This window comes from Clostridium sp. UBA5988 (assembly GCF_002435615.1).
GTDB classification, from domain to species: Bacteria; Bacillota; Clostridia; order Clostridiales; family Clostridiaceae; genus Clostridium_J; species Clostridium_J sulfidigenes.
The window spans coordinates 1-44,086 of record NZ_DJBA01000015.1; the positions used below are offsets into that span (position 1 = coordinate 1).

Genomic DNA, 44,086 nt, shown 5'->3' on the forward strand with positions numbered 1-44,086 from the left:
TACTAATATTTTACCATAAGTCCCTTAGCTCTCAAAGTAAGGGACTTATTTTGTTTGCAATGAAAAAGAGCTGTGCACTATTTCTTAGTGCGACAGCCCCAGTTTTATCCTATAATGCTTTGGAATTATATGATTTTTTGTGTAAAATGTAGACATAACAGTAGATAGGAAGTGAGAAAATGAACCATAAAATACAAAGAATTAATAGCTATGAAGATGATAGGTTTGATAAAACTATTTTAAATCAACATGGTGCCTTTATTGTTGATGAAAAGTATAAATGTAGTTTTAAAATAATAAATAAAGATTCTGCTATTGTATTATTTGATAAGGAAGTTGATATATTTCAATTGATAGATGAATTTAGATTTTATTCTGAACACATTATTAATTTCTATGAGGAAAATATGGAATTAATAAAAGCTTTTACACCCAATGATATATTTCACATAACTATTAAGGATATTCAGCCTTCACAGTTTTTCGTTGATATAGACAAAGTTAAAGCCATAGAGTCTTTCATACAAAGTGAAGAAGATATTATCATTCCTCTAACAAAAATCAATGATTCTTTTATATCTTTGGATGGACATACTAGACTTTATTATGCAGTAAGTAAGGGATATTCTAAGGTAAAAGGCTATTTGACAGAATCAGGTGATTACCTAGAGGGCTTTGTAGAAGAAGCAAGGAAAAGAAAAATCTATTCGCCATATGACCTTAAATTAATATCCCATGAAGAATATAAGATAAAGTGGGATAAGTTTTGTGATGATTTTTTTAGTGAGAGGGAATAAAAGATTGAAAGCTTTAATGTATTGAATAGTAGTTGAAAATAGGCAACTAATTAATACAAAATAGATGTTATAATTCTATACAATATTATGTTATAAAATGTTTGTATTAACACAATTTACATGATAAAATTTATATAGACAACTTGAATTACAGAAAATTGTAACTTCAAAATTATTTATAGTATTTAGAAGAGGTGGGACTCATTATGAGAAACAAACTAGGTAACTACTCAGTGCAGTTAATATAATCTGATAGCAGATTGTACTGAGATAATAAGATATTTGTTATCAGTTAACTGCATTACTTTTCAAATTAAATTATCATATTTAGTATATTATGAAAAGGAGTAGTTAAATGAATAGAGGAGAGTTTAAAAATTATTTAAAAAATGAGGAAAAGAAAGGTTTTCAGGGATGGGATTTCTCATATCTTGATGGTAGATGGCATGGAGAAAATATACCATGGGATTATAAAAAAATCTTATTGTCTTATTTAAAAGTAGAGCATAAGCTTTTAGATATGGGAACAGGAGGAGGAGAATTCCTACTTACTTTGGATCATCCATTTTATAATACAGCTGTAACAGAGGCATATCCACCTAATGTTGCAATTTGTAAAGAAAGGTTAGAACCTCTTGGGATAACGGTTAAGCAGGTTTTTGAAGATTCAAGAGTGCCATTCGAAGATGATTTTTTCGATATAATAATTAATAGACATGAATCCTATGATATTGGTGAGATTAATCGAATATTAAAGGCTGGAGGGTATTTTATTACTCAACAAGTAGGTGGAAAAAATGATGTAGATTTATCCCAAAGGATAATAGATAATTTTAAGTCGTTGTATCCTACTCATGACTTAAAACATAACATTGAGGGTTTTGAAAGTAATGGATTTGAAATTCTTAAGTCAGAAGAGGCTTTTACTCCTATACGTTTTTATGATACAGGAGCGTTGGTATACTTTGCAAGGATAATAGAATGGGAATTTCCTAGTTTTTCCGTTGATACTTGTTTTGAAAACCTATGTAAAATAGAGAGAGAACTCAATGAGATTGGGTATATAGAAGGAACAGAGCATAGATTTCTTATTGTTGCTAAGAAGTTATCAACATCTAATGAGACAGGAAATTTTAGATATAATTATTAGAATAAGACGCATTTATAGATTTTGAACTCGGGTGTGATAGGATAAATTGTACCATAAATAAATGCTAAATTTACGAAAGTCTAGTAATAAATGATGTAAAGATGTAACTCCAATCTTTTAATAGGTTGGAGTTTTTTGTGATATAATATAAAAAATTATATAAGGGAGAATGTGTTATGAGTAAACATAATATCTATACAATGAGCGTAGCAAAAATCTATCCTCTTTTGGTTACAAAGGCAGAGAAAAAGGGACGTACTAAAACAGAAGTGGATGAAATCATCCGTTGGCTCACAGGATATAGCCAAGAAGAGTTAGAAGCTCAATTGGAAAAACAGATAGCCTATGAGACCTTCTTTATGGAAGCTCCTAAGCTGAACCCAGAAAGGGTTTTAATTAAAGGTGTGGTTTGTGGTGTACGAGTGGAAAATATTGAAGAACCAATTATGAAGGAAATTCGCTATCTGGATAAGCTCATCGATGAGTTAGCAAAAGGAAAATCCATGGATAAGATTTTGAGGAAATAATGATTAAAGTGAAAACAAAAAATACTAATGATATTTTGTAGAATGTGATGGATGAGATTACCTCATTATTTACGTGAGGTGAAGAATACCACAAGTAACATAAATATATAAATATAAAGGCTCACATACAGTGATGTAAGCCTTTTCCCTATTATTTCTTTTCAGATGTTTCTTCTTTTTTAGGGTCTTTATCAAAGTATTCATCTAATTTCTTTCTCATGTTATCTGGAACCTTTTTCTCTATTGGGAAGGCTACTGAATTTATAACTGATTCACTGAATTCTTTAGTTATAATAGTAGTCAATTCTAAGGATTCAGCACTTAAATATTCCATAACATCGTTTCTTGTGTGGATGAAAGCTCCACCCTGTGGTGCAAAACGACAGAAGGTAAGAGATGGAATTCCCTCATCAGCAAAGGCTGTAGAATCACTTGAGTATATGTCTTGTTCCACTTTAAGTGGGAAACCTTTAATCTTAGCCATTTGATCAATATAATCAACTAAACTTTGCTCTGCAGTAACTAGAGCCATTTCTTTTCCAAGAATAGAGCCAGCCACGTCTACGTTAATCATTAGAAGGTGTTTCTTAAGCTCTTCCTCATGGTCTTTTAAGTAAGCTTTACTTCCAAGAAGTCCAACTTCTTCAGAGCCATACCACATAAATTTTACAGTTCTCATTGGTGGATTTTCTTTAAAGTGTCTTAGAAGTTCCATTATAATAACTGAACCAGCTCCGTTGTCATATACTCCAGTACTGTAAGGAACACTGTCATAATGAGCACCGAAGGAGATTATCTCCTCAGGGTATTTAGTACCTTCTAAAGTTACCACCACATTTTGAGAAGTTAGCTCTACATCTTCCATGATTAGCTCTACATGGATTTTAGAAGCTTTGTTCTTAACCATATGGAAGCAGTCTTTCATACGCATGTTAATTGTAGGTATTCTTCCATGCTGTGTATTCTTTTCACGGATTCTAGCTATAGAAATATCAGTTTTATCTTCTTCATCCATGGCAGTACCAGACATAGTTATATATCCAGCAATACCAGCATTCATAAGTTTCTTATAAAGTTTAGGATTTGGACGAGTATTTATAAGCACAAATTTTCCTTTAAGATCAACTAAATTTACATCCAAGCCGTCTTCAATATATACAAAATCTGCAGTTATTCCACCCTCAGGTGTACCGATTGAGCAGTTATATGGTGCAACCTCATATTCTTTTTCAAAGGGCTCTACAACCTTTAGTGTAGCTTTTTTAATTACAGAGCTAGGAGCTTTGAAAGACTCTAAGTGTCCTTCACAGCCAATTGAGGATATTTCCTCTAATAAAATGTTAGCAGCTTTTAATTCTTCCTCTGAGCCACTGATTCTTACAAAACCTATTTTCTTTAGTAGTTCAAATTCTCTTTCAGCATTAATCTTCATTATATTCCCCCCATTATTTGTCCATATAAATATATTATACTAGAGTTGTATGAAAATTGAAAATATAAATGCAGATATAGTTGAAGAGGGCAAAGCCTAACCTATGAACCTTATGTGATTAGAAGCACCTGTTAAATCCATGATGAATTGAAATAAATCTTTATTTTCTTATATAAATTTGATATAATATGAAGTTATGTTAGTAGAATTACATATATTTAAATACACTTGTTAGTATAGAATGCTATAGCGTATGATAAATGAAGAACATTACTAAAGTAGGGGGCAACTTAGTATGATTAAAATTTTTTCTTCGTTAAAAAGCTTAGGACTTAATTATGAAGACGATATAGAGTTATATACAAAAAAAGAAGATAAATACGATGAAGAAACAAAAGATAAAAAATCAACAAAGGTTGATATTAATACATTACTTTATGATAAGAAGGTTACTTGTCCAGTTTGTTTAAAAGCTTTTACATGTAGAGTTGTAAAGGCGTATGTTCCTAAAGTAAAATCAAAAGATACAGATGCTTTTATAAGATATGAGGGGATAAATCCATATTTTTATGAAGTATTGGTATGTCCAACATGTGGATATGCAGCATTAAAAAGTGATTTTCAGAAAATACAATCCTATAAACGTGAAGTTATACTTGTAAAGATAGGCAATCAATGGCAAGGTAAAGAATATCCTCAAGTTTATAATGAAGAAATCGCAATTGAACGTTATAAACTTGCATTACTAAATGCAGTGCTAGGAGAATTTAAAGATAGTACAAAGGCAATGCTTTGCTTGAAAATTGCATGGATGTATAGACTTCTAGAAAATAAAGAAGATGAGAAGGCATTTTTAGAAAGAGCACTTCAAGGATTTGTTATTGCTTATGAAAATGAACGAACTCCAATATACGGATTAAGTATTTATTCTTTACAATATATTATAGGTGAGTTATATAGAAGAATAGGGGATTATACAAATGCTAAACTATGGTTAGGAAGAGTAATCTTAAGCAAGGCGGATCAAAAACTAAAAGATAAAGCTAGAGACATGAGAGATTTAGCAAAAGATTTAGAGATAAAAGCAAATGAAGCTACTTGTGAATAGAGATATATGATTGTATATTAATGAGGTATTTAAAAGACTTGTGGTCATCTACTATTAAGTATATAAATTTTAGCTAAGATTATAATAAAGCCTATAGTTTATTTTATGAAAGAAAACTATAGGCTTTATTAAATTATATATTAACCAATACCACCGTATATTAATCCTAAAATTATTACAATAATAGTTGTTGGCACAAAAACATATTTTCCAAAATTCATAAACCATATACCAATTTTATATTTTGAACCTAAATTTAACTGAGCTAGAGTCTCGTCTCTATCAAGTATGTAGAAGAATACAACAGCAGTAATTAATGCACCTAATGGAGATAGTACTATAGTAATAAAGTTTGTGAAATTGTTAAATAAAGAGCTACTTAAACTTAATGGTATAGCTAGTATAAAAGCTGAAATAGCAGTAATATAAGTAGTCTTCTTTCTACCCCACTTAGTTAAATTCATAATTGCTTCTACGGGACCCTCTAACATAGCGATGGAAGATGAAATAGATGCAAAAATAATACTTAAGAAGAATAAAGAACTTAATACTTGTCCAAATTTCATAGTCTGGAATATACTTGGTACAGTTACAAATAGTAAAGCAGGTCCAGAGGTAGGGTTTAGACCTAAAGCAAATACTGCTGGCATTATTACAAAGGCAGCAAGGATAGCAGCTAAAGTATCAAATGATGCTGTAGTTATAGCACAAGTAGGTATATCAAAATTTTCATCTGTATAGCTACCACACATAACCATACAACATCCTGTTAAAGATACTGTGAAAAAGGCTTGTCCTAGAGCCATAACCCAAGTACTTGGATTTAAAAGGTATGACCAATCAGGAGTAAGGAGATACTTCACACCCTCCATGGAATTTGGTAGACTTAATGATTTGGCAATTAGAAGTATAAATATAATAAATAACAAAGGTATAATGATTTTATTTATTTTTTCTATACCCTTAGAAATTCCAAAACTAACTATTATTAAAGTTATAACAACAGCTAAACCATGCCAAAATACTGTAATATTACTATTTATAAAAGTAGTGAAGTAAGACTCTATATTTATAGTTAATATCTCACCAGATAAACTTATGAAAAAATATTTTAATACCCAACCAATAACAACTGTATAGAACATAAATATACCAGTTAGTCCTAGGGTTGGAATTATAGATATAATAGAGCCATGTTTAATATTTCTTTCTTTGAAGACCTTTTTAAGAGCACCCATTGACCCTATTCTAAACTGTCTACCAAAGGAAAACTCAGCAATTAACCCAACTGTTCCTAGTAGTACTATGAAAATAAAATATGGGATTAGGAATGCAGCACCACCATTTTCACCTAATCTATAAGGGAACATCCATATGTTTCCTAATCCAATAGCAGCTCCAACACATGAAAGAATAAATCCAAGTTTACTAGAGAATTTTTCTCTGTTTTTAATATTTTGCAATTTTAATTACCTCCTAGAAATATGATATAAAATATTTATAATAATAAAAAAGACTCATAGCTTATTACTATGAGACCCTTAACCTAGGATATAAAAAGGCCTCATAGTTTATCTATGAGGCTAAATTTATTGCAACATAAACTCTTTAGCTATCATAGATACAAAACACTCCATTGCTGTGGTTTGTATCTATGATAATTGTTATATAGACACAAACCTATCTAAAAAAGCTAAAGAAAAAGCTATTATTTAATTTTGAAATTGATAGGTTCGTTTTTAAATTCATAATTTTATCTCCTAATGTGATATTTTATGTAATGTATCATATCATTGAAAAAAGCAGAAGTCAATAGATATGGAACTGTTTATACACATAAAAGTCCGTTGAAGTAAATAATTAACTTTAACAGACTTTTTTATTTAAAATTTTTTTTTAGTATGTAATTTATATTTTACTACGCTTACATTTATAATTGGTTAAATGATATACAACAACTGAAACCACAATAATTCCAACAGCAATTCCTAAGGAGGTTTTAAGTGTATTAAGAGCGTAAAGATCAAATTTTATTTTATTTCCTGTTACAGCATAACTCATAGAATAGTATAAGCTACCACCAGGTACAAGAGGTACGATAGATGGTAATAAAAATACAGTTGTAGGTGCTTTATGAATTCTAGCTAAGAGTTCAGAGTATGCGGTACCTAGAATAGAAGCTATCATATTAGATATAAAAATATCATTACAATAATAAAAAGAAAGTAAATAGATACACCAAGTAATAATACCGCCAATAGATGCATAGAATATTCTTTCCTTTTTTATATTAAATAATAAGGCAAATCCTAGGCTACCTATGTAAGCAGTAATGATTTGAATTAAATACTTCATTATTGCAATATACCTCCTAATATAATCAATGAAATTGCAAAACCACAGGCAATAGCTATGGCAATTAATATGGATTCAGTTAATCGTAATAGGCCAGCTATAATATCTCCACAAAGCATATCACGAACGGAATTTATTAATGGAATTCCGGGAATAAGAAGCATAATATCTCCTATAATAATTTTATCAACATTAGCTCCTATTCCTATTTTAGTAAATAAAATTGCAGCTAGTCCAGTAATAATTGAGCAAACAAAAGTATATATTAATTGATTTATGCTTTCTCTTTTGATAAAAGTATCAATAAAGAATATAAGGATACCAATGATTGCAGCCGCAGCAGCATCTATGAGATTACCACCAAAAAAGATAGAAAATCCACTAGAAGCTAGTATGTATCCTAGGCAGGAACTCCACCTTATACTGGGTTGACTTACTGATATTTGTTGTATTTTTTCCTTTATTTCATTGAAAGAAGGTTTAGTTTGACATATATATCTAGATAAGGAGTTAAGCTTCTCAAGCTGACTAAGGTCTGTTCCATAGGAGTAAATCCTTCGTGTTTGGGTTAGGGTTTCTTCATCACTAGTTTTTATAGTAGCTATAATTAATGATCTTATTGAGAAAACATCTATACGGTCAATTTCATAAACTTTACAAATACGAATAATTGTATCTTCAACACGATTAGTTTCACCACCAACTCGTAGCATATGCTCACCAATATCTAAGGAAAGGCTTAGTATTTTGGACGCTTCAATTGTGATTTCATTCTCCTTCATAAATGTCTCCTTTAAGTTAGTTTATATTCCCATATTTATAATATTAGAATATAAAGATTATTACAATGAGATAATTCTAATAAGTTCGATTTATGTATTTTAAATACAAATAGATGTTAGTCAGAAATAAAATGATAAAGAGAAAAATCAAAACACCTGAATAGTATTTTAACTAATCAGGTGTTTCTTTATATTGATTTATGAATTACCACAAGGGTGAAATTTCCTTAAGTTACTACCAGAATAATCCACGTCTACAGCAGTTGTTTCCAAAGCCACCAAAACCGCCACAACCCAATAATACCAACCATATTAGCCATTGGTTATTATCGCAATCACAACCAAAATTAGAATTACAATTACGGTTTGTAAATCCTGTACAACAGGAGGTTGGACATCTGTCACAACATGAATTTATATTACAACAACAGCAGCAATCACATTTGCAATTAGAATGACGTCTTCTATGACTACTCATATATATTACCTCACTTTTTATATTTACTCCTAAGATTATGTTTTGGGAGTATGTAATATAAAAGGAATTTGAAATACACTAAAATAAATATATATGATTTATAAAGATGTATCTCACTATTATGATATGAAGATATTGAATTTAAGTTACAGGAAAATGATGATTAAAATTGATATGTGTAAATGATTAAGTTAAAGAGAGAGTTTTTATATATAGAGCGTTTTTAAATTAAAATAGATGAAAATATGTTATTTCTATATTTTCATCTATTTGATTTATTTAATGAATACCACCCATCAGAAGTTATGATTTTATTGAACTCTTTTTAACCACCAAGGGTAACATCTTGTTCATTGTACCAGTCTAAAGCATTGTAGAAGTCTATAGAAGTAAAATCCGGCCAATAGGTGTCTATTACGTAAAAATCAGAATAAACAGACTGAATTGGTAAGAAACCACTAAGTCTTCTTCTACCTCCCCATCTTATTATTAGATCAATTCTAGAAATATCCTCTGAATGTATGTAGGGTAGAATATGTTTATTAGAGGGAGTGGATTCTTTTAATAGATTTAAGTCCCACTCCCATCCATAATGGATTAGAAAGTTTACCTTAATACCACCATTACCAAATTTTTTTCTAGTTGTAAAGGGAATTAAAGCCTTAGGAAAAGCACTTGATTCAGTATTTCCAATAACCAAGATTTCACAATTCTCCTTTGTTAAAAGCATGACAGAATCAATACAAGCTTGTATAAAAGCAAGCTTTTGCTCAGAGGGACGTTTGGTATTGTCTATAGTAAAACCGTAGAATGTTAACTCTTTTATATTTTCTTTTTGGCAAAGTTTAAATACTTCAAGACCAGGATTTATGCCATGTTCATATCCTTTATCTTTGGTTAGATTATTAAGTAAAGCCCAGCGTCTGTTGCCGTCAGGAATTATTCCAATATGATTTGGTATTCTCATATGATTTCAATTAGCCTCCGTAAAAATTAAAATTATAATACTATGTTTTCCATAAAAATACAAAATAAACATAGATAAAAAATACTATTTTGTAAGAAGGTTGTAAGAAGTTAATGATAATATACAATATATAGGAAATAATTATTATGGAGTGATTAAAGATGAGTATGTTAAAACAGGTAATCGAAGTAAATTAATTATCCAATAAGATAAATTGACATTTTTAATGATTCAACATAAAATAGTTTGCGGAGGAAATGGAGTGTTCTAATGGGAACTATTTTTTAATTTATTTTATAGTAGGTTAATTATTAAATATTTTTACAAATGAATAGTAGATTATATTGAAGATAACAATATAATAGAAAAATTACAAAGGATAAAGGTGATTCAATGGGCATATTAAATAGCATTATAGGTATTATATTTATTTTTATAGTAGCATTCTTACTGTCAAATAATAAAAAGAAAATAAACTGGAGAACTATTATTATAGGATTTTTAATTCAATTGGGTTTTGCAGTTATAGTTTTAAAGTCAACTGTTGGGAAGAAAGCCTTACAGAAGGTAGCCACAATGGCAACTTCAATTATCGGGTATGCAAATGAAGGAATAAATTTTTTGTTTGGAGCAGCTATACCTACTAATGGAGGAATGGTTTTTGCTTTTCAGGTATTAACCGTTATTATATTTATTTCATCTTTAGTTTCTGTATTATACTACTTTGGGATAATGCAATTTGTTGTAAAGATAATAGGTGGGGCTTTAGCAAAACTCTTAGGAACGTCTAAACTTGAAACTTTATCAGCAGCTGCAAATATTTTTTTATCGCAAACTGAGTCACCTCTTTTAATAAAGCCATATATCAATAAACTGTCTACATCAGAACTATTTACCGTAATGGTTGGAGGTGTAGCTTCAGTTTCAGGTTCTGTTTTAGTTGGATATTCACTTATGGGGATTCCACTAGAATATCTTATCTCAGCAAGCTTTATGGCTGCTCCAGCAGGCTTGATAATGTCAAAAATGATATTTCCAGAAAGTGATGCAAAAGCCTTAGAAGATAAAATTGAATTAGGAAAAGATGATTCAGTTAACGTGGTAGATGCAGCAGCGAAGGGAGCATCAGAAGGGTTAGGTTTAGCGCTAAACATAGGTGCCATGTTACTTGCATTTATTTCTCTTATAGCTTTAGTAAATGGAATAATAGGATTTATTGGTGGACTTGCAGGTATAGATGGATTAAGCTTAGAAATGATATTTGGATACATATTCTCACCAGTGGTTGCAATTATAGGAGTTCCTTGGAATGAGGCTTTAACAGCGGGAGCTCTTCTAGGACAAAAGATAATTTTAAATGAATTTGTTGCCTTTAGTAAACTAGGACCTATAATAGGTGACCTTTCACAAAAAACTGCAGCTATAATGACTTTTTCACTATGTGGTTTTGCAAACATATCTTCCATTGCTATTTTAATCGGTGGAATTGGAGGAATGGCACCAAAGAGAAAGCATGAAGTTGCAAAATTAGGATTAAAAACTGTGGTTGCAGGCACTTTAGCAAACCTTTTAAGTGCATCTATTGCAGGACTTTTAATAGGATTATAAGATTATTAGTCATGTTGTAATATCACAGAAAAGTTGATACTTTTATCTCATTTTAAGATAATTATATTTTCTTAAAGTGAGATATATTTTTATTAGATATTAAAATATATGTTAAAAACTTCATAATAAAAATATTATTATAATAAATAAAACCTATTTAAGTATGAAATAATATAATTAGAGGGTTTACTATTATTAAATTTTAAAACATAAGATTTCATTATGTAATTATATAAAAATATTTTTAAAATGACTTGACATTTAATATATAAACATGTAAATTGGTATTAACAAATTAAATTGAATAAAATTTAATTTAGATAAATAATATTTTGGTAAATTGATTTTAGGAGGAATAAAATATGGCAAAGATAGTTAATTCAGCTGAATTTAATAATGAAATAAAAGATGGTGTTGTAGTAGTAGATTTTTTCGCAACATGGTGTGGACCTTGTAAAATGTTAGCTCCAATATTTGAAGAATTATCAACTGAAATGGAAGGCAAGGTTAAATTTATAAAAGTTGATGTGGATCAATGCCCAGACATATCAATGCAATATAGTGTAGCATCCATTCCTACAATAATAGTATTTAAAGATGGAAAAAATGTAAATACTACAGTAGGGTTTGTACCAAAAGAAAGAATAAAAGAAATTGTAGAAGCTTATATATAATAAAAATATAGGAGGTTACTCCTATATTTTTAATCTGTAAATTTGGAGGATAAAGCTATGAGTGAAAGATATGATATTGCAATAGTTGGTAGTGGACCAGCAGGAATATCAGCAGCTTTAAATGCAAAAATAAGAAATAAGAGTTTTGTCATATTTGGTAATGATGAACTTTCAAATAAATTAGTAAAAGCTAATGAAATTAATAATTATCTAGGTTTCCATGGTAAAAGTGGTAAAGAGATACAACAAGCCTTTATCAATCATTTAAGAGCTATGGATATAAAAATAACAGAAGAAAAAATAAATAATATATATGCTATGGGAGATTACTTTGCTTTAATGGTAAATGATAAAACCTATGAAGCAACTTCAGTAATATTAGCTACAGGAATTCAATATGGTAAGCTATTCCCTGGTGAAGAAAAACTTCTAGGTAAGGGTGTTGGATATTGTGCTACCTGTGATGCACCACTTTACAGAAATAAAGTAGTTACAATAATAGCCTATAGTAAAAAAGAAGAGGAAGAGGCAAATTTTATTGCTACTTTAGCATCAAAGGTATATTATATTCCTATGTATAAAGAGTTTGTAAATGTTCATTCATCTATAGAAGTAGTAAATGATACACCAGTAGAAATAATTGGTGAAGATAAAGTGGAAAAGCTAGTTTTAAAGAATAAAGAAATTACTACTGATGGTTTATTTATACTAAGAGATAGCATATCACCAGGTCAATTAGTTCCGGGATTAAAAATCGTAGACAATCATGTAGAGGTTGATAGGCTAATGCAAACGAACTTAAAAGGTTGTTTCGCAGCAGGAGATATAGTAGGAAGACCTTATCAATATATAAAGTCTGCAGGGGAAGGAAATGTGGCTGCATTATCAGCGGTTTCCTATGTAGATTCAAAGGAAAAGTAAAATAAGAGATATTTGTATGAATTATTTATAATGTTATTCAAATTATTTGTTGTATTGACATATAAATTTTAAAATTGTAAAATAATCTCAAACAATATGGTTTATTAAGAATCAATTTTAATAAGTCATTCTGTGAAATGGAGAATTTATATGAAGAATTGTGAATGTATTAAACTAGAAAATCAAATATGTTTTTCTCTATATGCAGCATCTAGAGAGGTAATAAAGTTGTATAAATCCATTCTTGATAAGCATAATCTTACTTATACACAATACTTAGCTATGTTAGTGTTATGGGAAAAAGAAAAGATGACAGTTAAGGACATTGGTAAAAGACTACACTTAGACTCAGGTACTTTAACTCCATTATTAAAAAAATTAGAATCTATGGGGTTAATTACAAGACATAGAGACGTAAATGATGATAGAGTAGTAATAATAGAATTAACAGAAGCTGGCTTAAAGCTAAAAAGTGAGATATTAGATGTGCCAGGAGAAGTATTTTGCAAATTGAATATATCTAATGATGAAGCAAAGGAGCTTAAACGTAATTTAGATAATTTATTACAAAGTTTAGAATAGTGGAGCAAAAGTTTAATAACTATAGTAAATATTCATACAAAGTTAGTTACAGGAAAAATTATTGATAAAAACCTCTTTAGATTTTAACTAAAGAGGTTTTTCATAGGTTAAGCTTGAACTTTAATAGAGTTTAGTGAATACATAAAAATTGCACCTGTTCCTACTATTATTGCTACTATTATCCAAGCTTTATTCATTCCTATAGAGTCTATCATAGATCCCATTATGCTTGGTCCCATGGCATTACCTGTACCATAAATAAGTGGTAAGAATGCATTTACTCTACCCCTATGAGAAGCAGGAGTTAAATTGGCTATAAAAGTTCCAGAATTTGTAGAGATTGCAATTTCCCCAATGGTTATTATTAATATTACAATGAAGAATAATGACAGTTCTGATATAAAACTGCAGGAGCCAAAGGCAATGGCATATAATATTCCTCCACTAGCAATTATACTAAGGGTTTTATATTTCTTTGTTAGAGAGGTAATTATAGGAGTTAATAGAATTACTATAAGACCATTACAACTAGCTAATATTCCAAAATACCTAGCTCCATTACCAGAACCAAAGATTTGTCCTAATTGAAGTGGAATTGCAAAACCCCATTGAGCATAGGCAAATTGAAAGGTAAGCATAAGTAAGGCATAATATATTAATATAGGCCTTTTTAAAAACACTTTAAATACAGAACCGGTTTCTTCGTTTTCAAGACTGGACACTTGATTTTCATAATCTGATTCAGAACTATTTGAATTAGAATTTATTAATTTAGGATGAGTTTCTTTAATAAACAAGGCAATTAATCCAATAGAAATTAGTGTAGTTATTGCATCACCAATAAATACTAAAGGAAGATAGCTTTCAAAAAGAAGTCCACCGATAAAGGGACCAATGGCAAAGCCTAAATTAAGTCCCATATAGATTAAAGAGAAAGATGCTTTCCGATTCTCCCTTGTAGTAATATCTCCTACCATTGAATCATAAGCTGGTTGAGCTAATGACGAAAAGCAAGAAGCTAAAATTATAAAAAAGATTAAGGTAGTAGAGGGTTTTATAAAGCCACAAACTATAAAAAATACAGCAGCAAAACTTTGAAAAAATATAATAACTTTTTTTCTACCAATTGAATCTACAAGTTTACCACCTAATATTATGCAAAGACCTTGAGGAATTGCTGTAAGCGTTAGAATTAAGCCAGCATCCTTTATGGACATTCCAACCTTTTGGGTGATAATTAAGGATAATAAAGGATAAACAAAGGCACCTATACAGTTAATCATTTTACCTAAAAAAAGTATGTACACTTCTTTTGGTAATCCCATATAGGTACTAAAAATATCATTAAATTTATTTTTATTAATATGCATAAAATCTCCTTTTATATAACATATAAATTAAGTTTATAGTAGTTCTAACTCTACTACTGTATCTTTTTCATCAGGAAGAATTGCACTAGGTAAGTTTATAAAGGCATCAGCTTCAAATTCTTCTGCCATCCATGGAAACTCTACTTTAATTTCAGAACAGTCTTTAAGCAATCTAGCTTTTTTAATCTTTCCCCTTAGATTGTTCAGATTAGTGTGACCGATTCCTCTATCATATTTAATTATACATTAATATTTTAAAAATTTGTAAAAGATTCACTTTTATTTTTAAGAAAATTTATTGAATAAAAGTATATATAAACTTACAATAGATGTAGTAGTTTATTTATTGAGTAGAATAGATAAGCTTATATTTAAACTGTGAAATACCCAGTAAGAAAATACATTTTATAAGGAGGATAGCAATGAAAAATAATTTAAAGAAACTAAGCTTAATTATTGGAACTATAATTATAGGTATAGCTTTATTTACAGGTTGCTCTAAGGAAGATGAAATAAAGGATGCCTTTAACATTTATAAAAATGCTTGGATTAAGCAAGATTTTAAAAGTATGTATAATATGCTTTCAGTGGAATCAAAAGCATATATAAATGAGAAAGAATTTTTAGAAAGATACACTAATATATATAGCGCTATTGTAGCTAGCAATATGGATATTCAAATAGTAGGAGAAAAGGAAAGAGATAAAAAGTCATTAGAAATACCATTTACTATGACCATGGATACAGTGGCAGGAAAGGTAGATATCAAAGATTATAAAGCAACTTTAGTTAAAGAAGAGGATGGGTATAAAGTAAAGTGGAATGAGAGTTTAATATTCCCTCAAATGGAAAAGCCAGATGATAAGGTGAGGGTAGAAGATTATTACTCTAAACGTGGAAGTATATTAGATAGAAATGGGAACTTTTTAGCACAAGATGATATAGTAAAGTCTGTAGGAATTCATCCAAGTAAATTTGAAAATAAAAAGTCAGAAAAAATTACAGCTATGGCAACTATATTAGACATAAGTGAGTCCTATATAGAAGAACAGCTAGCAGCTAATACTAACCCAGATTATTTTGTACCAATAGTATCTGTACTTCAATCTGATTCTGAAAAGTTAAATAAGCTTTCCACTATTGAAGGCGTTCAAATAAACAATAAAAACTCCAGAGTTTACACCGGAGGGGAAGCTTTTGGAAATCTAGTAGGATATGTGGGAGCCATTACAGCAGAAGAACTAGAAAATAATAAAGATAAGGGTTATTCACAAATAAGTCTCCTTGGAAAAGCTGGTCTTGAGAAGGTTTATGAAGATATATTAAGAGGCCAAGATGGTGGAGAAATATACATTGAAAAGGGAGAAGAAAAAATAACTATAGCTAAAACAGAAGCAAAGAATGGTCAGGATATAAAACTATCAATAGACCCAGAGCTTCAAAGTAAGATATATAGTGAAATGAAAGGTGAAAAGGGAGCATCTACTGCAGTAGACCCTAAAACTGGAGAAGTTTTAGCTATGGTAAGTTCACCTTCCTATGATCCAAATATATTTGTAACATATAAAACAAAATCCTTAAGTGATAAGTGGAAAAAGCTTGATGGTCAGCAGTTTGACAATAGGTTTAATAATGTATACGCACCAGGCTCTACAATGAAGCTAGTTACAGCTGCTATAGGATTGGATGTAGGCGTACTTAATCCAGGAGAAACTATGGATATTAAGGGATTAAATTGGCAAAATAATTCATCATGGGGTGGATATAAGGTTACGAGAGTAAAAGATCCCGGTAAGGCTATAAACTTAAAAGAAGCTACAAAATACTCGGATAATATTTATTTTGCAAGAGTAGCGTTGAATATAGGAGCAGATGCCTTTATAAATGGAGCTAAAAACTTTGGTATTGGAGAAGAGATAACTTTTGATTTCCCAATGGAAACTTCTCAAATTAGTAATGATAATACTTTAAGTAAAGAAATACTTCTTGCTGACACAGGATATGGTCAAGGTGAGGTGCTTATGTCACCATTAGATATTGCATTATCATATAGTGCATTAGGAAACAATGGAGATATAATGCAGCCAAGACTTAACATTGGAAAAAATCCAGAAGCAAAAGTATTGAAAAATGCTATAAAGGCAGAAAAAGTACCAGCTTTAGTAGATGCTTTCTCAGCTGTAATAAATGATGCAGATGGAACAGCTACCACTGCAAAAGTAAATGGATTTAATATAGCTGGTAAAACTGGAACTTCAGAGATAAAGAAAGATCAAAAAGATGAATCAGGTAAAGAAAATGGATGGTTTGTAGCAGTAAACACAGATGATTCTAAAATTGCCATATCTATGATAATAGAGGATGTAAAAAGTAGAGGCGGTAGTGGAATACCAACAGCTATGGTTAAAAATGTTATGGAATACTATTTAAAGAAATAGACATATAATAGCTTAATTAGAAAAGTATGAAGTTTCATTTTGAAATTTCATACTTTTTGTTAAACTAAAATAAAAAATACCTTTTAGTTATTATATAAATTACTAAAAGGTTGAAAAGGATATTATTAAAATATTAAACTATAATATCTATTTATATTTTTATCTAACTCATTGATGACAATGAACCTAGATTCTCTTAGGGTTTCTTTTCCTTGAGTAAAAAGTAAAATTGTAGGGGCTATAAAAACTGAAAATTCTGCACACAAGGAAGGGAATTCATCAATACTAATTTTTATAGATTTAACCTTAGGATAATTACAAAGCAAGTCATCTACTTTACAAAGTAGGTCATCATTTCCTCAAAAACATTTTCCAGTAAAGAAGCATAAAAGTAAATCAGAAGTATTAATTAGTTTTAAAAGGTCGTCTTTAGAATTTAAGCTATTCATTTATGAACCTCCTATTAAGTTTATATATTTATACTATCTAATAAGATATAACTTTATTCATTATAAAAGTCAAATCAAAACTTAGATAAATACGTTATTTAAATATCTTATTAATAAGTAGAAAGACACCAATTCCCAAGCAAAGAAATATAATCATAATAATTATAGGTATGAGCTTAAAAAATTCCAGCATGAGTTTCTCCCCCTTAAAATCCTATATTTATATTTATACTTATTTTATAAAGGTAATGACAACAAATTCCATATAATTGAAATAATTATATATGGAAAACATGATGAATGTCAATATTAACTATGCATGTAAACTTCAGAATAACTAAAGTTCATTAGATTTTAAAGAATATTTGAATATTTATATGTAAAATTAGAATACGTTTAAATATAAAAAGTTATAAATACTCATGATATAATGTATTATAAATTATTAGTTAAAGAAGGGGATTTTAATGCCAAGGATAGGAATGAGGATTATAAAGTCAGCAGTGGCAGTCTTTATATGTTTTTTAATATATTTAGTAAGAGGTACAGGAATGCCATTCTATTCAGCAATAGCAGCAATTTTATGCATGCAACAAGGTGTAGAGAGTACTAAGCAGGTTGGTTTAAATCGTACCATTGGGACTTTAATTGGAGGTGCCTTTGGAGTGATAGTGTTATTATTAGAAAGAAGATTTATACCTGAATCTATGCCACAACTAAGATATCTATTAACATCTGTAGCTATCATACCTTTAATATATACTACAATATTACTTGAAAGACAAACAGCATCCTATATTAGTTGTGTAGTATTTTTAAGTGTGGCTATAAATCATGGAGATGATGTAGTTCCTTATGCATTTACCATTAATAGAATTATAGACACTTTAATTGGGATTTTTGTAGCGTTAGGGGTAAATGCTATGAAGTTACCTAAGAAGAGAAATACTAAAATTTTGTTTGTAAGTACACTAACGAATACTTTAATGGATTCTAAAAATCAAGTTAGTGCTTATACTAAGGTAAAACTAAAGGAAATGATAGAAGAAGGAGCGCTAGTGACATTAGTAACAGATAAAACTCCAGAAACTGTAGCACCTATAGTTAGTAGTATGGATATTAAGTTACCAGTGATTACAATGAATGGAGCAGCAATATATGATTTTAATGAGAAAAGCTATGTTTACCATGAAGGAATAAATAATGAAATAGCAGAAAGAATTTTAAATATATGTGATGAGTTATCTATAAACACCTTTACTCATACCATAATTAATGATGTGATGCACATTTATTATGGTAATTTTACGAATGAAGAAGAAAAGAGATTTTATAATTTGGAGAAAGTACTTCCATTGAAAAATTATATATATAGTAAACTACCACAAGGGCTAGACGTAATTTGCATCATGGTTATTAACAAGATAGATAAAATAGAAATACTACATAATAGGCTTAAAGGATGTAGGGATTATAAAAACATCAAGGTCATATATGAAAGATATAACGAAGATTACTATATTTTAAAAGTGTATAGTGGTAAAACATCTAGAGGAAGCGCTTTGATAAAGTTAAGAGAGATGATTAAAAGTGAGAAAGTAGTTGTATTTGCTGGTGTAGAACAGGATAGTTCTATGCTTGAAGTAGCAGATGAAGGATATGTAGTAGAAAATGCATCTATTACAGTTAAAGAAAATAATTCACAAATCATAGGAGATCGTGAAAGTGATTCTGTGGTAAAGACAATTAAAAAAATATTTTATTCAAAAGTAATTAATTATTAAATTTGAAGCTTCATTTTTTATTTATCAACAAAAGGAAAACATGGTAAAGTACTAAAAGATTAGGAACTTTACTATGTTTTCCTTTTTATATAGGGGACATTGACTTTACACTCTATAGTCACAATTACAATTAAATTGGTTAATTACATATATTAAGTTAAATTATTTAATATAATTTATTGTAATAATAACCTAATTATTACTATGAATTTTACGCAAGTTACATATAAGTAGTAGTAATACACAAATACCTAAAAATGCAATGGTAGTAGGGTCAGATGTCTTTATTAATCTAGGTACTGAAAATAAGAAAATCAATATAGCTATAATAGAAGCTATCAAATCTAATTTTAAATCTTTTCTGATAGATTTCATCAGAAGCACCTCACAATAAATAATTATAAATATAGGTTAGAATAAAATATATATAGAGGTGATTTATGTATATTAATGAAAGGAATTTGAGATTATTATTTCTATTAATATTTTACTGGTGTTGTAATTAAACCACCTCTATATAAGTGTGTTATTCATATATGATTATAGCTTAAAATAATCTTGTATTGTGTTTTTTGGAACGAAAGTTCAGATATCGAACATGTAAGTTAAGATTTAATGTAAAATAAAGTTTAAGTGTGAAAAATAAGGAATTTCAGGTATGAAATAAGTAATTTCGTGAAAATTTGAAATAAACTATATAACAATGGTGTATAATTTTGTTAATACTTGAAATTAAGAAGGGATTTTATGATTAATATTTTAGTAAAAAACATTGTGAATTTTATTGCCACGGAATCTAACATAGAAGATATATATTACCTTGATAGAATTAGATATGGGGTAGAGATTTTTATAAGTGAAGGGATTAAATTCTTTATAATACTTTTAATATCTATTATGCTTAAAAGATTACCTGAATTTTTCATAATTACAGTATTAATTTTAGGGGTTAGAACTAAACTTGGAGGTGGGCATTGTAAAAGCTTTGCAAGATGCTTTATAAAGACTACAGTAATATATTTAAGTATGTATTTTTTATCTTCTATAATAATAATACCGAGACTCATAAGAATTTTAATATTAGTATCTGTTGTAGCTACAATTTTTACAGCTAAATATAGAACTAAGATTAAAGCAATAGAAGCACCTAAGGTAATTTTAAAGTTAAAATTAAGGACAAGCTTCATATATTTGTTTACATATACTTTAGTAAGAGTAGTGAATGATTCTGTATACATAAATCTTGTATTATTATTTGGAACATATATGATTTATGAATATTATATGAATAACAGGAGGAAATCTGTAATGAAAAATTTAACAAAAAAATTAGATTTAAAGAAACGTATGAGTGGTGTATTGACTAATGCTAGTATAGGAGTAGGAGAAGCAGCATTAAAAACTCCGTCTATATTCTTTTGGGGAGAAGTTGAATTACCATTAGAATTAAGAGAAAAAAGCAAGTAATAATTATCTAAAATGTGCTATAATTGTTAGGGGTGATGAAGATGCAATTATTGTTAATAGAAGATGATATTATTCAAAGTGATAATTTGTCTAACCTAATTAAAGAAAGCTATAATAATGTGGAGCTCCTAACGGCACATTCATTTAAAGAGTCATTAAAAATCATTAGTGAAAAAAATATTGACTTATTTTTTATTGACATCAATTTACCAGATGGATCTGGGATAGATATAGCTAAAAAAATTAGAGCCATGGAAGGTTATGAATTAAAAGGAATAGTATTTATAACAAGTCAAGGTTATCAGATGGTAGATGCATTTAAAAATATACATTGTTATGATTTTTTAATAAAGCCTTATAATAAAGAAGATATTAAAAGAATCATAGATATATTTATGAAAGAAAATGTTAAGAAAAATGATAATCGAAAGTATAGTATGATAACTATAGATAATAAAATAACCTATAAACTCTATCATGATGATTTAGTTTTCGTTGAGTATATACCGAGGAAGTGCAAAATTGTAACAGTTAAGAATGGAGTAATTTATGCAAAATTATCTCTAGGAAAACTTTTAAGTATGATAGAATCAAACAGTATAGTGCAGTGCCATAAATCCTTTATTGTAAACACTAAATATATAAAAAGAATAGACAAGATGTATACTAAGTTATGGAAAGTGCATTTTGTTAACATTAGTGACATTATTGACTTATCTATAAGTTACTGTGAAAAAGTATTTGAAATTTTAGGGGATGAAAATGAGTATAAATAATTTTTTAGAGTTGTTTACATTGGGTATGATTTGCAATATTTTGTTTGATAAGATTAAAATTAAAAATATTTTAATTTCTATTATATTAGCATTTGTTTTTGGTAGTGTTATAAAAATACCAGTAGTTACTATAGGCGCTTTAACTATAATATATGCATTCATAAATAAATTTTTACATAATGACACTTTTTATAAATCTCTAATAAAGATAACTATATCATTATTAGTTTTAATGATAGCAGAAAGTATTGTTGGAATTATAGTAGGTATATTAGATATAAATACAGAAAGTATAAATTTAACCTTAACATTGGCGGGGGTATTTACAATTACCTTAGGTACTATATATTATTTTACTAAATATGTTAAGTTGAATATTTCAACTATACCTAAGATAAGTACTAAAATTATCATAACAGGAATAGTGAATTTATTTCTAATATTAACTATATTAATATTTATAAATGATAGTCACTTTATAGGCAGTGGATTAAGAATTGGATTATTTTCAGCATTGTTAGTATTCATTATAATAACTATGACTTTATGTAGAGATATATATAAAATTATGAAGGAGAATGAGATATTAGAAATTCAAAATAAATATAATTTGATTTTAAATGAGTATATTGAGAAGTTAAGGGCTAGTGAACATGAATATAAAAATCATTTAAATGTGATATACTCTACCCTTCAGGTGGGAAATTATGATGAAGTTAATAAAGTAATAAAGAAGTATATAGATGATATAACTTATAAAGATACTTTAACAAAGCTAATGACAATAGATAATATAATTTTAAGAGCTCTTATTTATAGTAAAATTTGTGAAGCAGAAAAAGCCGATGTAAATATAAAGTATAATATTAAAAATAGCTTGAATAATATAAAGATTAGCCAATCAGATATGGTAATTATATTAACTAATTTATTAAATAACGCTATAGAAGCAGCTAAGGAGAGTCCCAATAAATTAGTTGATATATATATAGATGAAGATTATTCAACTAACGGTAGATATGTTATCACTATAAAAAATACTGTAAAAGATATGAATAAAATAAATATATCCTCAATGTTTAAAGAAGGATATTCAACTAAGGGTTCTAGTAGGGGCTACGGACTACATAATGTGCAAAAAATAGTGAGTGGTAATAAAGGTAATATTTTAATAGAAACAGACGACGATATGCTTTCTGTTGAAATACATATTTAAAAACTTAAAAAATTTTAAAAATGGATATCAATTAATTTTGATATCCATTTTTTCGAAAATAATCATATATACCTTGAAGAAATTATAAAAAAATATTCAATAAAGTACTTTTAAATATACTATAAAATGATATAATTAAATGGATAATTATTATTAGTTAATAAAGTTATTATTTAGTAAAGGTTATGCAGCTATAAGATTTTTTACAAATCTTATATGTGCTATGAACCTAGGAGGAATATGGTTATGGATTATAATAGAGCTATAGAAATGGTAAAGAGGAATCCAATTATTATAAAAACTATAAAGAACCCAACAGAGGAAATGAAGCTTTTGGCTGTAGAGAAGGATGGAATGTCTCTACAGTATATAAAAAATCCAACAGAGGAAATGAATATAAAAGCACTAAGAAGTAATATAAATGCTATTGAATTTATAGATGAGCCTACCTTAGAAATGAAAGAGTATGCAGTAAAGGAAAGCTGGAATACTTTAAAATATATAGATGCTCCTAGTGAAGAACTAGTAAATCTAGGGATTGAACAAAAGGGATGGGCTATTCAGTATATAAAGAATCCTAGCTGTCATCTTCAGAGGTTGGCTATTGAGAAAAATTATGATTCCATTAAGTATATAGAAAATCCTTGTGAAGAGGTGCAGCTAGCGGCTGTAAATATTAGCTATGATGCCCTAAGGTATATTAATAATCCTAGTGAAAAAGCTGAGATATCTGCCATTAGAAATAATGAAGCTGCTATTAAGTTTGTTCATAATCTAGATAAAGAAAAGATGATAAAATTTTTAAAAGAAAATATACTAGTAATTAAGTATCTTATAAAAGATATTTCTATAGAAGAGCTCGAAGGAGTATTAAAAGAAAGATTATCTAGTGAAGATATAGAAGAGAGCTATGTAAGAAATTTTATCAATTGTGAAAGTATAAATAAAAAGTATAATAATATTTCTATGGATAAGATTATATTTATTCATAAGTATGGAAGTAGTAGAGCAAAAAGAGTTGCTATAGATGAAAAGCTAAAGATTATGTAGGAGGATAATGCAAATGAACTTTAATGATACATTAAAAAGTGTAGAGCTAGTAATAGAAACTAATGAAGTACCTCTTATTGTAGGAGAGAGTGGGATAGGAAAAACTGCTCTTGCAAAGACTTTGGCAAAACAAAGAAAATGGAGTTTAGTTGTTATAGATGGAAACCTTCTAAAAGAGGGTGAAATAGGTGGGCTCCCTACGGTGGAAGAATATACTATTAAGGACGAACATGGAAGAGTAGTAAGTAAAAAGGCAACTATCTATGGTATTCATACAAAGCTTAGAGAAATAGATAATCTTATTTTAGAAGGTAAAGATGTACTTTTATTTATAGATGAAATAAATAGGTGTGAGCATAGTGTACAACAAGAGCTTATGAATTTGATATTAAATAGAGAGATAAATGGATATAAGCTTCATGATAAAGTAAAGATATTAGCTGCAATGAATCCATCCAGTAAATACGGCTCAGACTTTGATTATCAAGTAGTAGATATGGATGCTGCCCAAGAAAATCGCTTTGTTTGGCTTAACATGGAAAGTGATGCAAAGGGGTGGATTAAATGGGCTTCAGAAAATAAAGTTGACAGAAAAGTAATAGAGTTTATATCTACTTTCCCAGAGCATCTTCATAGCATTAATGAAGATGATATAAGGGCTACACCGCGAAGCTTTGAAAGAGTGTCTAAAAGTTATAAGTTATATAAAGAAAATAAAGACAGTATACCAAGAAGAGTATTTTTAAATGTTTTAAGGGGGAATCTTGGAAGAATTATTGCAGAGCAGCTTATGGATTTTATAGAATCGGATAATACTGCTTTAATTTCTCCAGAAGAAATATTTGAAGAAGAAGTTTTATCAGAGCAGGTTAAAATTAGAATATCCAATGAGAGCCACACTAGATTATATTTAACAGGTAGTAATATGATAAATTATATTAGCAGCAAAGTTGAAGAGCTAGAAGGAGCAGCTATAAATAAAGTTATAGATAGATTTGTAGAGTTCCTTAGCTTTTATCCAGTAGATTTAATGATTGGAATTATGCAGGATATGCGAGAAAGACAAAAGAAAATATATGATTTCATATTAGAAAATGAAGACTTTGTAGAGAATTACTTTGCCGCTTACACTGAGATAAAAGGGTAGATAGCCATGAGTAAGAATTTTGAAGAATTAAGGGTTAAGCTTTATAATAGGGTAACTAATATAGTTAATAGTGGAGAGATGTTTAAAGCCAGAAGAGATGGCGAAAAATTTGTAGTAGATATGCCAGAAGATTTGAAGTTAGAGTTTTATAGACTAGCAGATAGAGTAAATCTAGCCTTGATGGAAGATAATGAAAATTTCTATGGATACTTTTTATTTCAGGTAAAAAGAGAAATAAGATATGATATAGCTACACCTACATCTATTAGTTTTAAGGGAGCTAAATATATAATTTATTTTAATCCTCTTATATTTTTACAACTCAACTTGAGTCAGATGCAAGGAACTATAAAACATGAAATTCATCATATTTTAGCATTACATTTAGTAAGAGCAAAGGAGTTAAGAAAAAAGTACAGTACTCTAGCTGTTAATATGGCTATGGACATAGTGGCAAATCAATATATTGATTTCTTACCTTCCTATGCAACTACCTTAGAATGGGTAAATACAAAATATAATTTAAAGCTAGAACCATATAATTCTATGGAGTACTATGTAAGAGAAATTCAGGGTGAATTGGATTTGTTAGAAGAAGATAGTGAAGGAGAAGAGGATGATTCTAAAGTCGATGCTAAGGATGAATATGATCCTAAAAAGACTCATGATACTTGGGATGAATCTGATGATATAGATGATAAAACTCTGAAGTCTTTTACGGAAAAATTTGCAGAGCTTTCTAGCAAAGGAAAGCTTCCAATAGAGATAGAAGCTATGCTAAAAACTTTAAAGGGAAGTGAAAATGAAATCCCATGGAATATTTATTTGAAAAAAATGATGGGAACCTTAGAGAGTAGTAAGAAGAAAACTGTAACAAGAAGAAGTCGAAGACAACCTAATAGATTAGATTTAAAAGGGGAGTTAAGAGGGCATAGGGCTAAAATTGCTGTAGCTATAGATATAAGTGGAAGTATAAGTGATGCTGAGTTTATGCAATCTATGAAAGAAGTACTTTCAATAGTAAAAAATTATAATAGTGAAGTAACTATAATAGAGTGTGATAGCAATATTAGAAGAGCATATAGGGTTAAGTCTGTAAAGGATATAAGAGAAAGGGTTACTAAAGGGGGAGGAACACAGTTTACTCCTGTATTTGAATATATAAATAACACTGATACTAACTTACTTATATATTTTACCGATGGTAAAGGTGAAAATAAATTAAAGGTTACTCCAAAAGGTTATAGAACTTTATGGATAATATCAGGCAGAGGATATAAATTATCTTTAAATGAGCCTTATGGAATAGTAAAGAGGCTTAAGGCTATAGAAGATAAGGATGAGTTTATAGATATACATGATGTAAGAAATGATGGTTGGTCCATGAATAGTGTTGAACCTACAATATAGAGTATTAAAAATTATATAGTTTTACCAGTGAGGCTTTAACAAAATGGGTAACTCTGTTTTATTAAAGCCTCATTTTCTTATAGTTAAGTAATAAGTTTTTAATAAATTTTAATGCTATACATAATATCCACTTATTTAGCTCAACATATAAATGGTATAAGAGTAAAAATTAAAGCTTTATAACTTAGAGCAAAGTAACAAAAGGCTATTGAGGCATTAGGTATATGTCTAAATACCTTCATACCAATATATTTAAACTGTAAGAAAAGAGGTAATAACATGAGAAAAATGAAGACTATGGATGGTAATACAGCAGCAGCTCATATATCCTATGCATTTACAGAAGTAGCTGCTATATTCCCAATTACACCATCTACACCTATGGCGGAGCTAGTAGATGAATGGGCTGCTAAGGGAAGAAAAAATATATTTGGTCATCCTGTTAAAGTAGTAGAGATGCAATCTGAGGCAGGGGCAGCTGGAGCATTACATGGTTCCTTACAAGCAGGAGCTCTATCATCTACATATACAGCATCACAAGGTCTATTACTTATGATACCTAACATGTATAGGATGGTAGGAGAAAGATTACCTGGAGTTATACATGTTGCAGCTAGAGCTCTTACTACGTCATCCTTAAGTATATTTGGTGACCATCAAGATGTTATGGCTACAAGACAAACAGGATTTGCAATGCTTGCAGAAGGTTCTGTTCAGGAGGTTATGGATTTAGCAGCAGTAGCACATTTAAGTGCTATAAGGGCTAGAATGCCATTTCTTAGTTTCTTTGATGGCTTTAGAATTTCCCATGAAATACAAAAGGTTGAGGTTATAGAGCAGGAGGAACTTGCAAAACTAGTAGACTATAAAGCTATTGATGAGTTCAGAAAAAATGCTTTAAATCCAGATCATCCAGTTACAAGGGGAACTGCTCAAAACCCTGATTTATATTTCCAAATGTGTGAATCACTTAATAGATACTATGAAGATATACCTACTGTAGTAGAAAATTATATGAGTGAAATAACAAAACTAACAGGAAGAGAATATCACTGTTTTGATTACTATGGAGCACCGGATGCAGATAGGATAATCATATCAATGGGTTCTGTATCTGAAGTAGTTGAGGAAACTATAGATTATCTAAGAGCTAAGGGAGAAAAGATAGGACTTGTAAAAGTAAGACTTTATAGACCTTTCTCTATAGAGAAGTTTATAAAAGCTATGCCAAGTACAGTTAAGAAGATAGCAGTACTTGATAGAACTAAGGAGCCAGGTTCTATAGGTGAGCCTCTTTATCTAGATGTAGTAAGAGCACTATTTGGAAAAGAAAATGCTCCATTAGTAGTAGGTGGAAGATTTGGACTTGGTTCAAAGGATCCAATTCCAGCTCATATAGCTGCCGTATTTGAAAATCTCAAAGAAGATAAACCTAAGGATAGGTTTACCATAGGAATAATTGATGATGTTACACACTCATCTTTAATGCCAAAGGAGGATATAGATGCTACGCCAGAAGGCACAACCTCATGTAAGTTCTGGGGATTAGGTTCTGACGGTACCGTTGGAGCTAATAAGAGTGCTATAAAGATTATTGGAGATCATACAGACATGTATGCTCAAGGATATTTCTCTTATGATTCTAAGAAATCAGGTGGAATAACTGTTTCTCACTTAAGATTTGGTAATAAACCAATTAAATCTCACTATACCATTGACAAAGCAGATTTTGTTGCTTGCCATAACCAATCCTATGTCTATAGCTATAACTTATTACAAGGATTAAAGAAGGGTGGAAAATTCCTTTTAAATACTCAATGGACAGAAAAAGATTTAGAAGATAGATTACCAGCTGACTTAAAAAGATATATATCAGAAAATAATATAGAGCTCTACATCATAAATGCAGTTAAAATAGCCCAAGAAATTGGGTTAGGTGGAAGAATAAATATGATAATGCAAGCTGCCTTCTTTAAGATAGCAGATATCATACCTATTGAAGATGCAGTAAAATATTTAAAAGAAGCAGTTATAACTTCCTATGGTAAGAAGGGTGAAAAAGTTGTAAATATGAACCACGCTGCCATTGATTCAGGAATAAATTCTATAACTAAGATAGAAGTTTCAAGTAAATGGAAAGATGCTAAGGATGATAAGTTAGATATAATGAAGGAGTATCCTACATTTATTAAGGATATTGTAGAGCCAATGAATAGGATGGAAGGAGATGCTATTCCAGTTTCTACATTGGTTAGAGAAGGAGTAGATGATGGTACTTTCATGGCAGGTACTACTGCCTTTGAGAAGAGAGGAATAGCAGTAAATGTGCCACAGTGGATTCCAGAGAATTGTATTCAATGTAATCAATGTTCATATGTATGTCCACACGCCACTATTAGAGCCTTCCTATTAGATGAGAAAGAAAAAGAAAATGCTCCAAAGGATATGAAGTTACTAGAAGCTAAAGCTCTTAAAACTGAAGCTCCAATGTTCTTCCATATAGGAGTTACACCTTTGGATTGTACTGGATGTGGAAACTGTGCAGAGGTTTGTCCAGCTAAAGAAAAAGCTTTAGTTATGAAGCCACAGGATAGTCAACATGATCAAATAGAAGTTTGGAATTATGTTGTAGAAAAAGTTGCAAACAAGAAGAATCCATTGAACAAAAATACTGTGAAGGGTAGTCAATTTGAGCAACCTCTCCTTGAATTCTCAGGTGCATGTGCAGGATGTGGAGAAACTCCATATGCTAAACTTGTAACTCAATTATTTGGAGATAGAATGATGGTAGCTAATGCTACTGGTTGTTCATCAATTTGGGCAGCTGGAGGACCTTCAACAGCCTATAGACCTAATAAAGAAGGCTATGGACCAGCATGGGCTAACTCACTCTTTGAAGATAATGCTGAGTATGGTTTTGGAATGTTTATGGCTGTTAAAACCATAAGAGAAAGAATTGCACAAAATATAAGAGAAGCTCTAAGTGGGAATATTTCAGAGGGAGCTAAGCCTGTGTTACAGGATTGGTTAGATAACATGGATAAGAGTGAAGGTACAAGAGATAGAGCAACTAAGTTAACCCAAGTTCTTCAGAAAGAAAATAGTGAAATAGCTAAGAAGATACTAGAAGATAAAGAATTCTTTGTTAAGAGATCTCAATGGCTATTTGGAGGAGATGGATGGGCTTATGATATAGGATATGGTGGCCTTGACCATGTATTGGCATCAGGAGAGAATGTAAATGTATTAGTTTTTGATACAGAAGTTTATTCTAATACAGGAGGTCAATCATCAAAATCAACTCCAACGGCTGCGGTAGCTAAGTTTGCAGCATCAGGAAAACGAACTAAGAAGAAGGATTTAGGAATGATGGCTATGAGCTATGGTTATGTATATGTAGCTCAAGTATCCATGGGAGCAGATAAAAATCAGACTATAAAAGCTATTTCAGAAGCTGAAGCTTATGATGGACCATCATTAATAATAGCTTACTCTACATGTATTAATCATGGTATTAAAGCTGGAATGTCTTATTCACAAGAAGAACAGAAGAGAGCAGTAGAGTGTGGATATTGGACTTTATATAGGTATAATCCGGATTTAAAAGGAACTAAGAATCCGTTCTCCTTAGATTCAAAAGCGCCAAATGGAAGCTTTAAAGACTACCTATTAGGTGAGGTTAGATATGCATCCTTAGCCAAGGTATTCCCAGAAGTAGCAGAGGAATTATTTGCAAAGACAGAAGCAGATGCTATGGAAAGATATAATAACTATAAGAAGTTATCAGCTCAAGAATAAAAAATTAGAAGACCATGTCATAGTTATGATGTGGTCTTCTATAATTTAGATACATTATGAGTTTTTATTAATATAAATTTTTAAAGCTTTAATCATAAGTACCAGTGCATAAATACCTAAACCCCAAAACAATAAAATTATGGGGAAAACAATTAACATAGGAATAAAAGCAAGTAAAGTCTCCATAAAAGCCTCCTTATAATATAATTTAATATGATTCACTTGGTGATGTAGAGATAGATTTTTTAGGAATAAATACTGCAAGCAATGTAGATATAATTAATACAATTGTACAAGCAAGGCCACCCTCAGCTCCGAAGTTACCACCAGATAGTAAAGAGTTACTAAAACTGTTAACTTTCAAAATAGAAGGGCCTATGTTCATTCCACTAACAAGAATTCCATATATATTACCTTGTGCAAAGTTCCACATGGTGTGAATTGCACATACTCCAATAATATTATCTGTACGATAGGCATAAACGGAAAAGAATATACCAACTAAAATAATATTAATCATTGGTAGTATAGAAAATCCTGAATTGAAAATGTGGAGAAACCCAAATAAACAGGAGTTCAAAATAATACCGAGAATAATTCCATTTTTAGCAGCAATGGAAGTTAATAAAAAGCCTCTACATAGAAATTCTTCACTGGCACCTTGTATCATAAAACCAATAAAGAAAATAATAATTAGAGGAAGAGAAGACAGAGTAACCTTAACAAAGGATAATTGTCCAGAAATCATTAGAATCAATACAACAGCACTAAACATAATAAGTCCTACTATTAATCCAATGCCATATTCTTTAAAAGCACCTTTTTTTATTAACCCCATAGAGCGAAGATTTCTTTTTTCGCTAAATTTGCAGTATAAAATACAGATTATAATTAAAAATCCAGTACCAAATAAATTTATAAGAGTTAAAGTTTCATTATCCATAGTCATAGATAAGCCATTGGATTTAATCACAGTTATAAAACCTATTATTGCCATAGGAATCACAAGAATAAATTGACTTACTAAAATAAGAACTAAGGATATAAGTAAGTTGAGAAATGGATTGTGTTTTAGTTTAGCTTTTTTTGCTTCCTCAATCATAACGGAAGGTGTGTTAAAAAATTTCATAAGAATCCCCCAATTTAAATTATAAAATATACACAGTAATGTATATGTAACATTATATTATATTTTACACTATTTATATTAATTCACAATATATATAGTGCAAAAGGAGTAATTTAATACATAAGTTTCTATTAATGAGTTCATATGTGAAAATATAATTCATTAATGTATAATAATTAGTAATAAATAACTTATAATAACAGTAAGTAACTATTTAAAATAAAATGAGAGAACAATAAAGCGGAGGAAGATAATTATGAGAAATTTACAAATAAACCTTCCCAATAATCAATATGAAATTTTTATTAAATCAGGAATTATAAACAGTATAGGTGAAGAGATTTCAAATATATATGAAGGAAATAAAATAGCTTTAATTACTGATGAAAATGTAGATGAATTTTATGGAGATATAGTTAAAAAATCTTTAGAAGATAATGATTTTAAAGTTTTAAAAGTAGTTTTGAACCCTGGTGAAGGTAGTAAATCAATAGAATCTTTAATGAAGCTATATAATGAACTTTTAGATTTTAAGTTAAATAGGGGAAACTTAATTATAGCTTTAGGGGGAGGAGTCATTGGAGATTTAGCAGGCTTTTGTGCAGCTACTCTTTTAAGGGGAATTCCATTTGTTCAAGTTCCAACATCACTACTTGCCCAAATTGATTCATCTATAGGAGGTAAGGTTGCTATAGATTTACCTAGGGGAAAAAATTTAATAGGTAGTTTTTATCATCCTAAGGCAGTATATATTGATCCTCAGGTGCTTAAAACCTTAGAAAAGAGATATGTAAATGATGGGTTAGGTGAAGCTATAAAATATGGATTAATAAAGGATGAAGAGCTCTTTGAAAAGTTTGAAAGTATAGAAAGCTATGAAGCTTTATTTGAATATATAGAAGATATAATATATAAATGCTGTAGTATAAAAAAACAAGTAGTAGAGCAGGATGAAAAGGACAAGGGAGAGAGAATGATTTTAAACTTTGGTCACACCATAGGCCATGCTATAGAAAAGCTTGAAAATTACAAGGGTGTTTCCCATGGAGAAGCCGTGACTATAGGTATGTATTCTATAGCCCTTAGATGTGAGGAGTTAAATATATGTAAGGGTGGAGTTGCTAACAGAATAAAATGGCTACTAGATAAATTTAACTTGCCCTATGATTTCCAAGGGAAAACCAGAGGAGATATTATTGATGCTATTTCAGTAGATAAAAAGACAATAGGAGATTTTATAAACTTAATTCTTATTGAAGACATAGGTAAGGTTTTTATTCATAAAGCCAGTCATGAAGAATTAGGAAAATTTATTTAGGAGGAAAAGCTGTGGATAAAATTATAATAAAACCCAAGTTACTTAAAGGGAATATAGTTGTTCCTTCTTCTAAAAGTTTAGGGCATAGAGGGATAATTGCAGCTGCTCTAAGTAGAGGAATATCTAGAGTTTACAATATACAACTTTCTAAGGATATTGAAGCTACTATGGAGCTAATGAAGGAGCTTGGAGCAGTTGTTAATATTGAAGATCAAAACTTATATATTGATGGAAGAAAGATGTTTTCCTATGAAAAGAAACTAGATTTAAGATGCAGAGAATCTGGCTCTACCCTAAGATTTCTAATTCCACTAGCTTTAACTAAAGATGGTGACTATATATTTCATGGAGAAGGAAAGTTAATTTCAAGACCACTAGAACCATATTATGAAATCTTTGAAGAAAAGGGTATAAAATATTCAAGGGAAGAGGACGGTTTACCTTTGAAGGTAAGTGGAAAACTTACTAGTGGTACATATAGAGTAAGGGGAGATATAAGCTCACAATTTATAACAGGGCTACTGTTTTCTCTTCCCATTTTAGAGGGCAATTCTAGAATTCAGATAACTACAAAACTAGAATCTAAGGGATATATAGATCTTACTTTAGATATTTTAAAGGATTTTGGCATAGAGATAGAAAATAATAATTATAAAGAGTTTAATATTAGAGGAGCCCAAAAATATAATTGTAGAAACTATTATGTAGAGGGAGATTATTCTCAGGGAGCCTTCTTTTTAGTGGCAGGAGCATTGGGTTCTTCTATAGTATGTTCTGGTCTAAATAAGGATTCTCTTCAAGGAGATAAGGTCATATTAGATATTTTAGAAGCTATGGGATGTAATGTGGAAGAAAGTGAAGAAGGTATAAAAGTAAAACCTTCTAAGACTAAGGGCATAGAAATAGATGCCTCTAATTGTCCTGATTTAGTTCCGATTCTTACGGTGCTTGCTAGCCTTTCAGAGGGTGAAACTAAAATAGTAAATGCTAAAAGACTTAGAATTAAAGAGTGTGATAGACTACATGCTATAACTAAAGAGTTAAATAAACTAGGAGCAAATATAATAGAGTTAGAAGATTCTTTAATAATATCAGGAGTTAATGAATTAAAGGGTGGAGAAGTTGATTCTCACAATGATCATAGAATAGTAATGGCCTTGGCCATAGCAGCCACAAGAGCTAGGGGTAATGTAATCATAAATAATCCTAGTGCCGTAGAGAAGTCTTATCCTAATTTCTTTAAGGATTATTTTAAATTAGGGGGTGAAGGTGATGAGTTCAATTATAGGGAATAAAATAAAAGTATCAGTTTTTGGAGAATCCCATGGTGATGCCATAGGAGTTATAATTGATGGGTTACCAGCAGGGCATAGGATAAATTTTGACTTTGTTCATGAAGAAATGAGAAGAAGAGCACCAGGTAAGGATTCATTTTCTACTTCTAGAGTAGAAAAAGATATACCTAAGGTTTTAAGCGGGATTTTTGAAGAAAGAACTACAGGGGCACCACTATCAGCCATAATTGAAAATAATAATACTAAATCTAGGGATTATTCAGAGCTTAAGGTAAAGCTAAGACCAGGCCACTGTGATTACCCAGCTATGATTAAATATGAAGGATATAATGACTATAGAGGTGGTGGACATTTTTCTGGTAGGCTCACAGCTCTTTTAGTCTTTGCAGGAGCAATATGTAAGGATATTTTAAAGGAATATGATGTGTATATAGGTGCACATATAAAGTCTATTGGAAAGATAAAAGATCATGGCTTTGACAAAGTAAATATAAGAAAAGAATTATTACAAGAATTAAGGAAGGATAGATTTCCTACCTTAAATAAGATTATTTCCGAAGAAATGAAAGAAGAAATTCTAAAAGTTAAAACTTTAGGAGATTCTATTGGAGGTGTTATAGAAGGAGCTGTTATTAACCTACCAGTAGGACTTGGAAGTCCAATGTTTCACTCAGTAGAAAGTGTATTATCCCATATGCTTTTTTCTATTCCAGCAGTTAAGGGAGTAGAGTTTGGAGAAGGATTTAACATCTCAACCCTAAGAGGTAGTGAGGCAAATGACCAGTACTATATTGAAGGTGAGGACATAAAAACCTATTCTAATAATAATGGGGGGATTCTAGGTGGAATTACTAGTGGAATGCCAGTTACATTTTCAGTAGCATTTAAACCAACTCCATCTATAGCTTTACCACAGAAAACTGTAAATATAGAGACAAAAGCTGATGATATTTTAGAAATTAATGGAAGACATGATCCTTGTATAGTACAAAGAGCAGTTCCAGTGGTGGAGTGTGTCACTGCCATTGCGATTTTAGATATGATGCTTCAGTAGAATAATATATAGGTATTCTAGAAGGGAGAAGAGTTTTGAATAATATCATATTAATAGGTCTTTCAGGATGTGGGAAAACATGTCTAGGTAATATAATTAGTAGCGATGAAGAAATAAATTTTATTGACTTAGATGAATATATAGAAGAAAAAAACAACATGACTATAAAGGAAATGTTTAGCATTAGCGAAGAATACTTTAGAGATAGGGAAACAGAAGCAGTTAAACAGGTTTCTAAACTAGAAAATACTCTTATAGCCACAGGGGGTGGCATTATAAAGAGAAAAGAGAACATGGATGCCTTAGGGAAAAGTGGATGTATAATATTTATAGATAGAAAACCGGAAAAAATAATAGAAACTTTAGATATATCAAATAGACCTCTTTTAAAAGAAGGAAAAGATAAGATATATGACTTACATAAAGAAAGGTATAAGCTCTATAAAAAATATGCTCATATTACTATAGATAATAATGATAGTAAGGAAAAGGTTATTAATATTATAAAGGATATAATTAAAATTAAGCTCCATAGGCGTTAGTATTAATAGATATATTTCTTAAATCTTATCTGTTTATAAAGTCATATATGGATCCTTTTTAATATTATATTAATATAGAGAATTGAGGTGAGATCGTGGATACTAAGAAAATACTGTCTATCATAAAGCGGCAAGAAGGATTAAAGCTAGATTTCAAGCAGAAGCTATCTTTAGATTTTGAGAGTGGAAAGAAGGAACTAGCTAAAGATGTCTGTGCAATTGCTAATTCAAAGGGTGGAAGAGGATATATAGTTGTAGGTATTGAGGATAAAACAAAAGAGTTAATAGGCTTAGATGAAAGTGAAGTTTTCACAGAAGAACAAGTACAACAAATAATATCTTCTAGATGTGAGCCACCAATCCCAATCTCTGTAGATGAGTATAATATAAAGGGAAAAAGGATTTGTATAATTACAATATATGATGGAGAACAAAAGCCATATCAACTTAAGGAGAACGGAGCATTCTATATCAGAAGAGGATCTACCACTGATACTATGAGAAAACAAGAACTCGTAGAAGCTTTTGAGGAGAATTTAGACTTTTTCATTGAAACTTCTCAAGTGGTGAGAAGTGATATAAATCTTATAAATATGGAAATAGTAAAAAAATATTTTCATAAAAAAGGTATAGTAATAAATAGCTCTAATGAAAAATTTCTTATGAGAAGTGCAGGAATATCATACACAGATAATGATACTGGAGAAGAGAAATGTACCTTGGGAGGTCTGTTAGTATTCTCTGATAACAATAGTCTTTGCATACCTCAAAATATGATTAGAATAACTAATAATTTAGGTAAGGGAAAAGACCGAGTAAATGTTGTACAAGGTAATCTCTTATCTATGATAGATAAAAGTGAAGATATATTAAGAAAAATATTACCTAAGAATTATCCTATAGGAGCTATAGTTGAGGCAATAAACAATGCAGTCCTTTATAGGGAGTATTCTTCCATAGATAGAGTTATAGAAGTAGTAATATCTAGAAACAGTATAATAGTTAATAGCCCAGGACAAATGATACAGAACAATTCCACAGGAAAAAGAATTAACTATAATAGAAGAAACATGTGGCTTTATGAAAAACTAGTAACACTAGATGAAAATAAAAGATTTTTAAATAATGAAGGTGGATTTGGAAGGATAAAAAAGCCTTTCAAAAAAAATGTGACCTTTATAAACTCTAGAGCAGAAGACTGTTTTAAGGTAATTTTACCAGGAACAAAACTCTATGAAGGTAAAAAGTAGTGATATTAAGGTTAACTGGCTATAAATTCCTTATTAATTTGGAACTTATAGAATATAGAATCTATAATCAGTTAAGAAAATAATATTATAAGAAAGGCTGATTGTAAAGAGAAGAAATAATCCTTACAATTAGCCTTAAAGAATTCTTATAAAATCAAAAAAGAAATTAGTGCTATTGTCCTTAACAAATTTAATATGTGAATAATTATACAACCTATTAATATTAGAGATTTTACTGTTAATATTTCTTTAAAATGTGACTTAATCAGTGAAATACCAAGTATTAAACCTATCAAGCTTATAGCAATTATTGCAAATGATAAAATTGACAGTATTGCTAAATCACTGCCATAAAAATTAAAAGGTGATAGTGATTTAGTTATTAAAGTTATAATGATATTTAATATTGTCATTATAAAAAATAAATTGTTTTTGGTTTTAATTTTTTTTATATTCAAAATATCACTCCTTAAGATAATAATGTAAATTATATCATAAAAAAATATTTAATGGTATATTTGAAATAAGTTTAAATGAGTGTATAATAAATACATAAAATGAAATATATTTTTGTTAGTATTTCAGTATTATATTCTTTTATAAGATAAAGCATTATAAGAGGTTTTAAAGGACTACTAAAATAATTTACAATTAGGGGGGGAGAGTAAGTGAAAAAATTAAAGAATTTTTACAAAAATATTATTGGCATATTTGTAATATCGATGACAGTCACATTAATGATATCTAGTATTGCAATGGCAGCTACAAGTGAAGATAATACAAAGAAGGAACTTATATTACAGGTTGAACAATTGGTGGCTGAGTCAAAAAGCATAGGTGTGGAGATAACTGAAAATGAGGAGGGATTCAATTTCTTAAATGAAGAAGAATTGATAAATATTATATCATTGTTAAATTACTCAATAGAATGTCACAACACAGCTAAAGAGCAAGAACTTCAACATAAAATTAATACTAATAAAATTAGTGTTAATGAAGTCCAAGTGAATTCAAAAGATAACTTAGATACAGTAATAAATCCAATGGTAGTCAAAGGCGCAACTACTTATGATGTTAGGGAAGGAACTAAAGATTGTTCAATAACCAAGACAGTTCCTTATGGTGGTAAAACAAAACAGGTCACTACTAGTGTTTTAATATATGCTAGATGGGCTAATAAATGTGTTGGAAATAGTTATAATGAAGATGTTAAAGAAAGTGTTTATAAAGTAAGTCAGTATTGTGCTACCAAAGGTTCAAATATATCCTTTGGCAACATAAAATCATTTAAGCAAAATACTATAGGGATAGAAAAAAAGACAGCTTCTGGCTTTAAAGTAGTGGGTACTGGAACGTATAAGATTGATTATAAGGGTGTACAAATAGAATTCTTTGTGCCATTTTCAACAACATTTTCAAGGGATGATGGTACTTTTCAATACACTAGTAAAACAGCACCATTTTAATAAAATTCAATAAAACATCATAGATACTAGAAGTTTATTTGTATATAATTTATTTGAAAGAAATATAGATTTTATATTAGATAAGAAATACCAATTGTAAGAGATGAAATATGCCTTATAACTGGTATTTTTTACTGGAATAATATATTCAAAGAAAACATTAATTATAAGATAAAGAAAATAAAATTTAACATTAGTATAAAGCTAATTTTAGTAGTTTAGCCATTGAAAGGAGGAAAAAAGATAATGAAAAAAGTAATGTGGTTAGGTTTTTCTATAGAAATAACAGTATTGATAATAATGTTATTATTTGTTGTATTCCAGAAACCAGTACCAGGATTACTCGTTGGTATTTTTGTAGTTGGAATGTTAACAAGCATAATATCTTCATTTCTCGTACAACGAGAGAAGATTAAAGAAAATTAAACTATTTAAATATACGAAATTTTATATAGGAAACTAGTCATATTTTAAACTATGAAACTAGTTAAATATGATCCTAGGTAACTATATAACTTTTTAACTAGTTAACTAGTTGTTGGCACCGTGGGGGTTTGCGGGTTTTTTGAATATTTTTATTTATTAAATGAATAGAAATTTATATTAAATTAAGTGGAGGAGGAAAATCATAATATGAATTATTTATCAGAATTTACTGTAATTTTAACCTGTTTTTTTACCTTCTACTGTTTTAATGAATTTATGTTTTCAATACACTTATGTGATAGTGATAATATTAATAAGGATGCTTTCAATGAAGTATTATATTTTAAAAATATAATGTCAATTGTATATTTATTTTGCTTTATTTGTTTTTTTTCTTTAACTATTTTTGGCTATCTTAAGAATTGTATTTTTACTCCATGGGAAGCTAGGGTATTAGGTGTTCAAACATACATAACATTACTGATAATACTTAGTCTGTCAGAGTTTTTTAAATATAAGAAGGAAAAATATAAGATAAAGAAAACAAAAATTAGTATTAGGAGAAAACTAATTTTAGTGCTTTCAATACTTATCTTTTCTTTGATTTCCACCCTTATAAGTGCGTATATGATTTTATAATATTAATGTAAAGAGTATTTTTATAACTATGGATATAAGAGGTACTAGGATAAGCTTTTAAATTAAGAATATAAAGTATTATTATATGATATAATCTTATTAAATAAAGGTAAAACTTAAAGTAAAGTAGATAAGTTAGATAACTATCTAAATAATAGTTATATGTTTTGTAATATGAAATGTATCGAAGTGTAATGATATAAAAATATGGAGGAGTATTTTATGTTTGAAATATATCATGGAAGTAATATAGAAATAAAAGCACCTCAGCTTATTAAAGAGAGTAAATTTCATAAGGATTTTGGTGAAGGTTTTTACTGTACAAATATAAAGAAGCAAGCTATAAGATGGGCAATTAGAAAAGGAAAATCTAAAGGGTATGTAAGTACCTATAATTATGATTATATAAAAACTAAGGATCTAAACACATTAAGATTTAACGTTATGACGGAAGAATGGCTAGATTTCATTATATCTTGTAGAAATGGTAAACTTCATTCCTATGATATAGTAGAAGGACCTATGGCTGATGATGAAATATATAACTATATTAATGACTATATTAGTGGGGTTATTCCTAGACATGTATTTTGGGAACTAGCTAAATTTAGGTATCCCACCCATCAATTATGTTTCTGTAGTGAAAAGGCCCTAAGTTGTTTGCAGTGGAGAGGAAGTGAAGTATATGAGAAATGATAAATTTGATAATGAGCTGTTTTTTACCTGCTCCATTATTGAGTATATAGGTAGATTAACTAAAAATAAAAGAGCATATATAGTTAATATGCTAGGAGCAAAGGGAATTAATTTTATATATGAATTTGCAGATGTACTACATTCTGAGAACATAGATGCCGTTGCAGATGAATTTATAAGAGATTATAGTATAATAAATGGTACCTTTGATAATGTTAAAGAATGTGAAGAAGAGGGATATAGAGTCCCTTCATTTTGGGATATAGGTAAAGTTTATATGAGATTAATCATGCCCCTTTGCGATAATGAATTTAACAATGATAAGTTAGACATTTTAATAGAGGTATATAATTCTTATATAGCAGAGTGCATAGATGATTATGTAATTGGATTTTACTTTTCTAGTCCAGAATGTATATATGAAAGCTATAAAGCAGGAGAAATGCTAACGGTATAGGTAATGGGTTCAGAGAATATTTGCTACAAGGAGTGTACTACTAACTCTTCACTTCATGACTAGAGGATTTAATATAGTTAACTAGTTGGTGGCGCTGTGGGGGTTTGCGTTTTTTTTAGATATTTTTATTTATTAAATGTTGGTATTTAAATCTAGTTATTTTTTTTATTTATATAAGATATAACGCTGTATCCTATAATGTTATAATCACATTATGATAATTTTATAAATTCAGTTAATTAAAGTAACTTACATTATGGTATAATATAATTATATTGGTTACTTCCTCGATAGTAACTAAAACATGAGGGTTGATACTACTAATTGTCAACTAAAATAAAGAGTACAGGTGCTAGTTGCCTGTATAAAGCCAATGGGCTTAAATGAAGTCTAGCTTGAAGATTGAAAGCTCTCTTAATAAGAGAGCTTTTTATAAAATTATTGTGTTTATAAAGTTATTAGTGATTTTTTTTATTATTGGTATAGGCTCTGACTATTTATTTAAGTCAGGGGGAGTAGATTTTCTTAAAAGCTTTTCAATTGCACTTCGCATGTCACTAGGGATAACATATGTAATATACTCTATTATTAAAAAATAAGATAATCTATGACTTAGTATAGGATTGCAATTAGAAAAAAGAAATCCTTTAGTCGTATATGATATAATTTTATTAAAAGAAGGTAAAATTTAAAATGGATAAGTTAGGTAATTATCTAAAGAATAGTTATTTGGGGTGATAGTAATAATGAACAAATTAGATTTAAGTGAATTAGTTAATAAATATTCAAAGAATGATGAATCATATTTTAGTGGTTTACTTATGTATAAAGATAAGGAAGTTGCTATTATAGAGGATTCTAAACTAACTAAGGTTATAGACAAGTCATTATTGCCAATAATAATGTTAAATGAAAATATAGGTTCTTTTGATGTATGGTTACAAACTAGAGTTATTGATACTCATAGAACTAACTCTAGGCATGTAAGACGTAGGTTAAGTGTTAGAAGCGAAGTTCCAAATGAAATAGTTGTAAAATCCAGAGCTGTTAGTATAACTGATAGCTATTGGTTAAAATGGACTAATGAAAATTTAACATATAATAATATCAGAAGCAAACTATCAGATGGATTAAATACAATCGCTCTTTATGGGAATTCAGAAAATGTTAGATTTAATGATACTGATTTAACCCCAGAGTTAACCAATATTGGAAGCTTTGAAAAGTGTTGGAAGCTTATTGATGGAACTTGGTTCATGATTAAAAAAGCAACCTACAAAGAAAATTTCGCTGAGGTATTAATATCTAAAATAGCCATTCATCTCGGATTTAATGCTATATTATATGAACCTTTAGATCATGGAAGATTAGTAAAATCTAAAGATTTCACTAATAATGCAGAGGTAGATTTTGAACCAATGTTTTCTTTTGTAAGGGATTATTGGGATATTGATAACTCCATAGAAATAATAAATCAATTAGGCTTCATAAATGAATTTTTAGATATAACTTATATGGATGCACTGTGCTATAACATAGATAGACATACATATAATTTTGGTATTATAAGAAAAGATGGAGAACCTATTAGTTTGGCACCTAATTTTGACAATAATCTTGGTTTATCAGGGGTGTTAAATGATAAAGGATTAGAAAAAACGTGGTATTCAACGGCCTTTACAAGGCAGAATTATATACCTATTTTAAGTGCCTATAATTACAAAGCACCACATATTAACTTGGAAGAAGTATATATGATAATAAACGAAACCTTGAAAGACTTTCCAGCATTAATTGAAGAGGAAGGTTTTAATGAAGTTGTATTTAATATCATTAAAAATAATTATGATGAATTAACAAAAGCATTATAATATCATGGTAATGTGAATATACTTTAAATTATTAAATAACTATAGGAAAATAAGAAACTGTAGCTTAAATTAATAAATATAAAACCTCTGAGGAACTTATGAACTTACCTAATCTAAAGAAATGGGTGCTTGTATTTGTTAAAGATAAATGTGTTATAAATTTAGAGATAGAATAGATGTATTTGCTAAATATCTAAAACTGTAATAAAGAAATAAACTTGGTAAACAATTTAGGATATACTAATAAAAATATAGACCCTTTATCATTATGGATTTAATTAATGCTCATAATGATGAAGGGTCTTTTTAAAATTAAAGGAATATTTAAGGGGAATATTTGTAAAATAATAGAAAAATAATTGCTATTTATCATCTAAACTTGCTATTAACTTGAATTTCATGTATGAAATGTGACATTTTGTGCATTTTTCTACAAAATAGATTGATCATAGTTTACAATGTTGTTACTAAATTTAAAATTATTTAACCCGAAGGAGATTAGGTTGTGAGTTATAAAAAATATTTAGTTAGACAACAGGATATGACGGACTGTGCGGCAGCGTGCCTTGCAACAGTTTCTATGTATTATAAAAAAGAAATAACTATAATAAAACTTAGAGATGTACTAGGTACTGATATTAAAGGAACAACTTTAAAAGGTTTAGAGGATGGAGCTAATAGATTGGGTTTTGATACTAAAGCTATTAGAGTGGACAAGGAAGGATTTAAAAGTAAATATACTTTACCTGCTATAGCGCATGTTATTACTGAGGAAGGTCTTAGTCACTTTGTTATTATTCACAAAGTTAAAAAGGATAAGGTTGTTATATTAGATCCAGAAAAGGGTGTAGAGAAGAAAGTGGACTTGGACTTTTTATAATAGGATTTTTATTAATAGTAAGTGGAATTATATTAAATGAAAAATTAAGAAAAATAGTAATAAATTTTATCATAAACTTTTTTTAGATTTGGAAATAAGGGAGGAGATTTTCAAGATGAATAAAAATAAAGAATGGTTCTTTTTATATATCATTTCTCTTATATTTTTTGGCATATTTATAGCATTATTAAATATTGAGTTTATAGAAAATGTGTTTTTGGTATGCAATACTGAGACTGGAGCACTTAATTTTTTAGTTTCCATAGGCATAGGTTTAATTTTGTATATACCATTTTTTATTATTTTGGGAATGATTAACTCATGGATTTTAAATTTAGTATATATATATAGTTATAAAAGTAATAATTATGGTTTTCTATCATATCATTTCAATCAATCGGTAAGAGTAATTTTATTGATAATGGATATGTATATTTAAGCAAAAATTTGAATAAAGATAACCTTTTTCAAATAATCATGAATTCACTTAAATCACAAATTTTTGAAAAAGATTTTATTTATGATTATTTGCAAAATAATATTATCAAAGGAGAATATACTAATAATGTCATACTAGATGAGCTTTACCAAACCATTATGATAGATTCAATAAATGATGATATTAAATATTTAAATTTAGAAATTAAAGAAAAAATCGAGGAAAGCTTTAAACGAGAATGTTATTTAGATGCAAATGGATTTCTTGCTCGTTATAGATTATATAGGATGTATTGTATATATGTTTTTAAGTTTTATAAACTCGGAAGTTGTCAATAA

41 protein-coding genes are annotated in these 44,086 nt (G+C 29.2%); 30 read left to right on the forward strand and 11 right to left on the reverse strand.

What is annotated here, in order from left to right; all coding sequences use genetic code 11:
- Positions 1–179 precede the first annotated feature (179 nt).
- From B3J31_RS02715 to B3J31_RS02725, 3 genes are all read left to right on the forward strand, one after another.
- On the forward strand, positions 180–797 hold the full coding sequence (locus tag B3J31_RS02715) for a hypothetical protein (protein ID WP_150845279.1): 618 nt from the start codon (positions 180–182) through the stop codon (positions 795–797).
- Positions 798–1,152: 355 nt separating this feature from the next.
- The gene (locus B3J31_RS02720; protein WP_150845280.1) at positions 1,153–1,947 is read left to right on the forward strand and encodes a methyltransferase domain-containing protein; all 795 of its coding nucleotides are present in this window, start codon (positions 1,153–1,155) and stop codon (positions 1,945–1,947) included.
- A 176-nt stretch (positions 1,948–2,123) separates the two neighbouring features.
- Complete coding sequence (locus B3J31_RS02725; RefSeq protein WP_346873569.1) at positions 2,124–2,474, forward strand: DUF2200 domain-containing protein; 351 nt, start codon at positions 2,124–2,126, stop codon at positions 2,472–2,474.
- Positions 2,475–2,625: 151 nt separating this feature from the next.
- On the opposite strand, the gene B3J31_RS02730 is transcribed toward B3J31_RS02725, so the two are convergent.
- A complete protein-coding gene (locus B3J31_RS02730) occupies positions 2,626–3,906 on the reverse strand; it encodes a M20/M25/M40 family metallo-hydrolase (protein ID WP_150845282.1) in 1,281 nt (426 codons plus the stop codon).
- A 295-nt stretch (positions 3,907–4,201) separates the two neighbouring features.
- On the opposite strand from B3J31_RS02730, the gene B3J31_RS02735 reads away from it, so the two are divergent.
- A complete protein-coding gene (locus tag B3J31_RS02735) occupies positions 4,202–5,014 on the forward strand; it encodes a DUF2225 domain-containing protein (protein ID WP_346873570.1) in 813 nt (270 codons plus the stop codon).
- A 140-nt stretch (positions 5,015–5,154) separates the two neighbouring features.
- Here B3J31_RS02735 and B3J31_RS02740 read toward each other — a convergent pair whose 3' ends face one another.
- The 5 genes from B3J31_RS02740 to B3J31_RS02760 all read right to left on the reverse strand — a co-directional run bounded on the left by B3J31_RS02740 (position 5,155) and on the right by B3J31_RS02760 (position 9,596).
- A complete protein-coding gene (locus tag B3J31_RS02740) occupies positions 5,155–6,468 on the reverse strand; it encodes a sodium-dependent transporter (protein ID WP_150845302.1) in 1,314 nt (437 codons plus the stop codon).
- Positions 6,469–6,922: 454 nt separating this feature from the next.
- Positions 6,923–7,369 (reverse strand): threonine/serine exporter family protein, encoded by a 447-nt coding sequence (locus tag B3J31_RS02745; RefSeq protein WP_150845284.1) that lies wholly within the window; start codon positions 7,367–7,369, stop codon positions 6,923–6,925.
- The gene (locus B3J31_RS02750) at positions 7,369–8,151 is read right to left on the reverse strand and encodes a threonine/serine exporter family protein (protein WP_150845285.1); all 783 of its coding nucleotides are present in this window, start codon (positions 8,149–8,151) and stop codon (positions 7,369–7,371) included. Before B3J31_RS02750 ends, B3J31_RS02745 begins: the two co-directional genes overlap by 1 nt.
- A gap of 235 nt (positions 8,152–8,386) precedes the next feature.
- Entirely contained in the window at positions 8,387–8,629 is a 243-nt protein-coding gene (locus B3J31_RS02755) for a hypothetical protein (protein ID WP_150845286.1), read from the reverse strand.
- Positions 8,630–8,954: 325 nt separating this feature from the next.
- On the reverse strand, positions 8,955–9,596 hold the full coding sequence (locus tag B3J31_RS02760; RefSeq protein ID WP_150845287.1) for an undecaprenyl diphosphate synthase family protein: 642 nt from the start codon (positions 9,594–9,596) through the stop codon (positions 8,955–8,957).
- Positions 9,597–9,989: 393 nt separating this feature from the next.
- Between B3J31_RS02760 and B3J31_RS02765 the strand changes: the two genes are divergently transcribed.
- The 4 genes from B3J31_RS02765 to B3J31_RS02780 all read left to right on the forward strand — a co-directional run bounded on the left by B3J31_RS02765 (position 9,990) and on the right by B3J31_RS02780 (position 13,381).
- Positions 9,990–11,204 carry a NupC/NupG family nucleoside CNT transporter gene (locus B3J31_RS02765; RefSeq protein ID WP_346873571.1) on the forward strand — a complete coding sequence of 405 codons (1,215 nt, stop codon included), beginning with the start codon at positions 9,990–9,992 and terminating at the stop codon, positions 11,202–11,204.
- Between the two features lie 362 nt (positions 11,205–11,566).
- Complete coding sequence (gene trxA / locus B3J31_RS02770) at positions 11,567–11,878, forward strand: thioredoxin (protein ID WP_035134706.1); 312 nt, start codon at positions 11,567–11,569, stop codon at positions 11,876–11,878.
- A gap of 57 nt (positions 11,879–11,935) precedes the next feature.
- A complete protein-coding gene (locus B3J31_RS02775) occupies positions 11,936–12,799 on the forward strand; it encodes an NAD(P)/FAD-dependent oxidoreductase (RefSeq protein ID WP_346873572.1) in 864 nt (287 codons plus the stop codon).
- Positions 12,800–12,949: 150 nt separating this feature from the next.
- Complete coding sequence (locus tag B3J31_RS02780; protein ID WP_150845290.1) at positions 12,950–13,381, forward strand: transcriptional regulator, SarA/Rot family; 432 nt, start codon at positions 12,950–12,952, stop codon at positions 13,379–13,381.
- 107 nt (positions 13,382–13,488) lie between these two features.
- Here the strand turns inward: B3J31_RS02780 and B3J31_RS02785 are convergent, their stop codons facing one another.
- Positions 13,489–14,751 (reverse strand): MFS transporter, encoded by a 1,263-nt coding sequence (locus tag B3J31_RS02785; RefSeq protein ID WP_150845291.1) that lies wholly within the window; start codon positions 14,749–14,751, stop codon positions 13,489–13,491.
- A 33-nt stretch (positions 14,752–14,784) separates the two neighbouring features.
- Positions 14,785–14,922 carry a hypothetical protein gene (locus tag B3J31_RS02790; RefSeq protein ID WP_346873573.1) on the reverse strand — a complete coding sequence of 46 codons (138 nt, stop codon included), beginning with the start codon at positions 14,920–14,922 and terminating at the stop codon, positions 14,785–14,787.
- A 251-nt stretch (positions 14,923–15,173) separates the two neighbouring features.
- Here B3J31_RS02790 and B3J31_RS02795 point away from each other — a divergent pair, with 251 nt between their 5' ends.
- Both B3J31_RS02795 and B3J31_RS02800 read left to right on the forward strand, forming a co-directional pair.
- Positions 15,174–17,189, forward strand: coding sequence for a penicillin-binding transpeptidase domain-containing protein (locus B3J31_RS02795; RefSeq protein WP_346873574.1), 2,016 nt, complete (start codon positions 15,174–15,176; stop codon positions 17,187–17,189).
- 916 nt (positions 17,190–18,105) lie between these two features.
- Positions 18,106–19,422: an HAD hydrolase family protein gene (locus tag B3J31_RS02800; RefSeq protein WP_346873575.1), complete on the forward strand. Its 1,317-nt coding sequence runs from the start codon at positions 18,106–18,108 to the stop codon at positions 19,420–19,422.
- A 192-nt stretch (positions 19,423–19,614) separates the two neighbouring features.
- Here the strand turns inward: B3J31_RS02800 and B3J31_RS02805 are convergent, their stop codons facing one another.
- Positions 19,615–19,797, reverse strand: coding sequence for a hypothetical protein (locus B3J31_RS02805; protein ID WP_150845295.1), 183 nt, complete (start codon positions 19,795–19,797; stop codon positions 19,615–19,617).
- Between the two features lie 372 nt (positions 19,798–20,169).
- Here B3J31_RS02805 and B3J31_RS02810 point away from each other — a divergent pair, with 372 nt between their 5' ends.
- The 7 genes from B3J31_RS02810 (at position 20,170) to nifJ (ending at position 30,286) form a co-directional block, all read left to right on the forward strand.
- Positions 20,170–20,889, forward strand: coding sequence for an accessory gene regulator B family protein (locus B3J31_RS02810; protein WP_150845296.1), 720 nt, complete (start codon positions 20,170–20,172; stop codon positions 20,887–20,889).
- Positions 20,890–20,930: 41 nt separating this feature from the next.
- Entirely contained in the window at positions 20,931–21,665 is a 735-nt protein-coding gene (locus B3J31_RS02815; RefSeq protein ID WP_167403096.1) for a response regulator, read from the forward strand.
- Positions 21,652–22,881 carry a sensor histidine kinase gene (locus B3J31_RS02820; RefSeq protein ID WP_346873576.1) on the forward strand — a complete coding sequence of 410 codons (1,230 nt, stop codon included), beginning with the start codon at positions 21,652–21,654 and terminating at the stop codon, positions 22,879–22,881. Before B3J31_RS02815 ends, B3J31_RS02820 begins: the two co-directional genes overlap by 14 nt.
- Before the next feature lie 246 nt (positions 22,882–23,127).
- Entirely contained in the window at positions 23,128–23,931 is an 804-nt protein-coding gene (locus B3J31_RS02825) for a hypothetical protein (RefSeq protein WP_346873577.1), read from the forward strand.
- 13 nt (positions 23,932–23,944) lie between these two features.
- Complete coding sequence (locus B3J31_RS02830) at positions 23,945–25,078, forward strand: ATP-binding protein (RefSeq protein WP_346873578.1); 1,134 nt, start codon at positions 23,945–23,947, stop codon at positions 25,076–25,078.
- Positions 25,079–25,084: 6 nt separating this feature from the next.
- Entirely contained in the window at positions 25,085–26,488 is a 1,404-nt protein-coding gene (locus B3J31_RS02835) for a VWA-like domain-containing protein (protein WP_346873579.1), read from the forward strand.
- Between the two features lie 279 nt (positions 26,489–26,767).
- The gene (gene nifJ, locus B3J31_RS02840) at positions 26,768–30,286 is read left to right on the forward strand and encodes a pyruvate:ferredoxin (flavodoxin) oxidoreductase (protein ID WP_346873580.1); all 3,519 of its coding nucleotides are present in this window, start codon (positions 26,768–26,770) and stop codon (positions 30,284–30,286) included.
- A 54-nt stretch (positions 30,287–30,340) separates the two neighbouring features.
- Here nifJ and B3J31_RS02845 read toward each other — a convergent pair whose 3' ends face one another.
- The gene (locus tag B3J31_RS02845; protein WP_346873581.1) at positions 30,341–30,472 is read right to left on the reverse strand and encodes a hypothetical protein; all 132 of its coding nucleotides are present in this window, start codon (positions 30,470–30,472) and stop codon (positions 30,341–30,343) included.
- A 22-nt stretch (positions 30,473–30,494) separates the two neighbouring features.
- Positions 30,495–31,415 (reverse strand): type II CAAX endopeptidase family protein, encoded by a 921-nt coding sequence (locus tag B3J31_RS02850; RefSeq protein WP_346873582.1) that lies wholly within the window; start codon positions 31,413–31,415, stop codon positions 30,495–30,497.
- A 256-nt stretch (positions 31,416–31,671) separates the two neighbouring features.
- On the opposite strand from B3J31_RS02850, the gene aroB reads away from it, so the two are divergent.
- From aroB to B3J31_RS02915, 13 genes are all read left to right on the forward strand, one after another.
- Positions 31,672–32,733 carry a 3-dehydroquinate synthase gene (gene aroB, locus B3J31_RS02855; protein WP_346873583.1) on the forward strand — a complete coding sequence of 354 codons (1,062 nt, stop codon included), beginning with the start codon at positions 31,672–31,674 and terminating at the stop codon, positions 32,731–32,733.
- An 11-nt stretch (positions 32,734–32,744) separates the two neighbouring features.
- Entirely contained in the window at positions 32,745–34,028 is a 1,284-nt protein-coding gene (gene aroA, locus B3J31_RS02860) for a 3-phosphoshikimate 1-carboxyvinyltransferase (protein WP_346873584.1), read from the forward strand.
- Positions 34,006–35,082 carry a chorismate synthase gene (gene aroC, locus B3J31_RS02865; protein ID WP_346873585.1) on the forward strand — a complete coding sequence of 359 codons (1,077 nt, stop codon included), beginning with the start codon at positions 34,006–34,008 and terminating at the stop codon, positions 35,080–35,082. The genes aroA and aroC overlap by 23 nt, the downstream gene beginning before the upstream one ends.
- A gap of 35 nt (positions 35,083–35,117) precedes the next feature.
- Complete coding sequence (locus B3J31_RS02870) at positions 35,118–35,624, forward strand: shikimate kinase (protein WP_346873586.1); 507 nt, start codon at positions 35,118–35,120, stop codon at positions 35,622–35,624.
- Between the two features lie 95 nt (positions 35,625–35,719).
- Positions 35,720–36,874 carry a helix-turn-helix domain-containing protein gene (locus B3J31_RS02875; protein ID WP_346873587.1) on the forward strand — a complete coding sequence of 385 codons (1,155 nt, stop codon included), beginning with the start codon at positions 35,720–35,722 and terminating at the stop codon, positions 36,872–36,874.
- A 668-nt stretch (positions 36,875–37,542) separates the two neighbouring features.
- Complete coding sequence (locus B3J31_RS02880) at positions 37,543–38,340, forward strand: hypothetical protein (protein ID WP_150845396.1); 798 nt, start codon at positions 37,543–37,545, stop codon at positions 38,338–38,340.
- Positions 38,341–38,586: 246 nt separating this feature from the next.
- Positions 38,587–38,766 carry a hypothetical protein gene (locus B3J31_RS02885; protein WP_150845397.1) on the forward strand — a complete coding sequence of 60 codons (180 nt, stop codon included), beginning with the start codon at positions 38,587–38,589 and terminating at the stop codon, positions 38,764–38,766.
- An 861-nt stretch (positions 38,767–39,627) separates the two neighbouring features.
- Positions 39,628–40,101 (forward strand): DUF3990 domain-containing protein, encoded by a 474-nt coding sequence (locus tag B3J31_RS02890; RefSeq protein ID WP_150845398.1) that lies wholly within the window; start codon positions 39,628–39,630, stop codon positions 40,099–40,101.
- A complete protein-coding gene (locus B3J31_RS02895) occupies positions 40,091–40,558 on the forward strand; it encodes a hypothetical protein (RefSeq protein WP_150845399.1) in 468 nt (155 codons plus the stop codon). The genes B3J31_RS02890 and B3J31_RS02895 overlap by 11 nt, the downstream gene beginning before the upstream one ends.
- A 746-nt stretch (positions 40,559–41,304) precedes the next feature.
- The gene (locus B3J31_RS02900; protein WP_150845400.1) at positions 41,305–42,429 is read left to right on the forward strand and encodes a hypothetical protein; all 1,125 of its coding nucleotides are present in this window, start codon (positions 41,305–41,307) and stop codon (positions 42,427–42,429) included.
- Between the two features lie 505 nt (positions 42,430–42,934).
- Positions 42,935–43,309 carry a cysteine peptidase family C39 domain-containing protein gene (locus tag B3J31_RS02905; protein WP_414632863.1) on the forward strand — a complete coding sequence of 125 codons (375 nt, stop codon included), beginning with the start codon at positions 42,935–42,937 and terminating at the stop codon, positions 43,307–43,309.
- 115 nt (positions 43,310–43,424) lie between these two features.
- Positions 43,425–43,748 carry a hypothetical protein gene (locus B3J31_RS02910; protein ID WP_150845401.1) on the forward strand — a complete coding sequence of 108 codons (324 nt, stop codon included), beginning with the start codon at positions 43,425–43,427 and terminating at the stop codon, positions 43,746–43,748.
- A gap of 38 nt (positions 43,749–43,786) precedes the next feature.
- Positions 43,787–44,086: a hypothetical protein gene (locus B3J31_RS02915; protein ID WP_346873588.1), complete on the forward strand. Its 300-nt coding sequence runs from the start codon at positions 43,787–43,789 to the stop codon at positions 44,084–44,086.

Coding starts and splice junctions, on each gene's coding strand:
- B3J31_RS02815 (WP_167403096.1), top strand. CDS start 20,931: ATGCAATTATTGTTAATAGAAGATGATATTATTCAAAGTGATAATTTG.
- B3J31_RS02765 (WP_346873571.1), top strand. CDS start 9,990: ATGGGCATATTAAATAGCATTATAGGTATTATATTTATTTTTATAGTA.
- B3J31_RS02810 (WP_150845296.1), top strand. CDS start 20,170: ATGATTAATATTTTAGTAAAAAACATTGTGAATTTTATTGCCACGGAA.
- B3J31_RS02715 (WP_150845279.1), top strand. CDS start 180: ATGAACCATAAAATACAAAGAATTAATAGCTATGAAGATGATAGGTTT.
- aroB (WP_346873583.1), top strand. CDS start 31,672: ATGAGAAATTTACAAATAAACCTTCCCAATAATCAATATGAAATTTTT.
- B3J31_RS02755 (WP_150845286.1), bottom strand. CDS start 8,629: ATGAGTAGTCATAGAAGACGTCATTCTAATTGCAAATGTGATTGCTGC.
- B3J31_RS02820 (WP_346873576.1), top strand. CDS start 21,652: ATGAGTATAAATAATTTTTTAGAGTTGTTTACATTGGGTATGATTTGC.
- B3J31_RS02795 (WP_346873574.1), top strand. CDS start 15,174: ATGAAAAATAATTTAAAGAAACTAAGCTTAATTATTGGAACTATAATT.
- B3J31_RS02720 (WP_150845280.1), top strand. CDS start 1,153: ATGAATAGAGGAGAGTTTAAAAATTATTTAAAAAATGAGGAAAAGAAA.
- B3J31_RS02785 (WP_150845291.1), bottom strand. CDS start 14,751: ATGCATATTAATAAAAATAAATTTAATGATATTTTTAGTACCTATATG.
- B3J31_RS02895 (WP_150845399.1), top strand. CDS start 40,091: ATGAGAAATGATAAATTTGATAATGAGCTGTTTTTTACCTGCTCCATT.
- B3J31_RS02825 (WP_346873577.1), top strand. CDS start 23,128: ATGGATTATAATAGAGCTATAGAAATGGTAAAGAGGAATCCAATTATT.
- B3J31_RS02915 (WP_346873588.1), top strand. CDS start 43,787: ATGAATTCACTTAAATCACAAATTTTTGAAAAAGATTTTATTTATGAT.
- B3J31_RS02780 (WP_150845290.1), top strand. CDS start 12,950: ATGAAGAATTGTGAATGTATTAAACTAGAAAATCAAATATGTTTTTCT.
- B3J31_RS02850 (WP_346873582.1), bottom strand. CDS start 31,415: ATGAAATTTTTTAACACACCTTCCGTTATGATTGAGGAAGCAAAAAAA.
- B3J31_RS02910 (WP_150845401.1), top strand. CDS start 43,425: ATGAATAAAAATAAAGAATGGTTCTTTTTATATATCATTTCTCTTATA.
- B3J31_RS02775 (WP_346873572.1), top strand. CDS start 11,936: ATGAGTGAAAGATATGATATTGCAATAGTTGGTAGTGGACCAGCAGGA.
- aroC (WP_346873585.1), top strand. CDS start 34,006: ATGAGTTCAATTATAGGGAATAAAATAAAAGTATCAGTTTTTGGAGAA.
- trxA (WP_035134706.1), top strand. CDS start 11,567: ATGGCAAAGATAGTTAATTCAGCTGAATTTAATAATGAAATAAAAGAT.
- B3J31_RS02885 (WP_150845397.1), top strand. CDS start 38,587: ATGAAAAAAGTAATGTGGTTAGGTTTTTCTATAGAAATAACAGTATTG.
- B3J31_RS02800 (WP_346873575.1), top strand. CDS start 18,106: ATGCCAAGGATAGGAATGAGGATTATAAAGTCAGCAGTGGCAGTCTTT.
- B3J31_RS02730 (WP_150845282.1), bottom strand. CDS start 3,906: ATGAAGATTAATGCTGAAAGAGAATTTGAACTACTAAAGAAAATAGGT.
- B3J31_RS02845 (WP_346873581.1), bottom strand. CDS start 30,472: ATGGAGACTTTACTTGCTTTTATTCCTATGTTAATTGTTTTCCCCATA.
- B3J31_RS02890 (WP_150845398.1), top strand. CDS start 39,628: ATGTTTGAAATATATCATGGAAGTAATATAGAAATAAAAGCACCTCAG.
- B3J31_RS02835 (WP_346873579.1), top strand. CDS start 25,085: ATGAGTAAGAATTTTGAAGAATTAAGGGTTAAGCTTTATAATAGGGTA.
- B3J31_RS02745 (WP_150845284.1), bottom strand. CDS start 7,369: ATGAAGTATTTAATTCAAATCATTACTGCTTACATAGGTAGCCTAGGA.
- B3J31_RS02805 (WP_150845295.1), bottom strand. CDS start 19,797: ATGAAATCTATCAGAAAAGATTTAAAATTAGATTTGATAGCTTCTATT.
- B3J31_RS02750 (WP_150845285.1), bottom strand. CDS start 8,151: ATGAAGGAGAATGAAATCACAATTGAAGCGTCCAAAATACTAAGCCTT.
- B3J31_RS02760 (WP_150845287.1), bottom strand. CDS start 9,596: ATGAGAATACCAAATCATATTGGAATAATTCCTGACGGCAACAGACGC.
- nifJ (WP_346873580.1), top strand. CDS start 26,768: ATGAGAAAAATGAAGACTATGGATGGTAATACAGCAGCAGCTCATATA.
- B3J31_RS02830 (WP_346873578.1), top strand. CDS start 23,945: ATGAACTTTAATGATACATTAAAAAGTGTAGAGCTAGTAATAGAAACT.
- B3J31_RS02735 (WP_346873570.1), top strand. CDS start 4,202: ATGATTAAAATTTTTTCTTCGTTAAAAAGCTTAGGACTTAATTATGAA.
- B3J31_RS02725 (WP_346873569.1), top strand. CDS start 2,124: ATGAGTAAACATAATATCTATACAATGAGCGTAGCAAAAATCTATCCT.
- B3J31_RS02900 (WP_150845400.1), top strand. CDS start 41,305: ATGAACAAATTAGATTTAAGTGAATTAGTTAATAAATATTCAAAGAAT.